Raw genomic sequence first — 57,117 nt, 5'->3', positions numbered from 1 at the left:
GTTCGTGTCGTCCGGCGAGCCGCAGGGCTGCTCGTCATGCCGCTTGAAGTAGCGGTGGACCTGCAGAATCGCGCCCCCGGGGCCCTCCTCGGTTGCGAGACGGGTTGTCAGATTGGTGAGCGCCTCCATGTGGGGTCGGAGTCTGCCGATGACCTGGTCGATCTGCTCATCGACTGGCAGGCCGGGCTCGCGGCAGACAACCTTCCAGCAGTGACAGAACGGGATGGTGTGAGGTGAGGTTGTCAGACTCCCCCGCACCGTGACCTCGTCCGGTTCCACGCCAAGCAGCTGGGTGATCTCGTCGGCAGTGGTGCCCACGCTGGCGATCGCAAAGTAGACGTACTGAGTCAACGACACCCGCGGAGACTACCGACGCAGCCGCACGGCCGCCTGACTATTTCCTCGTCTGCTGCCTGGCTTTGGTCTGCGCGAGGCGGTAGGACTCGGTGCCGGTCTCGATGATGGTGCCGTTGAAGGTGAGGCGGTCGACGATGGCCGCGCAGAGCCGGGGGTCGGTGAAGGTCTTGGTCCAGCCTCCGAACGATTCGTTCGAGGCGATCGCAACACTGTTCTTCTCCTCCCTTTCCGTCAGAACCTGGAACAGCATCTCGGCGCCGCGGCGGTCCAGTTCGAGGTAGCCCAGTTCATCGATGCAGAGGAGATCGACGCGGCCGTAGCGGGCGATGGTCTTGGTCAGCTGCTTCTCGTCGGCCGCTTCGACGAGCTCGTTGACCAGGCGGGCCGCGAGCGCGTAGCGGACCCGGAAGCCGGCCATTGCCGCGGCGGAGCCGAGGCCGATCAGCAGGTGGGTTTTGCCGGTGCCGGAGTCGCCGATCAGGCAGAGCGGCTCGCCCCTCTTGACCCACTCGCAGGTGGCGAGGTTGTTGACCAGGGCGGGTGTGACATTGGGGTTGGCCGAGTAGTCGAAGTCCGACAGCCACTTCGAACGCGGGAAGCCGGCCGCGCGGATGCGCCGCTCGGACCGGCGGCGGTCGCGCTCCTCGCACTCGGCCATCAGCAGTTCGGCGAGGAAGCCGCGGTAGGAAAGGTGCTCGCGCTCGGCCCGGTTGACGGTGTCGGCGAACTGGGCCCGCATCGTCGGCAGCCGCAGGACGCGGCAGGCGGTGTCGATGGCGGCGTCGGAGGCGGGCTCGGTCAGGGTGTGGTGCGGGCCGGTCATCGAGGGTCCCTTCCGGGTCGGTCGTGCAGGAGCTGGTCCCAGCGCTCAAGCGCTGGCAGGGGACGCTGGTCGGGTGGCAGGCGGGCGGTTCTTCGTTCGGTCAGGCTCGGCAGCGGCAGTTCGGGTGGGGCAACCGGTTCGGGCAGCGGGACGGTGACGGTGACCGTCGGGGACCGGCCCTCGGTCTCGGCGGCCTTGCGCGCCTCCAGCGCGACGACGTCCGCGGTGCAGGCTCCGGCCGCGAAAGCGGCGGTGATGCCGGCGACGACGTCGCGGTGCTGCAGGTGCCGGTGCAGCAGCAGGACGTGGACCAGGGCCTTCGTGCCGTCGCTCTCCCCGAAGGCGTGCTTGGCCGCGGACCAGAACGCCTCGTGGGCGGGGGGGAAGGTGCCCGCGCGGCGGGCCTGGTCGAGTGCCTCGGAGCCGGCCAGGGCTCCCGGCTTGGCCAGCAGGACCTCCAGGAAGTGGTCCAGCACCAGCCGCTCGGCACCCTTCGTGGTCAGGCGCGGGTGGCGGGCGATCTCGGTGCGGCCGTGGAAGACGACGACCTCGTTCGAGCGGAGCAGGACGTGGACGGTGCGGCCGATGTAGCGGACCGGGACCGAGTAGCGGCAGACGCGGACGGCGACCATGCCATAGCGGTCGACGCGCGGGGTGAAGGCGAGCCCGGTCTCGAAGGCCTCGCTGGGGAGGGGCAGCAGGAGTGGGCCCTCGTGGGCGAAGTCCTGGCCGATGGTGCGGATCCGCATCCCGATCCGCCGGTTCTCTTCGGCCTGTTCGAACGCGGCGAAGGCGTCGTTGAGCTCGTCCAGGGAGTCGACGCGTGGGACGGGAGTGAGGTAGTTGCGCCGCCAGTAGCCAACCTGGCCTTCGACTCCGCCCTTCTCGTGGGCGCCGCGAAGTCCCGGCTCGCAGTAGAACGGGGTGATCGAGTAGTGCTGGCGGAAGTCGTGCCAGCGCGGATGCTCCTCCCGCGACCTGCTCTTGCGGATCACCCTGGTCACGGCGGGTGAGAGGTTGTCATACCGTATCTGGCCTGCGGGTATGCCGCCCAGGGTGCGGAACGCGTGGACGTGGCCGTCGAGGAAGGCCTCCTGCCCGCACGAGGCGGTGATCCGGTGGACGGCTTTGCCGGAGTAGGCGAGCCGGAACGCGAACAGGTAGCACTTGGTGCGCTCGCCGGCCAGGTCGACCCAGGCCTCGCCGAAGTCGACCTCCGCGTCCATGCCGGGCTGATTGTGGCGGATCACGAACCCCGCTGAGGGTGCGGCCCGGCGGCCTCGGCGATCGCCTGCCGGCGCCGGTGGACGTAGTCCCACACGGTCGAGTAGGCGATCTCCGCCCCGAGCTCCTGCTGAAGCCGGGCCAGGATCCGCTGGACGGTGTGCCGCTGCTTCGGCGGAGCCTCCAGATCGTCCAGCAGCCACTGGTCGATCGTTTTCTTGAAGGGCTCCAGCCTCGGAGAATGCCTCCTCGGTGTCCGCCGTGGCGGCGGCACTGCCGAGCACAAGGCCTCGCGCACCAGCCGCCGGTGGACGCCGTACTTCCGCGCGAGGGCGCGGACCGACAACCCCTCCCGCCACGAGTCACGGCGGATTAGCAGGAACAGCTCTTCCTTCGAGGACACCACTCGGTATCGCCCCCTCACGGAGACCTACACCGAGCGTTCCAGCCGCACGTCGAGGGTGGGGCCAACTCAAGCCGGAACAACCCCCGAACGCTCCCACGCGCCCCGCAGGTGGGGCCAACTCGGGCCGGAAAAGTGGGGCCAAATCAGAGGTTCAGGCACGGATTTCGTGAAGTCGATCGTGCTTCTGTGCGCGGGGTGACGCTCCGTCACTTCTAGGTGAATGCTGGTCCCGTGTGAGGAGATGTTCCTTCTGCTTCCGCATCTCGCAGGGGTACGGGTCGAGTGCATGGACCGAGCCGTATCCGTCGGGGAAGTTCCTCGATCGGCTCCGCGACACCCATGCCGCGGTCCGGGCCCAGGTCGAGCAGGGCCTGAGCCTGCGCGAGATCGCCCGTCGCCTCGGGCTGGGGCGCAACACGGTCCGCAAGTACGCTCGCGCAGCCAGCCCCGAGGCGATGCTGCATGGCCAGCGGCAGAACCGGACCAGCAAACTCGACCCCTTCAAGCCCTTCCTCGAGCAACGCATCGCCGAGGGCTGCACCAACCTGTCCCTGCTCCACCGTGAGCTGCAAGAACGCGGGGCACGCTGCAGTTACAGCACTCTGCGCGACTACCTTCGGCCGCTGCGGCCCGACCGCCGGGACGCCGGGACCACGCCGCCGATCGCCAGACCTCCCTCACCCCGCGAGGCCACCCGGTGGATCACCAGCCGTCCCGATCACCTGCGCGAGGACGACCAGCGGCAGCTCAAGGCGCTACTGGCCCGCTCACCCGAACTCGCGGCCGCCGCCGGCCACGTCCGCACCTTCGCGGCCATCATGACCAACCGCGAGGGAGACCAGCTGCCGCATTGGATCGCGGACGTGTGCGCCGACGAGCAGTGCGGCCTGGCCGGTTTCGCCGCCGGACTGATCCCCGACCTCGACGCCGTCGTCTACGGCATGAGCACCGACTGGTCATCCGGCCCGGTCGAGGGCCGCGTCAACGACCTGAAGGCGCTCAAGCGCAGCATGTTCGGCCGAGCGAAGGCACCTTTGCTCCGTAAGCGGCTCCTGCTGATCGCGGCCAGCCGACGGGTTCGATGCGCATCGCCATCTTGCAACCACCGGCCTGGTGGCGGGAGACGCCAAGCGATTCGCTGGCTCGGGCCCTGGCAGTGCCGCGCATCAACTTCAGCAATCTCATACGCGCTCACCTCCGCCAGGGCACCGACCTGGGGATCCGGTCCGCGGAGATCATGAACTCCGGCAGGCCGCTCCCGGACGAGATCATCAATGCGATCGTCCGCGACCACCTTTGCCAGGCAGCCCCCACGGCTTTCCTCCTCGACCGGCACCCGCTCAATGCCGCCCAGGCGCTTGCTCTGGACGAGTTGCTCCACGAACTCGGCACGCCCCTGGACAGCGTGTTGCGCCTGCACCTTCCCGAGCAGGAGGTGGAGGGCCGCGTACGCCACCAGTCCGCCCGTCGCCTCTGCCGTAACGACTCGGCCCACGTCTACGAGCCGGCGGTGGACACCCTCGACGTCGATGGCGCCTGCAACGTCTGCGGCGGTGAGCTCTATCAGCGTGAGGATGACAAAGAGAAGAGCATCCGCGGTCGGTTCAGCAGCTACGAAGCGATAGTGGAGCCCATCACCCAGCACTACGAAAGGCAAGGGCTCCTCGTCACGGTCGACGCAGCTGGCACACCCGACGAGATAGCCAGTAACGCGCTCACCGCGCTCCGACAGCATCAGGCATCCACCTGAATATGACTGAGCGTCACCGTACGCACAGAAGCACGATCGACTTCACGAAATCCGTGCCTGAACCAAATCAGACCGTTATTGATCAGAAACTCAATTGGTTCTCGTCGAGGGTGTAGCGCACGTGCGGGGCGTGGAAGTAGCCGCGGACGATGTGGGGCTGGCGCTGGCGGCGACGGAAGAAGCGTCGTGCTTCGGCCGCGAGCTCGGCCTGGTTGCGGGCCCGGTGGCTCATGGGCAGGCTGCGCTTGAGGTCGGAGTTGACCAACTCGTCGGGGTTCAGTTCGGGCGAGTACGACGGTAGGAAGTGCAGCTCGACCTGGTCGGCGTGGTCGGCCAGCCAGGCGCGGACCTTCCGGGAGCGGTGGGCCGAGTGGCGGTCCACGACGAGGTGGACCTTGCGGTCGAAGTGTCCGGCGAGCCGGCCGAGGAAGCGGCACATGACCTGCGCGTTGAAGGTGCCGGTGAAGACCATGAAGTGCATGCGGCCCTTGGTGCTGATCGCGGACATGGCGTTGACCGAGAACCGGTTGCCGGTCCGGCGCACGATCGGGGTCCGGCCCTTCTCTCCCCAGGTGCGGCCGGTGACCTGGTCGGACCGGATGCCGACCTGGTCGGCGAAGAGCACCTCGGCGCCCTCGGCCTTCGCCTTCGCGCGGATCGCCGGCCAGGTTTCCTCCAGCCAGCCGCGCACCGCCTCGGGGTCCTGCTCGACGGCCCGTTTGTCCGGACGCTGGAACGACAACCCCCAGCGCCGCAGGTACTTGCCCACCCCCTGCTCGGTCAGCCGGACCCGATACAGCTTCGCGATCAGCGCACCCACCTGGGAGCGCGTCCACAGCTGACCGGCAAGCCCCAGGTCACAGGGCTGGTGGTCGAGCACGGCCTGCCGCACCGCCGCCTGCTCGGCCTCGGACAGCACCTGATGTTCCCCGATACGCCGCCCGCGCGGGCGCCCGATCAGCGCCTCACGACCGCCGTCCAGCCACTTCGCCCACCAGCCGTCCACCGTCTTCAACGAGACCTTGAACACCGCCGCGACCTCTTCTCGGTCCCGGCCCTCCAACAGCGCGGCCACCGCCCTGAATCGCAACGCCTCCTGCGCCGACGGTGACAAGTGCCGCGCGTCTCCCACCAGTTCACTCACGCGGTGTTCAACGAACCGGAACCCCAACCGTTTCGGATCAATAACGCCACAGGCCTTCCAGGCATACCGAGACCACGTGGTTGGCGGAGGCTGATCAGGGCCTGGACCGGCTCGCAGGGCAGCCTGTCGGAGACATATAGGGCGAAGAGCACGGGCCTGGATCCACTGGACATTCGTTCGGAGACATCACTCGCTCGCACCACCGGCAGGCCAATTCGGCTCGGGCGCCGCGTTCGTTGAGGCGCATCGCTGCTTGTTCTGCCCTTTCGAACCACGTCTCAGTGATGAGAGTGGTCGGGGCTGCTTCGAGCAGTTGTTTGCTCCGCCAGGCGCTCAGTCCGGTCACGGATCGGACCGCCTGAACCAAGTCCCGCCCGCAGTCTCCGCCCGCCGTCAACAGCACGCCGAACGGTGGCTCCTCCATCGTTCCTCCAAACAGGTGAATCGTGACTCCGGCAGCCCGGAGCGAGGGGCAGGTTCTCAGACCACTGAAGCGCGCCTGGGATCCGTGGGCTCGATCTCGTGCTGCTCGAAGAGTTGCTCCAGCGCTTCATGGCCGTGTTCGCGGCGATACGCGAGTTCAGCGGCTGTCACCGGGAGAGCCCAGAGGATGCGGGCATGCCCGCTCGGAAGCGGGCAGATCTCCAGGTCGGGGTCGTGGAGGTAAGGCAGGCTGATGAGCAGGTGGTCGCAAGACGAACCAGGCATCCACGGCTCACCGATGGGCATGCTGTGCTCAAGATCGAGATGGTGGCCCGCGTGGTAGTAGGCGATCTTCGCGAGCAGGTCGATGAAGCTCAAGTCGCCGGCCGGAGCGGTCAGGGCGAACTCAATTCCGTGGCCGTGCTTCTCGACCGCGGACCAGCACCCGGCGGTGACGTATGTCCAGGCGCTGCAGCGGGGGCCCGGGCTGGCCGCGATGATGCGCAGCCCGGGGACGGCTTCCCGACGGCCGGGCCCGAGGTCGTAGTCGTGGGCTTGAACCTGTTCGTGACCTGCAAAGAAGTCACGGACGTGCGACTCGACGCCCGCGATGGCCTGCTGTCTGCGCTTCGCTACGAACATGGCCGGGATGATCTCAGGCGCGGTCGCAAGTGCTGACACTGGCCCCTCAGCAGCCAGGCCCAGCGGCAGAGGACACCGTGGATCAGTAGTTCAGAGAAGGCTTCGCCCGCGCGCACGCGGTCGCCTTCGCCCTACCGGTGCTGCAGTCAGCCTGGCTGAAGGCCCACTGGCCGGCGCCGTTCTACGCCGGCCTGCTGGAGCACGACCCGGGGATGTACCCGAAGCGCCTGGTGCTCGCGGACGCCCGGCGCCGCGGCGTGCCCGTCCTGCCGGTCGACGTCCAGCATTCCGCCGCCACCTACCGCACCGAGCAACTGCCCGACGGCCGGCTGGGACTGCGGATCTCCCTCGCAGACGTGCACGGCATCACCGGTGAGATCGCCGAGCGGATCGCTACCGGCAGCCCCTACACGGACGTCGCCGACTTCTGGGACCGCGCCCGCCCCTCCCGGCCGATCGCCGAACGCCTCGCCCGCATCGGCGCGCTCGATGCCCTTACCCCCGGCGCGCACCGCCGCGAGCTCCTGCTGCAGATCGACGAACTCCACCACCGACACCGCACTGCCGCCTCCCCGGACCAGCTCGTTCTCGCCCATCCCACCGCCCCGGCGCCAGGTACGACGGGCCTGCCGGTGATGAGCCCGGCCGAGGAGACACAGGCCGAACTCGAGGTTCTCGGCATGGACGCCTCCCGGCACCTCATGGAGCCCTTCCACCCGCTGCTCGCCGAGCTCGGCGTCACCCCCGCCCACCGGCTGAAGGAGCACCGGGACGGGGAGACCGTCCTGGTCGCGGGCGCGAAGGTCGCCATCCAGACCCCGCCGATGAGAAGCGGCCGCCGCACGATCTTCGTCTCCCTCGACGACGGCTCCCAAGGGAGCACCGGGCAGATCGACCTCACCTTCTTCGACGACACCCACGCCCACGCCGCCCACCCGCTGTTTCACCACTTCCTGATCCTCGCCCGCGGCACCGTCTCCCGCCGCGGCAAGAGCGTGACCGTGATCGGCTCCTGTGCCTGGAACCTCCAGGAGGTTGCCGACGCCCACGTCGCCGGCGGCACCGCCGCCGTCCGCGACTACCTCGCCCGCACCACCGGCGTCGGCAGCGCCGAGGCCGACCGGGACGCGCACCGCAGCACCAGTCTGAACAGTCCGGACGGTCCGGACGACCAGCCGGCGTCCGGAGGCGGCGCCGGACGGCTGTGGCACGCAAGTCCCGGTTCTCCAGGCTGAGACATGTCTCATGAGCGAGGCGGAGCGAATCTCGAGCGACAGGACGACGGGCTTCCTGGACGATGGCGGGCGGTGGTGAACGGGGTGATGTGCTGGTGGAGGGGATCACGATGACGGGAATGTCGCTGGAAGCGCTGGACGCTGTGGTGTGGGACGGGCTTGAGACGGGCCACCCTCTGAAGTCGGTCGAGGACGTGGCCCGGGCGCTCCGGAAGCTCGCCCGGGCGGGCGCTCAGGCGACGGAGGAGGACTGCTACCCGCTGTACTCTCTCGTCACGAGAGACGGGTGTGAGACACCGTCCGCGGCCGCTGTCGCCCTGCCGTTCGTCATCGCTCTCGCCGCAGACCCCGCCATGGGCGCGCGGATCCCCCTCGTCGGCTGACCTCTCGTCTTTCGCGGTTTTCATGATCGAAAGAGGGGGCTTGTGTCGTAGACGTGCGGAAGCATCGACGGGTCTGTTCCACCTCTGTCGAGGGGCCGTCGATGCTTCCACCGGGGACCGTACCCCCTTCGCTGTTACTCGTGCTGGCGGTCTTCCGGGATTGCTTCACCGCGCCGTCGTTCGAGACGCTCGCGGCGCTGGTCACGGGGACGGTGACACGTACTGGGCGGCGGACGGTGACCGGGATGCTGACCGGCGCCGGACTGTCGGCCCGGTGGCCGCACGACCGGGCCCACCGGTTCTTCGCCGCCGGGGTGTGGGACCTGGACCGGGTCGGCCTCGTGCTGGCCCGTCTGATCGTGGAGCGGCTGCTGCCCGCGGGGGCTGCGCTGCAGGTCGCCGTCGACGACACGCTGTTCAAGCGCACGGGGCGCAAGGTCTTCGGTGCCGCGTGGCAGTACGACGGTGCGGCCACCGGACCGAAGCCCATCGGGCGGGGGACCTGCTTCGTGGTGGTCGCCCTGGTGGTGCGCCTGCCTTTCCTCACCCGCCCGATCGCGTTGCCCATCCTGGCCCGGCTGTGGCGCCCCAAACAGGGGAAGACGAAAGTCGATCTCGCCCTCGACCTGGTCGCGCTGCTGGCCCGCGCGTTCACCGACCGGCGGATCGACGTGGTGGCCGACGGCGCCTACCACGGCCGCGCCCTGCGCGAGCTGCCCGGCACGGTGACGTGGACGTGCCGGCTGCCGGTCAACGCCGCCCTGTACGAACTCGCCCCGCCGCCGACCGGCCGCCGTGGCCGGCCGTGCCTGAAGGGCGCCAAGATCGGCACCCCGAAGAGCTGGGCCGAGCAGGCAGTCTTCACCGCGCACACCGTCACCCGGTACAACCGGCCGCCCGCGACCGTGCACATCGCCGAGCTCGTCTGCCTGTGGTACGGCAGCTTCCACACCCGCACCATCCGCGTCCTGCTCGTCCGCGACCCGGGCTCGACCAAGCCCTTCGACCTGGCCCTGGTCACCACCGACCTGACCACCCCCGCCGCCGAGCTGGTGGAACGCTACGCCGGCCGCTGGTCGATCGAGACCACCTTCGAGGAAGTCCGCGAACACCTGGACGTCGGCCAGGCCCAGAACAGGGTCCGGGCGGCGGTCGAGCGCACCGTGCCGTTCGGCCTGTACGTCTACAGCCTCACCGTCATCTGGTACGCCCTTCACGGCCACCACCCCGCCGACGTCGCCGAGCACCGGGCCCGCGCCCCCTGGTACACCACCAAGACCACCCCGTCCTTCCAGGACATGGTCGTCAAGCTCCGGCGCACCGTCATTGCGGCCAGGAATATGCCCGAACACGCAGGTCAGCCCACCGACCACGAAATCGCCGCCGTCCACCGGGCCTGGGCCGCCGCAGCCGCGTAGCCCACAAGACGATCAAGAAAACCGCGAAAGACGAGGATGATCCTCCGCGACGAGGACCTGCGCGGTCTCATCGAACAGGCCCTCGCGTGTGGGGGCCCAGGCTCGGGCGAGACATGCTGAAACGTCTGGTGAATCCCGGGAGCGCAGGCTGATGACGAGCCGCTCGATCCTCCACGTCCGCCTGCACGAGGTGCCGTTCGCGATCTACGGCGAGGCCCTCGCCGCGCTCGGCGACATCACCCCCGTCGTCCAGGCCCTGCCACCGGACTCCGCGCTGCTCGACGTCACCGGCGCCCTCGGCTACTTCCGCCGCACCCCCGAAGGCCTCGCCGACCTGATCGCCACCCGCCTGCTCGCCCGCTTCGGCCTCCACGCCGCGATCGGCGGCGGCCACACCCCGCTCCTCGCCCACCTTGCCGCCGACACCTGCACCCCCGGCCGCATCCGCATCTTCGACCCCCACACTCCCGACACCGCACGGTTCCTGCGCTCCCGCCCCGTCCAGGCCCTGCCCGACGTCGGACCGAAACTCGCCCGCACCCTCGCCCGCTACGACATCACCACCACCGGCCACCTCGCCGACCTGCCCCTGCCCACTCTCCAGCGGATCGCCGGCACCAGCACCGCCCGTCTCCTCCACGACCGCGCGCATGGCCGCGACCCCTGCACCGTCGCCCCCTCCGGGCCGCCCGCGAGCATCACCGCCACCCGCCGCTTCCCCACCGATGTCCTCGACCCCCACCACGTGCGCCGCTCACTGCCGTAGCGATGACGGCGGCTCGCTCTCCTCTGGCGGATGGCGGCCTGACGTTCTCCGGCAGTGCACGAATCCGGCGCTCCCGGACCACCGGCTACCCGCGGAGACCGTATGCGGCTCGCGTTACTGACCTCGGCGCTTCAAGGTGATTGGCCTGTTTGTGTAGCTGACTGACGGTCTTTTGCGCGCTATGCCGTTGGTATGCGCTATGCGGATGGGGGCGGGCTGACGGCGAAGGCACGTCAGCGCCGCGAGGCGGTGCGGTTGGAGGCCGCCGCGTTGTTCGACGAAGGTGTCCCGCCGAGGGAGGTTGCCCACAGGCTGCGGGTGACCGCGAAATCGGCCTACCAGTGGCATCAGGCCTGGCGGGAGGACGGGGTCGGGGCGCTGGCCTCACGGGGACCGGGTGGGCAGCGGTGCAAGCTGTCGGCGCGGTGCCGGGAGAAGCTGGCCGGGTACCTCGAGCAGGGGCCGGCCGCTCACGGTTGGGACGAGGACCAGGTGTGGACCGGCGCGCGGGTGGCGACGCTGATCGGGCGGAAGTTCCACGTGTCCTACAGCGTCTCGGGGGCCACCCGGCTGATGCACCGGCTCGGCTTCACCCCGCAGATCCCCGCGCGCCGGGCCGCGGAACGCGACGAGCGGGTCGTGGCAGCGTGGAGGGAGGCGACCTGGGCGGAGGTAAAAGCGCCCGGGCGGCCTGCGACGGATGGCTCTGCTTCGAGGACGAAGCCGGTTTCACCCGCAGACCGCCCAGAGGACGCACCTGGGGACGCCGCGGCATCACCCCGATCGTGAAGGTGAGCGGCAGCCGCTCGGGAAGGATCTCCGTCGCCGGACTGATAGCGATGCGCCCGGGCTCACGAACCCGCCTGTGCCACCGGCTGCGACGCCACACCGGACGCGAGGGTGAGCGCCGCAGCCTGTCCGAACACGACTACATCGGGCTGATAGACGGGATACACCGGCTGGTCAGAGCGCCCATCGTGCTCGTGTGGGACCGGCTGAACACCCACGTCTCCCATACGATGCGCGACCTGATCGACGCGCGGGACTGGCTGACGGTGTTCGTGCTGCCCTCATACGCACCCGAACTGAACGCGGTCGAGTACCTGTGGGCCCACGTCAAACGCAGTCTGGCGAACCTCGCCAGCGTCGCCCTCGACCGGCTCGAAGCCGTCGTCCGCAACCGCCTCAAACGACTGCAGTACCGCCCCGACCTCCTCGACGGCTTCCTCACCGGAACCGGACTCTCCCTCGACCTCCCACCGCCATCACCTTGAAACGCCGAGGTCAGTACCCGCATTCGGATGGCCATGATCGATCCGGCCGACACCGCGGTCGGACCCAGGCATTGGACCGGGCGACGCCTTGCCCCCGCCATGCCGCCCCAAGACCCATCGTGCGATTCGACACCGCCCTCGCCGTCGCCACCCTGCTGCTCGCCGTCCACGCCCACACCACCACCTCCATCGCTGCTGCGCACCGCGCGGGACGCTATCCAGCGGGTCCGGATCGGCAGAACCTCAGAACGGCGGACCGTCGTGCCACGGGCCGTAAGCCAGGGCGATGGGTGTCCGGGGGCGGGGTCGCTGAAGGACGGCCAGGGCGTCGTCGATACGGTCGAGGTCGATGAGGTAGCCGGCCAGGGAGTGGCTGTCGGTGTGGCCTTGTTGCCGGAGGACGGTGACAGCCTCCTCGGTGCGCCCGGCGTCGGCGAGCAGTCGGGCGATGGCGTAGGAGTCGGCACCTTCGGGGTGGTTCCGGGCCTGGGCGATTGCTTCGTCGACGCCGTCGCGGGCGGCGATCAGCGGCAGCCGTATCCGGTAGAGGTCCCACTCCTCCTCGCCCCCGCGGGCGGCGGCGAGGGCGTCGAGGTGTGCCAGGCCGTCTGCGGGTCGGTTTTGGTCGAGGCACAGGTCGGCCAGGGTGTGGAGGATCCAGTCCTCGCCGTTGCGGGCGTCGGCCAGGGTGCGCATCACGTCGATCGCCTCGTCGCCCCGGCCGTGCCGGGCCAGGAGCTGCGCGAGCCCGAAGGCCGAGTTCGGGTCGTCGGCCACGGGCCCGCCGGCCAGTTGGTATGCCGCGATCGCCCCCTCCACGTCGCCGTGCTCCTCCAGCCATCTTGCGAGCTGTTGTACGGCGTACCCCGAGTCGTCGCTCGCCGCAGTTGCCCGCAGCTCGTCGATCCGGCCGTGCCGTGCCAGCAGCGCGGCCAGTTGCTCACGGTTGTTGAGCAGCGTGGTGCTGCCGGTGCGCAGTAGGGCGATGGCCTCGTCGGTGCGGCCCTGGCGCCCGCGGATGGTGGCGATCAGGCCGATCGCCGTGTCGCGATCGAGGCCTTTGCAGCACCACGGGAAGTCGGAACACCGGTGTTCGGCCCGGGCGGCGAGTAGCTCGGCGGCTTCCTCGTGGCGGCCGGCGGCGGCCGCGACGTCGACCAGTGCCCGGGCGAGGGACAGCTCGCCGATGTGCGGGCGCAGCAGGGTGAAGGCCTCCTCGGCTCGGCCGTGTCGAGCGAGCAGGCGCGTGTAGGACTCCAGTGCCATCGGGTGCCCGGCCTCCATGCGGACCCGGGTGGTCTCGATTGCCTCGTCGACGCGGCCCCAGCCCTCCAGCAGCTCGGCCGTGGCCTCGACAGCCGTCCACCAGCCGGTTGCCAGGTACGGGGCGAGCACCTCCAACGCGTCGGCCTGCCGGCCCTGCTCGCCCAGCAACCGCGCCCACGCCAGCGCGCAGAACCACTCCCCGTGTCCGGCCTGCAGCTCCACCACAGCGGCGTGGCCGCGTTCGAGCAGCCGCGAGACCAGCTCCGGCGGGATGCAGCCGGACCGCGTCCGGGCCCGATAGTCAAGATCAGCAGCGTCCACGGCCACGCACCGTAGCGCTCGCCCCTGACACCTTGCCGATTCCACGGCAGTTGCGAATACGGCACGGTTGGAATGACGCTCCCTGCCAACTGGGGCCTCGAACTGGGGCGCGAAGGAGCGGGGGGCCTACGCCAACGACCTGGACGAGCCCCGCGCGCTGATCGCGGTCTCCGCCCGCTCCAACCGCTCCAAGGCGGACAAGGACGTCACCGACTGGCTCCCGCCCGCGGCCGCCTACCGCTGCACCTACCTTGCCGACTGGACCGTGATCAAGACCCGCTGGGGCCTCACGGTCGGCCAGGCCGAGCCGACACCCTGCACCGGCTCGCCGCCGACTGCTCGAACGAACCGCTCGGCGTCACTCTCGCCCGCTGACACCACCCGGCCTACCGACTCGGCGAGGACTCCCGCACCGAAGCCGCTGCGCCACGGGCGGCTCGCGAGGCGGTGCGTGAGGGCTGAGGCGGGGTGTCAGTACGTGTCGGCGATCCAGGCGTAGTCGTCGGGGTTGCGCATCTGGGTGAGGGCGGTGCGCAGCCCTTCCTTCTCGGCGAGGTCTTGGAGCCAGGGGACGGGGGTGAGGAGGGTGGCGAGGTGGTCGGTGGCTTCGGTGTCGAGGAAGGTGTCGAGGTCTGCGGGGATGGGGTCGTCGACGAGGCAGAGCCAGGCGAGGGCCGCGCTCATCCGGATCTCGGCGGGGCGGGTGGGGTCCTGCCACCATGCGCGGGTGTGTGCGGTCGTGGCGGTGTCGCGTTCTTCCCAGGCCAGTTCGCCGATCGCCAGGACCAGGCTCGCGCGGGTTACCGGGTCGTTTTCGGCGTCGAGGCGTGCGTGCAGGGCGGCCGTGATCCGGTCGCGCGCCGGGGAGGCTGCGGCCGAGAGGGCGTAGGCGGTGGCGGTTCGGACTGCTGGGGTGGTGTGGTCGAGCAGGGGCAGCAGCAGATCTGCGTCTGCGGTGAGGGCCTGCCGGGCAGCTTGGACAGACCAGGTGCCCACGTAGCCGCTGGGCTCGAAGGTGAGGCTGCCTGGAGGGGTGCTGGTGCGCAGGAGCCCGGTGCGGGTGCCGTCCCCGAGGTGGGGACGGCGGGCGAGGGCTCCGACCAGGCGAAGGGCGCGTGGGTGGGGGCGGGTGAGGGCGATGCGGATCAGGAAGGGGACAGCGAGCGCCCCGGCGGCACTGGGGCTGCCCTGGTGACAGACGGTGTCCCACAGGAGTTCCAGCTCGTCGTCGGCCCTCCTCGCGTCGCTGTGCCGGATCCGGGTCAGGATTCCGGGCAGGTCGCTGCCGGGGCCGAAGGCGTGGTGGAACCTCTCCCACGGCACCGCGTCGTAGTTCAGGCCGTCCTTGACCTCGGAGGTCATCGCGGCCACGACTACCCGCACGTCCTCCGGCGTGCCCGCGTGGAACTCCAGCCCGCCTTCCTCCCATATCGCCGGGACACCGTCCACGCCCCGCCAACTCACAACAGCTCCCTTTCCCGAGCGCCGTCTATCTGCGTCCCGCCCTGCCGGTCAAGATCATCAGTGTCCATGGCGGCACACCGTAGCGCTGGCCTCCGACACTCCATCGGCACCGGCAGCAGAGGTCGAATACAGCACGGTTGGAATGACACTCCCCGCCAGTCGGTGCCTCGAACTGGAGCACGAAGGAGCGGGAGGCCTGCGCCAACGACCTGGACGAGGCCCGCCTGCTGATCGCGGTCTCTCCCTGCTCCAACCGCTCCAAGGCGGACAAGGACGTCCCCGAGTGGCTCCCGCCCGCGGCCGAGTACCGGTGCACCTACCTCGCCGACTGGGCCGCGATCAAGACCCGCTGGGGCCTGACCGTCGACCAGGCCGAGGCTGACACCCTGCACCGGCTCGCCGCCGACTGCTTCAATGAGCCGCTCACCGTCACCCTCGCCCGCTGAAGCCGGGAAGACTGTCTGCGGTGCAAGGGTGCTCGGCAGGAGGCGGCGGCTTCCGCGTCAGGACCCGGAAGCCGGACGCCTTACGTCGCCGGGCGAGAGGTCACTCGGGCAGGGCGGTGTGGGTGAGCGCGGTGCGGTGGTTGATCCGTGCCGGGCCCGCCAGGGTCGCCCAATAACCATCGGTGCGCATCGCGTCCGCCGCCTGCCGCTCGGCCTCCCGCAGCCGGGCCGTCTCGGCCCGCTGCTCGTCGGTCAGCTCGACGTCCACCCCGCTGGGCAGGGCGTGCAGGTAGTTCCAGTGAGCAGTGCGGGCCGCGCGCGGCGCCGCCTCCTTCGCGAGGAGCTCGGACGGGAATTCGATCGCCTGTTCGTTCTTCGGCGCGGCGCCATCGTATGGCCCTACCCTGCCCGGACCGTGGCCGCCCCGCCGGACTTGCCTGCAGGACAGCACGGCGCCACCTAGCCGGCCGACAAGGACAGGCCGGTCGCGCCGCAGGGGAGGGCCTGTCCCCGCGCCTTCGGCTGCAGCGCGCGACCCGGATGCCGATGACCGCGATTCGTTGGCAGGGCCGGACACCCGGCCGCCACGGGTGCGTCTGCCAGTCGCTGGAGCTCCTCGGTCTTCCCGCGTGACCGAACCTGTCGGAGCGGTCGGGTAGAGTTTTGGGCTTCGACGATCATGGGGGTGTCGAAGCGGGTGAACGCGGGGTTGGTGCACCAGGTGCGAATGGTCCGCGCGGGTGCGGGGGATCCGGGCTCGATGCTGGCGGTGTTCCGCTCGAGTGCGGTGCTGGTGCCGCAGACCGCGGACGGGCTGGTGTGGTCGGGGGACGGGGGCGGGATCCGCTGGATCTACGCGTTCAGCAGTGAGCCGGAGCTGGCCGCGTTCCTGACCGCCCGTGCCGAGGGGCCGGGCGAGGTGCGGTATCTGACGGTGTTCGGGGCGCGGCTGCTGGACGTGGCGGTGCCGGCGGCCGGCGTGCCGTGCGGGGTGGCGCTGGACGTGGCGGGTGCGCAGCCGATGCTGTTCCCGCCGGTGGTGGGGATCGTGCCGGATGCGGCCGCGGTCGACGCGGACCATGGCCGCACCAGTGTCGTCGGCGGGGGAGGGGTGGTCTGATGGTGGACTTCCGGGTGGATCCGGAGGCGCTGCGGCTGACGGCGAAGGGCATCAACGATGCGATCGCCGAGCTGGAGGGTGTCGGGGGTGCGTCCGGTGCCGGGGTCGGGCGGGGTTTCGACGGCCTGGAGCTGACGCATGCACAGATCGGGGCGCCGAACTGCAAGGCGGCGTTCGACGAGTTCTGCGAGCGCTGGCAGTGGATGGTCCGCGGCCTGGTGCAGACCGGCAACGAGATCGCCGACAAGCTGGACCTGTCGGCGGGGATCTACCACGAGCAGGAGCAGTACCTCTCCGGCACCATGAAGGACGTCGTCACGGCGGCGATGGGCAACCCGAACCTGACGCAGGAGCAGGTCGAGGGCCGTTCCTGGCGGCAGACCCTCGCCGACAACCCGGCGAGCCAGATCGCGGGCGCCGACTACTCCGCCCAGTCGTTCGAGCAGGCCGCGCAGCACTCCTACGGCACCTGGAAGGGTGTGGAGGCGGACTACCTGGAGTCCAACCCGATGCTGAACCAGCTCGGCGACCAGGAGCACAACCGGCAGGAGGCGGCGAAGGCGAAGGCGGTCTCCGAGGGCCTCGAGCAGCAGTGGGCCGCCCGCCAGGCAGGGGGCGGCCACTGATGGCGGGCATCATCGGCGGGCTCAAGGAGGGCTTCGGCCAGCTCGTCGACGCGCACGCGCACGCGGCCGGCAACGTGCTGGATTTCGTCGGCCTGGACGGCGCCGCGAAGGCCGTGGACGACTGGGGCGACGACATCGCCGCCGACCTCGGCACGGCGGTGGGGGAGAAGAACCTCGGCGAGAGCGACGACCCGAAGGACCTGGTCCACGGCGACACCGAGGCGATCGCGCAGAGTGCCGCGCACCTGCGGAAGTTCGCCGCGGCGTTCGAGTCGACCGCGGCCGGGCTGTCGCGGATGGACTCCGACCACTGGCAGGGCAAGGCCGCGGACGCGTTCCGGGCGAAGTTCGGGCCGCAGCCGGTTGCGTGGCGGGTGACGGCGGATGCCTGCGAGGCGGCGGCCGGGGCCCTGGAGTCGCTGGCGGGGACGATCCAGTGGGCACAGGGGCAGGCCCGGCAGGCGATCGAGGAGTACCGGCGGGCGCAGCAGGCGAGCAAGGACGCCGCCGACGCCTACAACCGGCAGATCGCGGACTACAACCGGTCCGTCGACGCCTACAACCGCGCCGCCGAGGCCGGGCAGAGCCCCACCGCACCCACGAAGCCCGGCGCGTTCCACGACCCGGGCGCCGACGGCCGCCGGCACGCCGCCGAGCTCCTGCTCGCCGCCCGCAAACAGCGGGTCAGCGCCGCCGACGACGCCGAGCGGGCGATCCGCGCCGCCACCACCGCCGCACCCAAGGAACCCGGCCTCCTCGACCGGGCCGGCATGGCGCTGGTCGACGCCCCGAAGCAGGCGGCGGTTGGGCTGCTGCACTTCGAGGGCGGCCTGGTCAAGGGCGCCGTGGACATCGTGAAGTTCGGCCGCGGCCTGAACCCGATGGACCCCTACAACCTCACCCATCCCGCGGTGTACCTCGACCACGTCAACTCCACGGTCGCCGGGCTGGTGCGCACTGGCAATCATCCGATGGACCTGGTCACGGGGCTGGTCGGCTCCGGCTGGGGCAAGGACCCGGCCGAGGCCGGCGGCAAGCTGGTCTTCAACATCGTCTCCGGCATCGCCACCGGCGGCGGCAGCGAGGCCGCAGTCGTCGCCGAACGCGCCGCGATCGCCGCGGCCGAGAAGGCCGCCGCCAGGACGGCGGCGGAGAACGCCGCGGTCCGCGGCGGGGAGAAGGCGGCCGCCGACGCCGCCGAACACGGCGCCGAGAGCGCAGCCAAGGCGGCCGACGACGCCGCGAACGCCGCCGGCCACACACCGAAGGCCCCCGACGACCCGCTCGCCGTCGCCACCGACCGCACCGTCGACATCGACAGCATCAGCCCCCACCCCGTGTGGCGGGAGGGCAACGAACCCCTCTACCGCTTCGACAACCGCTCACCCGACAAGGTCTTCAGCGAGGGCTTCGAACCCCTCGACCCGACCAACACCGACCTCAAGGGCTACGTCGACGGCGGCGTCGAGTCCGCGTTCGTCGGCACCACCCGCCGCGAGGACCTCGACTTCCCCCGCATGTACCGCTACGACGTCGACGCACCCGGCGGCATCGACGTCAACGCCTCCATGCCCGGCCACCGCCGCTCCCACGAACACGAAGTCGCCTTCCCCGGCGGCATCCGCACCGAAAACATCAAGGGCGCCTGGGAACTCGCCCCCGACGGCACCAGAACCTGGCACCCCAACCCGAACTACAACCCCCACACCCCCACCACACCGACCGCACCGGCCGCACCCGAGCCAGCACCGCCGCCCGCCCCGACCATGGAGGAGCAACCGCCAGATGCCGAACACCACCACCGGCCCGGCCGCCCCGACGCCGGGGGAGGCCTACGCGGACGCCCCCGAGCCGCACGTGGAGACGGCAGCGATCCTCAACCTCGCCCGCGCCAACCACGGCACCCTGCAGATGCACAACCGGGAGTGGGTGCTGCGCCACGCCGCGCTGCTCGACCGCGCCGCGCTGCCCGCGGTTGCCCCGGCGGGCGCCGGCAGCGGTGCTGTTGCCGGGCCGGGCGGCCTGCCGAACCCGGCTGCCGTCGGCACCGCGATGCAGTTGCGGCAGCTGGATCGGCACGGCGGCACCGGCCGCGGTGCGCTCGGCCCGGACGCGGCCGAGTGGGACGGCCTCGACGGTGCTCTCGGCTACCTGCGCCAGGAGTACTTGGCGTGGCGGAGCGGACAGCTGTCGGACCTGGCCGCGGTGGGTGCGGCGATGCGCGCCATGGCGGAGGTGACGGACGACAACGTGCGCTCCGGGCAGGCGGCAGGCCGCGGCGAGCCCTGGCCCCGCGAGCAGCTGATCGACCTGGCCCGGCGCCGGGTCGCCGCGTATGTGCGGGCGGTGGACTACGGGATCGACGCGGTCGCCGACCAGCAGCGCGCCGAGCAGGAACTGCGGGAGCTGGAGGCCGCCGACGGCAGCGCCCGCCCGTAGGCGCCAGCGCGGCGGTGCGGGGGCCACCGGCATCGCCTCCTGATCTGCCGCCGTTGTCCCGACCCTACGTCGGTGCGGGGCCGGGGTGGCGGGAGGCACGGGTGTCGGTTTCAGTGCAGGGGTTGGGCGTGCACGGGGCATCCGGCTTTGGGCGCCGAGGTCCTGCTCTCGTCCGCCCGGCACGTACACCTCCGACGGCGCCGTGCCGGCAGGACAACGCCTGCTAGGGCGGCCGGCCGTAAACACCGGCCGCCCCAACCAACGACGCGACAGGCCGGCATCCCGCATCGGTGGCAGCAGCCCACAAGCCGGGCACAGCAGCACAGAGCGCGGTGCGGGGGCAGGCGCCGACGCCGATCGGTCACCCGGAGCCAGCGGCGAACCCGGCATCCGTGCCGGACACGCTCGCCGAGACCAGCGGCGACCTGCTCGCGGTCGTCCGAAATGCCGCGGTGAACGCGAGGCGGGCCCGCCACATCCAGCCCGGGGTCCGGCGCAGCCTCTGACTCGGCGCCCCGCTGCTCACCGGCTGCAGCATCCCGGCGAGGCCGGGTGTCCTCGACCGGGTGCCGCTCGTTGAACCGGGCGCCGCCCCGCCACCCCCACGGGCGACATCCGGCTGCGCCCCGCGGCTCGGCGTCCGGCCCGCGCCCGGGCGCTCGAACCCTCCGCGGGTCCGCGCGGCCGAATCCTCGGGGGCGGCCAGCTGCAGAGTCCGGCCGCCCCCTGCTGCGCCGCGTGCTGCACCGGGCCCGGCCGTCTGCGCTCGGCTGTGCGGGGAAGCGTGCTGATGGTGCGTCGGGGCCGCGGACGAGGGTGGCTTCCGGGCAGGCAATGGAAACCCCGGGAGCTGAGCCGATCCTCTCATCCTCGTGCCGGGCCCAGGGGTCGGGGCCGACCGGACAGGGTGAGCGTGGGGCCGGTTACCGCGGCCGCAGGCAGGCCACCAAGTACCTTGCCCAGCCTCGCCCCCGGGCCGCGGTTGTCGGGGGTGCTGGCTAGCCTCGCGCGCAAGATCACCGGCGGATGCGGCCGGGTGGGCGAGCTGAGGGGGTTGTGGTGGGCTGGTGGATGAAGGAGCCGGGGGAGCGGCTGCAGTGGGTACTCGATCCGCTGGTGGGGGTGGGGCCGTTGCGGTTCGGGATGAGTGCCTCCGAGGTTGAGGACGCGCTGGGGAGGGAACGGCCGGACGTTTCGGCAGGGTACGGCTGGGGTGAACCCGTTGTTCGCATGGGCTGGCAGGACTACCTGGAGGAGGGCGTGGCCGCGTTCTACGGGCAGGACGGGCGGCTGGTGGCGGTGGCGGTGGCGGTCGGGGGCCTGGGCGGACTGCAGGTGCGCATCGGGGACGTGGAGCTGATCGGCCGGGTGCCGTCCGAGGTCCGTGCGGACCTCCTTCGCCTCGCCAGCGGGCAGCGGGTGGCGGTGCGGACGAACGGGGACGGTGATCCGGAGGTTACGGCATGGGCGTGTTCCTGGGCGCGACACTGGAGTGGGGCCGCTCACCCGAGGGATGGCGCAGCGCCGGGACCGCGTGGTCACCGACGCGCTGCTGGTTGCCGCGGAGCTGGCGGAGGATCCCTGGGCCGCCGAGCCGGTCGTCCGGCGGCGGAACGTCCGGGACGAGGACCGCAATCCGGGGGTGTGGCCGGTGGTGCCGGACTTCGAGCGGCCGATCTGGGAGTGGACGCCGCTGGAGGGCGTCGGGCCGCTCAGGTTCGGGATGGGACCGGAGCAGGTGGCGGCCGCACTGGGCGGCGAGGTGCCGGCCGCGCGGCGCGGCCGCCTGCCCTGGACGGTGAGCCGCGGGCCCCGGCAATGGTGCCTGGAGGAGGACCGCTTCGACCACACTGGGGTGAGCGCCCACTACTGGGGCGATGTCCCCACCCTCGCTGCGGTGACCGTGCACGGGCGCACCGGGCCGTAGGTCGCCTTCCACGGCATCGACCTCATCGGCCGACGGGTCTCCGCCATCGACGCGGCCCTGGAGCAGCTGGCGGAGAACGACGAGATCGGCCTGCGCCTCAACTGTGCGGGCGACCTGGGACCGGACGAACTCAACATGTATGTGCGTGCCACCCGGGCCAGCGACGCCGTGATCAGCGAGGCCAGGTTCTGTACAGCCGGCTGAGGAGAACACGGCTGACAGCAACTCACCCGGGCCACCTCATTCCCGACCTTCTTCGCCATCTTGAGGTTGCTGGTCAGCAACTCAGCGCGCCTTCGGTGTGCGCTGGGGGCGGGTAAATCCGGTGCGCGTGCTGGCCGTGCCTCGGAGCGCTCTCGGCAGTTGGTCGCGTGACTGGGAATCCGGGAGGGCTGTCACGCAACCACCCTCACCAGCAACTTTAAGATGGCGATCGCTCTATGGTTGACCATCTCCGCCTCCTGCCAGACCTGTCCACGCGAAACCGGGGATTCTCAGTGCGGCGGCAGGGATTTCTCAGTCCGGCTGCAGGGTACCTTCCGCTGGTCCCGGCGCCGCTGTCCGTGGAACCCCTTCAGCGGAAGGCCGGCCCAGCCAAGGGAGATCACAGCGATGAGCACCAGATTTCGTACGGTTTCAGCGGCGGTGTGCCTCGGCATGCTGCTCGCCGGCTGCGGTAGCGCCGGCGGCTCGCCGCCCTCCGGGGAAGTCATGACCAGCGGTGGCTCCAGCCCGGTCACGACCACCCCGGCAGCCACTCCCTGCTACATCGGGGAGTGGCACATCCATGATCAGACTTATCCGGTCAATTTCACCGACGGCAGCAGTGTGACGGTGCACTACGTCTCGGGCGACGAGACCCTGACCCTGCTGGACAGCGGCACCGGCTACGTACGCGACGTGGCCGAGACTTTCCGCGGCACGGATGCTGGGCACGTGTTCACCGAGGTCAGCGATGGACAGGCCAACTTCGCCTACACGGTCTTTGGAAACACCATCACCTTCTCGGGCACCCAAGGCACGGGCACCCTGACCAGTGGCTGGGACGGAAGAGCCGAAACAAGGCCCCAGCCCATCTGGGACAACGGCCCCATGTCCCTGGACTGTGCGGACGGCATACTGCAGCTCAGCCGCATGGGCTCGAAGCTGTCCTACCAGCACGGGCTCACGAATCTGTCACCGTCCAGCATCCCGGCCGCATCGCCGACGTCCGCAGCCCCGACCTCGGCGGTTCCCCCGGTCCTGGTCGGAAGCTGGCACAACCAGTACAGCGGGGGTGAAGACATGACAATCAACGCGGATGGATCATACTCCCAGCACGTATTTCTGGGAATCGGTGGCAAGAGCCCGTGCACCGACCGCGGCAAGCTGGCGTTCCCCGCCGATCACGTGGTGACCTTCATCACCGACGGCACTGCCTCAGGATGCCAGGTGCACTTCACCTACACCTGGAGTACCGACTCCTCGGGGCAGAACCTGCTACTCATCAACAACGGCTACCCGACCGGGTGGACGCGAACCGGCTGACTGGTACTGCTCCCAAAGTCATCCGCATGCCTACATCTGGCGAGGCCGCCGGGCGCATGTGGGACGCGGGCGCTATTACTGACTTCAGCGTTTTGAGGTAACGGACTTGCCGTCCGGCTGACGGGTGGCCGATGGTGGCGGTAGACCGTTGGGCATGCGATATGCGGATGGGGGCGGGCTGACGGCGAAAGCGCGTCGTCGCCGCGAGATGGTGCGGCTGGAGGCCGCTGGGTTGTTCGCCGAGGGGGCCGGGCCGCCCGAGGTCGCCCGCAGATTGCGGGTGAGCCGGAAATCCGCGTGGCAATGGCATCGGGTGTGGCAGGAGAGCGGGACGGGGGCGCTGCCTCGCGCGGGCCGGGCGGGCAGCGGTGCAAACTCTCACCGCGCTGCCAGGAGAAGCTCGCCGAATACCTCGACCAGGGTCCGGCCGCGCACGGCTGGACGGAGGACCAGGTGTGGACCGGTGCGCGGGTGGCCACGCTGATCGGGAGGAAGTTCCACGTTTCCTACAGCGTCTCGGGTGCCACCCGACTGATGCACCGGCTCGGCTTCACCCCGCAAGTCCCGGTGCGGCGGGTGGCCGAGCGTGACGAGCAGGCCGTCGCGGCGTGGAAGGAGACGACGTGGGCGGAGGTAAAAGAGCCCGGGCGGCCTGCAACGGCTTCATCTGCTTCGAGGACGAGGCCGGCTTCACCCGCAGACCGCCCCGCGGACGCACCTGGGGACGACGAGGCACCACCCCGATCGTGAAGACCTCGGGTCGCCGCTCGGGCAGGGTCTCCGTCGCCGGCCTGATCGCGATGAGGCCCGGCTCCCGGACCAGGCTGTCCCATCGCATCTGTCGGCACACCGGCCGCAAGGGTGAGCGCCGCAGCCTGTCCGAGCGCGACTACATCGGCCTGATCGACGGCATCCACCACCTGGTGAAGGCGCCGATCGTGCTGGTCTGGGACCGGCTGAACACCCATGTCTCCCGCACGATGCGCGCGCTGATCGATGCCCGCACCTGGCTGACCGTGTACATCCTGCCCGCCTACGCGCCCGACCTGAACCCGGTGGAATGGCTCTGGGCCCACGTCAAAACGCAGCCTGGCCAACCTCGCCTCGGTCGCCCTCGACCAACTCGAGACACTCGTCCGTAACCGGCTCAAGCGACTGCAGTACCGCGCCAAGACCCTCGACGGCTTCATCGCCGGAACCGGATGTGCTTCCCCTCGTAGCGTGGAGCCCTGAGCCGATAAGGAGTTGAGGGTGGGGAAGCGACGTAGTTACGACGCCGAGTTCCGTGAGGGGGCGGTGCGGATCGTGCTGGAGACCGGGAAGCCGGCCGCGGAGGTGGCGCGGGACCTGGGTGTACACGAGGGCACGCTGCAGACCTGGGTGAGCCGGGCCCGCGGGGCGGTGGCGGCGGGCACGGGGCCGCTGGAGGAGTCCGAGCGGGAAGAACTGCTGCGGCTGCGCGCGGAGAACCAACGGTTGCGCAAGGACAACGTCGAGCTCGGGATGGAGCGTGATGTCCTCAAGCGATGCATGGCCTTGTGGGTGAAGTAGCCGAGGCGGACCCGGCGGTGCTCGTCGGGGTGATCGGCGACTGCAAGGCCGAGGACGACATCCCGCACACCGTGGCCTGCCGCGTGCTGGGCGTTTCGACGGCCTGGTACTACAAGTGGCGAGGCAGGCCCGACAAGCCGACGAAGTGCGAGGTCAGGAGGGCTGCACTGGCCGAGCGGATCAAGTACTTCTTCGCCCGCTCCGGCGGCACGTACGGCTCGCCCAGGATCACGCTCGACCTGTGGGCCGAGGGCTGGCGGGTGTCCGTGAACACCGTCGCCGGGATCATGGCCGAGCAGGGCTGGTACGGCCGCGAGCCGAAGAAGAAGCGCAAGAGCCTGACCCGGCAGGGCAAGCGGAAGGCCGCCCGTGACCTGGTCCACCGGCACTTCGACGCGGTGTCGCCGAACGTGCTGTGGTGTGGTGACATGACCGAGATCGACACCGGCGAGGGCAAGCTGTACCTGGCGACCGTGATCGACCTGTTCTCCCGCCGCTGCCTGGGCTACGCGATGGGCGAGCGGCACGACGCGGCCCTGGTCGGCGCGTCGTTGCGGATGGCGGCCGCCACTCGCGGCGGCCACGTGGACGGAGTGATCTTCCACAGCGACAGGGGCAGCGAGTACACGTCCGCGGCGTACAACGACCTGTGCGACAGGCTGGGCGTGGTGCAGTCCATGGGCCGCGTCGGGTCGTGCTTCGACAACGCCCCGGCCGAGGCGTTCAACTCCACGGTCAAGGTCGAGTACATCCACCGGCACCGCTTCGCCACCCGCGCCCAGGCCCGCCTCAAGATCGCCACCTGGATCGCCGACTTCTACAACACCAGGCGCCGGCACAGCCGGGCCGGCGGACTCCCACCCGTAGAGTTCGAGCAGATGATCAACCAGCAACGCGCCCAGGCCCGCCAGAGGGCCGAGGCCGCATAGAGAGGACTCTACGATTCCAGGGGATTGACAGCCGTCGGGCATGTGAGTGGCTCCCGGGCAGGCAATGAGGAAGCCCGGGAGCCGGACCGATCTTCTCATCCCCGCGCCGGCCGGGAACGCGGGGCCGACCGGACAGGGTGAGCGCGAGGCTGAGCGCCGCGGCCGGGCACTGCCTGCACGGCGGGTGTCAGAGGCAGACGATGACGAGGGCGGTGTCGTCGGTGACGCCGCCGGTGGGCAGCAGGTCGGCGAGGACGGCGTCGGCGAGGTGGTCGGGGTCGAGTGTGTCGGGCGTGGAGGCCGCGTGGTGGTGTGCGAGGGAGTCGGTGAGGGCCATCAGGCCGGTGTCGATGTCCTGGCCGCGGCGTTCGATCAGGCCGTCGGTGTAGAGGGCGAGGACGTCGCCCGGGTTGAAGGCCACGGTGGCTTGGGGGCGTGGGGTGGGTTCGGGGTGGGCGTCCAGCGGCGGGTCGGTCGCCTGGTCGAGCAGCACGGCGGTGCCGTCGGCGTGCAGCAGGACGGGCGGGGGGTGGCCGGCGCTGGAGTAGGTGATCGTGCGCTCGTCCCAGTCGAGGAAGCAGGTGACGGCGGTGGTGGATTCGGCGCCGTCGAGGAAGTGCGCGTAGCGGCCGAGGGCGTCCAGGGCCCGGGCGGGGCCGTCGGCGACGAGGGACGCGGCTGACAGGGCGCTGCGGAGCTGGCCCATGACGGCGGCTGCGGCCAGGCCGTGGCCGACGACGTCGCCGACGGTGACCGCGATCCGGTCGCCGCCGGGCAGGGGGATGAGGTCGTACCAGTCGCCGCACACGTTCAGGGCGGCGGTGGCGGGCCGGTAGCGCACGGCGGTGCGGTGGGCGCGGATGGGCCGGGCCGGGGGGAGCATGGCGCTCTGCAGTGCGAGGCCGACCTCCCGCTCGCGGGCGTTCGCCACACGCAGCCGCTGGTTGACCTCCTCCAGTTCCCGCAGCCGGCTGTACAGCTCGGCCTCCACGCGCAGCTCGGCGCCCGGCCCGCCCACGGCGCGGATCAGCGCGGTGACCTCCTCCACCCGGTGGATCACCAGCACCACCCGCCCGTCCGGGGCGAACACCGGGGCGTTCACCGGGCTCCAATACCGCTCCTCCCACCGGCCCGGAGCGGTTTCGACGTCGTAGCGCTGCACCGCCATCACGTCGCTCTCCCCGTCGGCCAGCACCCGGCGCAGCGACGCCTCCAGGCTCCGCATGCGGGAATCGTCGGCGTCGTGAGGCTGGCGGGGGAACGCGTCGAACAGGTACCGGCCGACCACCTGATCGCGGCTGCGCCCGGCCTGGCGCAGGAACTTCTCGTTGGCCTCGGCGAACACCAGCTGCGGGGTGAGGAGCGCGACCGCGCCGGGCAGCGCCCGGAACACCGCCGCGAAATCGACGTCCGCCTCCGCCATAGGTGCTGCTGCCTCCGGCCCCGGTTGGTGCTGTCCGGCCAGGATAGGAGCGCCCGCCCCGGGCGCCGGGCAGGACGGGGCCCGGGCGCGGCATGCCGGGCGGCCAGACGCCCGTTTCGGTGCCGGTGCGCAGGACGACCCGCGCTACCCGCCGGGCCAGGCTCCCGCTGTTGCGCTCCGGCGGTCTCAGCCCGGGGTCTGGGCGGGGCGGACGGGGCCAGCGGCTTGGGTGGCGGCCGCGGTGAGCCGGTCGAGGGGCGTGTGGTCGCCGAGCTCGATGGCGAGCAGGGCCCGCACGAACACCCTCGGTGCGATCGTGCCGAGGGGGAACTCGTAGCCGAGGTAGGGGCTGCCGGGGGAGAACCGGGCAGGGTGCCGGTGGCCGGCGAGCAGGCAGTGGGCCTCGGCGGCGAGGGCGAGCTGCTTGAATGCCTCGTGCTTGGCTTCGGTGGTCTGCGCGTCGCAGCCCAGGTGGTCCAGGGTGATCCGGTGGTGCCCGGCGTCCTCCTCGACGGTCAGCCGGCCGCCGCCCGGCGTGACGGACCGCCCCGGGGTGATGTCGCCGTACGGGTGGGCCAGCGACAGGCCCCTCTCGCGGGTGTGCAGCGGCGGCAGGTGGTCGTAGGCGGTGTACGGGCCAAGGGCCCCGCGGTCGGTATCCATCCCAGCTCTCTTCCCCGAAGACGGTCGGGCAAGGCCTGACAGGATCTCAGGCACCCGCCCCGGCACACGAGACACCGCCCCGGCCGCCCGGCCCCGGCAGGTGGCCGCGGCGGTGGGCCGGCGGCTGGGCCGGGGCGGCGCCGGGCTACGTGCGCAGGCCGGCGTCGACCTCCTCCCAGACCTCCTCGAGCGGGCAGTCGAGCACGCGGGCGGCGAGCACCGACGCCTGGGCGGTGAAGTCCGCGAGCTCCAGCACCAGGCCGAGGAACGCGACCTGGTCCGTGCCCATGATCTCCGCCAGGACCGCGGCCGACCCCGTCAGCGAGTCCAGCTGCTCCACCACCCTGACCACGTCCGGGTTGCCGCCGCTCGCCCGCAGCTCGCCGACCAGCTGCGCCAGCACCTCCTCGGGCTGCCGCGCCTGGGCCTGCGCCATCGCCGGCAGCATGTAGGAGAGGGTGAACGTCAGACTGGTCGCGAGGTTCACCAGCCCCTCCGTGCCACCCGCGGCCGCATCGCTGCGCGCGACCTGCGAAACGATCCGCCCCGCCGGGGAATCGCCCGGCCGCTCGGCCCGCTTCGATGCAGGGTCTAAGGCTGCCTTCAGTAGCGGGACCACCTGGTCCAGGGCCGCCGCCCGCGCACCGGACGGCTGCGCGCTGTTCGTATCGATCATGCACGCCAGCATGGCCGCCCCGCGCCCGCCCGGTGGAGTGATCCGGCCGATTCGCGGCTCCGGCTACGGGTGCGAGGCACTGCACCGGCGTGCGCCGCCCTGCCGACCGGCAGGCGTGCACTGTTGCCGACCACAGGGGGAGCTGGACCGGGACGTCAGGGCAGCCGCAGGGCCTGGCCGGGGAGGATGAGGTCGGGGTTGTCGCCGATGGTGTCCAGGTTGGCCTGGTAGAGGGCGGGCCAGCCGCCGGTCACCTGCTGCGCCTGGGCGATGCCGTCGAGGGTGTCGCCGTCCTGGACCACGACGGCGCCGTCCTTTGCCGGCCCAAAGTCCGCAGCCGCGACTGTGTCCGGTTCGGCGGTGGCCGCGGGCCGGTCGACAGTCGGCTGCTGGGCGGCGGGCCGCTGCGCCGGGCGCGGGGCGGGAACGGTGTGGTGGGTGCCGGGGCGGCGGGCGCGGGCGCCGCAGGTGGGCCAGGGCGCCAGTCCCCGGCGGGCGGTGAGGTGTTCGGCGACGGCGATCTGCTGCTCGCGGGTGGCGAGATCGGCGCGTGGCGCGTAGGCGGTGCCGCCGTTGGCCTTCCAGGTCGCCCGGTCGAACTGCAGGCCGCCGTAGTAGCCGTTGCCGGTGTTGGCGTTCCAGCGGCCGCCGCTCTCGCAGGCCGCGACCTTGTCCCAGTCGACGCCCTGCCCGGCGGCCGGTGCGGCTTCGCCGGCCGCATTCGCCGCGGTGGCGACCGTGCCCGCCGCGGCGGACGCGGCGTGCGCGGGGCCGGTGAAGGCGGTCCACAGGCCCGCGGCGCAGGCGAGAGCGAGGAGAAACTGCAGGATCCGATGGGCGATGGACACGGCGGAACACTCCCCGAGAGGTCGGCGGTCGGGCGGCCGGCGCCCCGGGGCACCGCGCTTCCACCGTTGGCACACCCCACCGCCCGGGCCCCGCCGACATCCCGCACAAGTCACCCGCCCGGCCGCGCCCGGCCACCCGGCCGTACCACGCCAGGGCCGGGCCTGTCGGTGGGGCAAGATACGGTCCCCTGCACGATGTGGGAAGCGTGGCCCCGCCCCGGCGAGCAGGGGGTGAGGTACGGGTGGTGACGATGGACCAGGACCAGGCCGCGGGTGTGCGGCCATCGCGCCGGCCTGCCCGCAGCCGGGTACGTCACGGGCAGGCGTCGTGTGCGGACTACGGCTGTCCGCGCGCCACGTGCCGCCAGGCCGCGCTGCGGGCCCGCCCGCCTGCGGCAGCCCCGCCCCCGGATGAGTACGATCATCGCCACATCGGGCGCGGGGTGAGGGAGTGGGCATGTTCGCGGCATTGCGGAACCGGGCGCAGCGGCGGGACCTCGAACTCTCCAACCGGTTGTACGACGAAGGTGGTCGGCTCGGGGCGCAGGAACGGTGGGCCGAAGCCGAAAGCACCCTCCGGCAGGCCGTCGAGCTGTGCACCCGGCGGTTCGGGGCAAAGGACGGGTGGACGCTCGTCATCCGCACCGGCCGGGCGGCCGTCCTGCGGCAACTCGACCGCGACGACGAGGCCCTGGCCGAGCTGCAGGAGCTGCTGGCGCACTGCCCGGCCGTCCTGGGCGAGGCCCATGCTGCCACCGCAGAGGTGCGGATCGAGCTTGCCAACATGCTGATCGTCCGGGGCCGGCCCGCGGAGGCCGAGGGGCTCCTGGCGACTGTGCGGCGTCATCGATCCGCCCCGGACTGGCGTGCCCTGGACGCCGGGGACGCCGGCCTGCGGGCGCACGCCGCCCAGGGCCGGCACCGCGAAGCCGTCGACGGGTCCCGGGTGCTGCAGGAAGAGACCGCCCGGGTCTATGGCGCGAACGACATCCGCACGCTGAAGGTCGCCTCCGACCGCGTGCAGAACCTGGTCTACCTCGGTGAGTACGAGCAGGTCGAACGCGAGTGCCGCGACCTGATCGAGCGGCACGGCACGCCCAGCCTGCTCTGGCTGTCCGTCATGAACGCCCTCGTCTTGGCACTCAACGGGCTCGGGCGCCACGACGAGGCGGAGGACACCGCACGCCGCGCACTGGGGCGGCAGCGGGAGGTCACGCAGTCCAGTAGCGACATGCGGATCGCCCTGAGCCTCGGGCTGGCCCGCAGCCTCAGCGGCGGCGGCCGCCACGAGGAGGCCCTACACATCGCCACCCGGGCCGAGGCGGAGTTCCGGAAGGACCCCAGCAACCCCGTCGCCCTCGCGGCACCGGTTGCCACCGTCACCGCCCAGGCCCTGCTGGGCCTGGGACGAGCCGACGAAGCCGAAGCCGCGAGCCGGAGGGCCGTCGAACTCTCCGAACCCCTCGGCCCCACCCACCACAGCACCCTGGAAGCCGCCACCACCCTCGGCACGGCACTCGCCGCCCAGCACCGTCACACCGAGGCCCGCGACCACCTCACCCGCTGCACCACCGCCTGGCGCGACCACTTCGGCCCCGAGCACCCCCGCACCCTCGCCGCCGAGATGGCACTGGCCGCACTCCCGTCCGCCTGACCGATTCCGCCCGGACGCCGGGTCTACCAGTCGAGTGGCGGGCCGAGGTAGTCGTCGCCGTACACGTCCCCGGCACGCTCGTCGGGATCGAAGCGGCCGAACACCCGCGGCCGGTCGGTCCGGGGCATGCCCGCGTCGATGCAGGGGCCACGACGCACGGCCCGCTGCTGGGTGGCGTCCCACGGCTCGGGCAGGAGGTGCCCGCCGTGGCAACCCACGCCCCCGCAGCGCACGCCCGCCAAGCCCTCCCCGGGGCCGTTCACGCCCACTCCACGCCGTGCTCGACGAGCTGCGCCAGCTGGCCCGCGGTGAGCTTGGCGCGCCGTGCCTTCTGGTTGTTCAACCACGCACCCAGCCCCACGTGGACGACCTCGGTGCTCTCTTGGCCGCCGGGGCCGGCCACCGCGACCTCCAGGGGCTCCTTGTGCGGCCGCGGGACGCGGACGTGGCCCTCCCGTTCCACGAGCCGCGCCAGGGCGGCCAGGCCCCGGGCGAAGCGGTCCACACGGGACACCTCCGGCTTCGCCTCCGCCGCGACCAGCTCCTCGTCGGCCTCGATGCCGATCGCGGTCAGCAGGTCCTGCTGATCGGGCTCCAGGCCGGCCCAGCCAGCCCGCTGCGCCTTCATCCAGCGGCCGAGCTGCTCGCCGTCGAACACCGTCTCCTCCGGCAGCGCGGCCCAGTCGACCCGGCCGTCGGCCTCCAGCCACCACTGCCGCGCGGTGGCGTACGCCCGCTGCCAAGTGATCGGCCAAGTCGGGCACCAGATGGATCGATCTCCTCCAATGCCCGCCGCCGCTCGGGTGCCAGCGCTGTAGCCGCCTACCCATTCTGATCGGAAGGGTGGGTGCCAGCTGCGGGTGTCGCAGGTAGAGCGAGTGCTGGCTGCGGGCAATGCGCAGATCGTCCGTGGATGGTGCGTCTGATCCGGCCGCGGGTTCCCCGCCTGGGCTTCGGCTGACCGCGCCGTGGGCTGCGTACCTTCAGCGAGCGAAGTGCAGTTCAGGCCCGTGGCTATAGCCAGGTACTGCGAGCTGCCCGGATTACCTGCGCCAGCGGTAGTGGTCCGGGAAGACTTACCCCTGTACATAGTCAGACCAGGAGGGGTGCCTGTGAACTCGACGTTGGCCAAGGGCGAGAACACTTCACTGACGTCCGGCCCTGTCGCTCTCACGGTGACGCTCGCAGGGCCCGCGATCGACGTCTCGGCGCTCCTTCTTGGACCGGGCGGCAAGGTCCGCAGCGACAAGGACCTCGTGTTCTACAACCACCCCGCCCACGACGGTGTGAGCATCTCCGACCGCACCGTCACCGCGGACCTGCCCCGGATCCCTGCCGACGTCGCCGCCGTCGTGCTGGTTGCCAGCATCGACCCGCTGCAGCCCGGCGCCGTCTTCACCACCGCGCCCGGTCTCGCCATCGTGCAGCCCGGCTCGCCGCCGATTAGCTTCACTGCACCCGCCTTCGCAGGCAAGGAGACCGTGATTGTCTTGGCGGAGCTCTACCGCCGAGGGGAGGGCTGGAAGGTCCGCGCGGTCGGCCAGGGCTACGCTTCCGGGCTCGCCGGCCTAGCCACCGACTATGGCGTCGACGTCGACGACGAGCCCGCCGCGCAGCCCGCAGCAGCCATTCCAGCGTCTGTCCCCGCCCAGGCCGGCCCTGCCACGCAGACGGTCGGGGTCGATCTGGCCAAGGTGCAACATCAAGCCCCGGGCCTGCTGGAGCCAGCCCGGCAGGCCGGACAGGCTCTCGTGCACACCGGTATTGCCGGACGTAGGGCGGCCGTCTACCTGATTCTCGACCACGACTGGCACATGGAGGAGATGTACGAGTCCTTCGCGGTGCAGGCGTTCGCCGAGCGCGTCCTTGCACTCTCGGCCAACCTCGACGACGACGGCACGGTTCCCGTGATCTTCTCCAGTGGCCGGGAGCCGTTCCTCGAAGAGATCCGGCTCGACAACTACCGCGGCCGCATCGGTCAGCTTCACACCCAGGTCGACTGGGGATGGGGCAACGTGGCGGACGCCATGCGCAAGGCGGTTGGCCACTACCAGGAAGCCGGTGCCACCGATCCAGCTTTCGTGATCGTCCAGGTCGGCGACGAGCCCTGGGACAAAGCAGAGGTGCGAGCCCTACTGCAGAACAGCGCATCACTCGGCGTGTTCTGGCTGTTCGTCGGCTTCGGCCGCGGCAAGCTGGCCTTCTACAAGAACCTCAACGCCTCCGTCTCGGCGACCTTCACCAACGTCGCCTTCTACGATGCGAGCAAGAACCCAGGATCGGTACCCGGAGACAGGTTCTACACAGGCCTGGTCCATGCCTTCGGCACCTGGATGAAGCAGTAGCACCCCTCAGGACCACTTTGGCCACCCGAAAAGCGCTTCTGACACGTGCCGCGACCACCGTCGCCGTCAGCCGCGGAGTCTCGTGACTGTGCGGGGAGATCGAACTGGCCGTTGACAGTCTCGCCCCATCTCGCCGTGATGCGGCGACAGAACACCGTCGGCCGAACCCGAGACCTCCCGGGATCGACCGGCGGCACCCGCCGGAGGCGGTGCACCAAGCTGCCTACGCCCACTCCACGCCGTGCTCGGCGAGCTGCGCCAGCTGTCCCGGCGACAGCTTGGCGCGCCTCGCCTTCTGGTTGTTCAACCACGCACCCAGGCCCACGTGGACGACCTCGGTGCTCCTCTCGCCGCCGGGGCCGGCCACCGTGACCTCCAGCGGCTCCTTGTGCGGGTGTGGGACCCGGACGTGGCCCTCCCGACCGACGAACGCAGCGAGGGCCGCCAAGCCCTGGGCGAAGCGGTCTGCGCGGGAGGTCTTCGGCTTCGCCTCCGCCGCGGCCTTCGCCGCCACCAGCTCCGGATCCGCCTTGATGCCGATCGCGGTCAGCAGGTCCTGCTGGTTCGCCTCCAGGCCAGCCAGCCGCCGCGCTGTGCCCGCACCCAGCGGCCGAGCTGCTCGTCCTCGAACACCGTCTCCTCCGGCAGCTGCGCCCCAGTCGGCGAGATCATCACGCTCTGAAAAGAATCTTTTCGATCCGGGGCAACCTTTCCGGGGGCGGTGACAACTGGGGGATGTCCGGACAGGCGGTCCGGCCAGAGGCCCCGGCTGAAAGAGAGCAGACATGTCCCTCGCGCCAAGTCGCAGGAAGCGGCGCCTGTACCAGCGCCGGAGTTTCTGGGCGGCCGTCGGCCTGGCGGTCCTGGGCGGCTCGGTGGCCGTGGTCAGCACGGCCTCGGCGGGAACCGTGGACACCGACACCTGGTACACGCTGGTCAACCGCAGCACCGGCCAGTCGCTGGACGCCCTCGAGTACGCCACGTACGACGGCTCTCCGCTGGGGCAGTGGAGCCGCACCGGCGGGACCAACCAGCAGTGGAAGTTCATCGACTCCGGTGACGGGAACTACCGGCTGCAGAACCGGAACTCCGGCAAGGTGCTGGACGACTACGGCTGGTCGAAGACCGAAGGCTCCGGGCTGGTGCAGTGGCGCGACCTGAACGGCGCCAACCAGCAGTTCCACCTGGAGAAGTCGTCGGACGGCTACGTGCGTCTGATCAACCGCTTCAGCAATATGGCCGTCGAGGTCCCTGGTGGCTCCAAGACCAGCGGGGCCCATCTCGCCCAGTACCACGACTGGAACGGCCCCCAGCAGCAGTGGCAGCTCGTCCCGGTCGGCGGCGGCAACACGGGCGGCTCCGGCAGCACCGCCACGCCCACCAAGCCGGCTGGCAGCGCTCCGGCGAGCCAGGCCCCCAGCACCCGCCCGGCCTCGCCGCCGCCGGCGCCCCCGACCACCGGAGGCGGCAGCTCGGCGAAGACCCTCATGGGCAGCACCACGATGCTCATCGGCGGCGCGATGGAGGACTCCTCGGCGAGCGCCGCGCCGTTCGACGTGCGGTACGCCTACGTGCACAGCCAGCCCGCGCCCTCGTCGGACTACTACACGGCGGCCCGCTGCAATGCCGCGTGGTCGGGCTGGTGGGGCTGCTGGACCGGCAGCACTACGGCGCCCGGCACGTTCATCACCTACAAGGACGCCAATGCGACCAAGATGACCTACCAGGGCAAGTCGCGCCCGCAGAAGCAGCTCTGGACCTGGTACTCGCTGCGCGACCTCGGCGACGCGGCGGGCCAGGGCGACGGTCCGGGCGAGGTCCAGGCCATCAATCGGGCCGACCTGCTCACCCGCTACCTGAACGACTACCGCTTCTTCCTTCAGAAGATCGGCACCTCGCACGACATGATCGACCTCGAGCCCGACTTCTGGGGCTACGTCCGGTCGCTCGGCAACCCGCACCAGGTCGCCGCGCAGGTCAAGGCCGCGAATCCGACGGACTGCGGATCGCAGGAGAACAGCGCCGCCGGCCTGGCCCAATGCCTGATCTCGATGGGCCACAAGTACGCGCCGAACACCGGCATCGGCCTGCACCTCACCTGCTGGGACTGGCAGCAGAACACGCCGCAGTGCGTCAAGGACTACGCGGACCTCGGGGCGAAGAACGCCGACTTCCTGGTCACCGACGTCACCGACCGCGATGCGGGCTGGTACGCGCTGCCCGCCCACGGCAGCAAGAACACCTACTGGAACGACCAGAAGGGCTTCGCCGCGCTCGCCTTCTACAAGACGATGACCGAGTCCGTGGGCAAGCCGGTGGTCCTGTGGCAGGTCCCCCTGGGCAACATGGCGCAGAACAACACGCCCAACCACTACAAGGACGACAAGGTCGACTGGTTCTTCTCGCACCTGAGCCAGGCGGCGGACGCACACGTTGGCGGCATCCTGTTCGGCGCCGGCTGGCAGGAACAGACCACGCCCGAGACCGACGGCGGGAACCTGATCAACAAGACGATCGCCTACCGCAACGCGGGCGGCACGCCGCTCAAGTAGCCGGCAAGCGCACAAGCGCGAAAGCCCCAGGCCGCCGGCCTGGGGCTTTCGCCCGTCCCTGGGCCTTCGCCAGGCCCGGAGTCCTCCGTCAGTGGCCGCGACTTGGAGCAGGATTGTGGGTCGCCAGGGGCCGCCGGTTGGAGATGACCGGCGGTCCCGTACTACCGATTGACGAACACCAGGCCCCGCACTGCAGCGCCCCTGCGTCCACGACCCCAAGAAGCCGCCACCCGTGCGTTGGGTGGCGGCTTCCGGTGCTTTCTCAGGGCTGCAGCAGCCTATCGCCGGCCAGCCAGCCGGGCCGGGACGCCTCGCCTACCAGTCGAGTGGCGGGCCGAGGTAGTCGTCGCCGTACGCGTCGGCGGCGCGCTCGTCGGGCTCGGTAGACTGCAGGCACATGGACGGTGATCAGCAGCGGGACGAATGGCGGGCCACTCTGGCCCAGCAGGTCATCACCGACTGCCTTGGCCAATGGCTACGGTCGGCCAATGAGGCGGCGGTGGCCGCGGTCGGTTCTGAGCACGCCGCCGAGAGTTCGCGGCGGGCCCTGCAGGCCAGCGAACGGTTGACTCGCTGGCGTGAGCACGGCGACCTCGGCGGCGACACGGCCGCCCGGATCGCCGACGCGGTGGTGCAAAGGATGAAGGATGACGAGAGGGGCGTTCGGGCCGCGGAGAAGGCCGACGACTCATTTCCGTCCTTCGACAGCAGTTACCGGGCCGCGGCAACCTGCCAGTGGCTCCGCGACCAGGGCTATGAGATTCCCGTCTATCCCGAGGAGCCGGGTATGTGACCTGAATCCAGGTCGGTGGCCTGTTCGTGGACGCGCGGTCAGAGCGCCCGGAACGATCACCAGGACAGGGATTCCGTGCACGGCCCCGCTACCCGTCATGAGCACAGCCGGCGCCGCCGATCGCCGGTCCGCCTGACGGCGATGCCGAGGAACCAGGCTGAGCCGTCGGCCGTCACCGGAAGGAGTTCCGAACAAAATCGAGCAGTATGCGCCGGAAATGTGGAACCGGGGCTTTCCGGAGAATCGCATTCGCTGGAGCGGAACCCCGACCGCCACGGTCCACCTTCCGGTGGATGTAAACGGCGGTGCGCGGTGCAGCCGGCCCGTCCCGGGCTGCCGGGGCGACCGTCCCCGCCGACTGGCGGCCGCCCGCTGCGCGCCGCTCTGCGCCGGGCGCCTGTCCCCCCGGCTCGGTCTGATCCTGCGGCCATGCTGGGCAACTACCCTGGCGCGAATGCCTGTTGGCGGCTGTGGCGCCGCAGTGGTGCCGTCTTGCGGGCGGCGCCGACACGACCGGGGCGGAATATTCCACCGCCGCGCACTCGAGCCTGCTAGGCTCGTCGATAGTTGCAGTAGTGGTTCCCATGAACTTTGTGTGCGCCTGCTGATGTATCGCAGGCGCATTTTTGTTTCCCGGCTCTTCCCCGGGTGGGTGCTCATCGCGGCGACTCGAAGCCCGCGCGGTGCGTGCTTCGGACAGCCCCTTGAAGGAGATTTCTTTATGGCTAATGGCACTGTGAAGTGGTTCAACGCGGAAAAGGGCTTCGGCTTCATCGAGCAGGAGGGTGGCGGCCCCGACGTCTTCGCCCACTACTCGAACATCAACGCCAACGGCTTCCGCGAGCTGCTCGAGGGCCAGAAGGTCGAGTTCGACGTTACGCAGGGCCAGAAGGGCCCGCAGGCCGAGAACATTCGTCCGCTGTAGTTTTTCTGCCACGGCACCCGCCTAGCAGCGAGGGGCCCGCACCGCGTACATGATGCCCGGTGCGGGCCCCTCGACATTGCGCCACGACGCATTCCCCGGTCGTTCAGGCTCTCTGGCTCCGCCACCGGCGGCCATCCCCACGCGAGGCGCACAGCGCCGCGTGCGGATCGGCGCCCTACCGTGACATCTCACGGTTCGAGGTTCTTCGCTCCCGCCCTGTTCGGTGAGTGCCGACCGTAGGTGACGTGCCGCACGGTTCTACCGTCCACGCTCCACCCGTCGCATCTCTCGGCCCGTTCCCTTGCGGTCTCCGCCGGCGCCCCGCGTCACGGAGCCTTCCTCGTGACGTGCCGCCTAGGAAGGTTTCCCGCATGAACCGCTCCAGTCGCTCCTCGTACCAGAACGCCAACTCCCGCTCCGCCGGCGCCTACGGATCCCGCTCCGGCGGCAGCTCCTTCTACGGCGGCCGGCGAACCTCCGATCGCAACGCCCGTCAGGGCTCCTCCCCGCAGGGCGAGTTCGCGATGCCGGTGAGCACCACCCCGGCACTGCCGGCCGTCAAGTCCTTCGACGAACTGGACATTCCGAAGGTCCTGCTGTCGGAGCTGACCCGCCAAGGCGTCACCGAGCCGTTCCCGATCCAGGCCGCGACGCTGCCGAACTTGCTGGCCGGCCGCGACGTCCTCGGACGAGGCCGCACCGGCTCCGGCAAGACCATCGCGTTCGGCCTCGCCGCGCTGGCCCGCACCGCCGGACACCGCGCCGAGCCCCGCCGCCCGCTCGCCCTGGTGCTGGTCCCCACCCGTGAGCTCGCGCAGCAGGTCACCCAGGCTCTCACCCCCTACGCCCACGCGGTACGACTCCGCCTTGCGACCGTGGTGGGCGGGATGTCGATCGGCCGGCAGGCACAGGCGCTGAACCGCGGCGCGGAGGTCGTGGTAGCCACCCCCGGCCGACTCAAAGATCTGATCCAGCGCGGCGACTGCCAGCTGGACGGGGTCGCCGTCACGGTGCTCGACGAGGCCGACCAGATGGCCGACATGGGTTTCCTGCCGCAGGTCACCGAACTCCTGGAGCAGGTCGCCGAAGGCTGCCAGACGATGCTGTTCTCCGCCACCCTGGACCGCAACGTCGACCGCCTGGTGCGGCGCTTCCTCAAGGACCCGGTCACGCACTCGGTGGACCCGTCCACGGCGGCGGTCAGCACCATGGAGCACCACGTGCTGCACGTACAGAACTTCGACAAGAACGCCACGATCGCCCACATCGCGTCCCGCGACGGCAGGGTCATCATGTTCATCGACACCAAGCACGGCGCGGACCGCCTGGTGGAGGAACTGCTCGCCAACGGGGTCAAGGCCGCGGCCCTGCACGGCGGCAAGTCACAGCCCCAGCGCACCCGCACCCTGGAACAGTTCCGCACCGGCCAGGTCACGGCCCTGATCGCGACCAACGTCGCCGCCCGCGGCATTCACGTCGACGGGCTCGACCTGGTCGTCAACCTGGACCCGCCGAACGACCACAAGGACTACCTCCACCGGGGTGGACGCACCGCCCGGGCCGGCGAGTCCGGCACCGTCGTCACCCTCGTCCTGCCCAATCAGCGCCGCGAGATGGCCCGCATGATGACCACGGCCGCCATCACCCCCGTCACCACCAGGGTCAGCGCCGGCGATGAGAACCTGGCCCGCATCACCGGCGCCCGCGTACCCGCCGGCATCCCCACCGTGATCGCCGACCCCGTCGTCGAGCGGCCGCGCCGCAGCCCGTCCACGCGCCGCGGCCGCCGCGCCTATGCCGGCCGTAACCCGCAAACCGCCAACGGCTCCCGCAGCACGGCCCCCGGGCGCCTCGCCGCCGCATAGCACTCTCCGTGTAGCAGCTGCCGGGCCCGGCTCGCCGTGCGGACCGGGCCCGCGCGGTTCGCCGGCCGGCGACACCGGCTGCCCGCGACGGCCGCACGCGGAGTCCGTCAGCAGTGCCGCGGCCCGCTCCGGCGGACCACACCTGCCGTTCCCACCGTTACTGACCTTGGCGCTTCAAGGTGATGGCGGTGGGAGGTCGAGAGAGAGTCCGGTCCCGGTGAGGAAGCCATCGAGGATGTCGGAGCGGTATTGCAGTCGCTTGAGGCGGTTCCGGACGAGGGCTTCGAGTCGGTCGAGGGCAACGCTGGTGAGGTTCGCCAGGCTTCGTTTGACGTGGGCCCACAGGTACTCGACCGCGTTCAGCTCGGGTGCGTATGCGGGTAGGACGAACACCGTCAGCCAGTCCCGTGCGCCGATCAGGTCGCGCATGGCATGGGAGACGTGGGTGTTCAGCCGGTCCCACACCAGCACGATCGGTGCCCTGACCAGCTGGTGCACCCCGTCGATCAGGCTGATGTAGTCGTGCTCGGACAGGCTGCGGCGCTCGCCCTTGCGACCGCTGTGTCGCAGGACGCGGTGGCACAGCCGGGTTCGCGAGCCCGGTCGCATCGCGAGCAGCCCGGCGACCGAGATCCGCCCGGAGCCGCGGCCGCAGACCTTCACTACCGGAGTGCTGCCACGTCGTCCCCATGTACGTGCTGTGGGCGGTCTGCGGGTGAACCCGGCTTCGTCCTCGAAGCAGAGCCATCCGTCGCAGGCCGCCCGGGCGCTTTTACCTCTGCCCACGTCGCCTCCCTCCACGCGGCCACGGCCTGCTCGTCGCGTTCCGCGGCCCGCCGCACGGGGACCTGCGGAGTGAAGCCGAGCCGGCGCATCAGACGGGTGGCCCCCGAGACGCTGTAGGAGACATGGAACTTGCGGCCGATCAGCGTCGCCACCCGCGCACCGGTCCACATCTGGTCCTGGTCCCAGCCGTGAACGGCCGGCCCCTGCTCAAGGTATTCGGCCAGCTTCTCCTGACACCGCGCCGACAGCTTGCACCGCTGCCCACCCGGCCCCCGTGAAGCCAGCGCCCCGGCCCCGTCCTCCCGCCAGGCCTGGTGCCACTGGTAGACCGATTTCGCGGTCACCCGCAGCCTGCGAGCCACCTCCCTCGGCGGGACCCCGTCTTCGAACAACCCGGCGGCCTCCAGCCGCACCGACTCGCGGTACTGACGTGCCTTCGCCGTCAGACCGCCCCCATCCGCATAGCGCATACCAACGGCATAGCGCGCAGATGACCGCCGGTCAGCTACGCAAACAGGCCAATCACCTTGAAGCGCCAAGGTCAGTAGCGCCCGGGCTTCGGCCACCATGTGGTGGAAGGACAGCACCCGGCTCAGGTCCCACTTGGCGCAGGCGGTCAGCAGCGCGGTCTGCAGGGCCGCCAGCCGGGCCCCGCGGTACTCCACCGACTCTCGTGCGCACCACGCTGCTCCAGGCCCTGGAGGACGGGATCGGAGACGTCCACGCACACGATCCGGTACGGGGCAATCACCCCGTCCGAAATCGCGGTCCCCAGCGGGTAGTCGTGGGCGACCGGGCCGAACAGCGCCTCGTCGTCCATGGACGCGATCAGCTCGGCCGACTCGATCCCGACCGTCTGCGCCCGCAGCCGATCCGTCTCCTTCACCGCCCACAGCCGCGGCGTGGCCGTCATGAACAACCGCCGGTCACACGGAATCCGCGCGTTGTCCAGGATCGCCGCCCACGGCCGCCCAGCCTGACCACTGACCCGGTGCGCCTCGTCCACCACCGCCAGCGACCACGCCGGAAGGCCGGCCTCGTGCGCCCGCTCCAGGTGCCCCAGGCCCAGCGAGGCGTAGGTGGCGAACACCGTCACCCGCCCCGGCCCGGCCGTCCACTCCACCAGCTCCGCCGGATCGGTGGTGCACCGAAGGCCCACCGGCTGCTCGTTGCCAGCCAGGGAGCACAGCCCGACCATCTGGCCGCCGCGCCCCTCCCGCTGCCAGACCTCGACCGTCTGCTCCAGCAGCGGCAGCGAGGGCACGATCACCAGCGTCCGCTCCGCATGGAGCCGGGAGGCGACGTGCACGGCCGTCAGCGACTTGCCCGAACCCGTCGCCGCCCGGATCTGGCACCGCAGCCCCTCCGGCGCCACCAGACCCGACGCGGGCAGCGTCAGAAGTCGTACGGCCGAATCGCACGCCTCTTCCTGGTGCGGACGAAGCTTTTTCATCATGACGGCGATTTCCCTTCCCCGGAAATTATGCGACGCAGAGACGAACCAAAACCGAGCCTCTTTGAACAGACCCAGCTATTCGGTGAACCCCAGGACGTGATCCCACTGGAGCCTGGCCTGGCGTAGATCAGTCCACGCCGCGCCCCAGTGTCGGGAGCCCCGCCCCTGGGTGCGGATCAACAGCATCAAGGCCACTATCCTGGCCTCCAGTACGTTCAGCTCCTGTGAAGGTGCACCTATCTGTCGTGGGGTTGCGGCGGTTTTTTGTCGTGAGGGTGTGGGGGTGTTTTTGCTGGTCAGTGGTGGTGTCCCGGCTGGCGGTGCGTCAGTTTGATGCGGTTTTTGGCGTCATCGAGATGAAGTTCCTGCTGGTCGGGTTCGTGCGGTTTCCCATGCCCTGCCCACCGCCTGCGCCCGCAAGAAGGCCGCCAAGCACGGCCCACTGGTCGTCCAGTCATTCGCAGGTGGTACGGGGAGAGTCGGACTCAGCGGTCCTGCGCCCATGTCAGAGCCATCTTGGCGCTTCCGCCCACCTGCATCCTCCCGGACTGACCGGCTACTCGTCTGTCTTCTCCAGCGCCTTCACCGCTTCGTTTTCGGCGCCGGCCCTGCGGTACGCCGCAGCCGACGCCTCACGCACACCCCGCACCTCGCCCGCCGGGCGGCCGGCCGCGAGCAACGAGTCGGCAAGCTCGTCCGACGCCTCCCCCAACCGGTACTGGTCACCCAGCCCCTCGAACAGGGCCACAGCCCGCTCACCGGCCTCGACCGCCGCCTCGACCTCACCCCGCCCCCACAGCGCTGCGCCGAGGTTGGTCCAGGCGGAGGCTTCGCGGTGCTGGTCGCCGAGGTTCCGGAATTGGGTGAGGGCGGTGCGGTGGGCGTGTTCGGCCTCCTGGTAGCGCCGCAGCGCCTGCAGCGCGAGGCCGAGGTTGTCCCAGGCGATGGCTTCGCGGTGCTGGTTGCCGAGGTTCTGGTAGAGGCGAAGGGCGGTGCGGTGGGCGTGTTCGGCTTCCTCGAAGCGCTGCAGCTGCCACAGCGCTGCGCCGAGGTTGTCCCAGGCGATGGCTTCGCGGTGCTGGTCGCCGAGGTTCCGGAATTGGGTGAGGGCGGTGCGGTGGGCGTGTTCGGCTTCCTCGAAGCGCTGCAGCTGCCACAGCGCGAGGCCGAGGTTGTCCCAGGCGATGGCTTCGCGGTGGGCGTGTTCGGCTTCCACGAAGCGCCACAGCGCCCGCAGCGTGCCGCCGAGGTTGTTCCAGGCGTTGGCCTCGCCGGCCGGGTTGTGGGTGTCGCGTGCCGCGCTGAGGGCGGTCTGGGCGACGTCCAGGTGGTCCTCGAGGCGGCGGCGCAGGCCGAGGTAGTGGCCGAGGTAGGCGGGGAGGGCTTGGGCGATGTCGTGGTGGTCGGCGGTGTGGGCGGCGTGGACGGCGGCGACGAGGTTGGGGTGTTCCGCGTCCAGCCAGGCCAGCGCGTCCGTTCGGCTCGCGAACCGCCGCCCCAGCCCGGCCTTGGCATCGGCCGGGTTCAGGTGCGCGTCCGCGTCCCGTGCGGTGAGGGTGTAGTGCTCCAGGAGCCGGCGCAGGGCGGTGGCGGTGTGGGCGGAGTGCTGGGCGGCTTGTTCGGTGGCGTAGGCGCGGACGAGGTCGTGCATGCGCCAGCGTCCGGTATCGGGGTCCTGGCGGATGAGGCTGGCCCTGGACAGGGCGACGAGCCGGGCGCGGACGTCTTTGAGCTTGCCGACGGCGGTGAACGCGGTGGCGGTGTCGGTGGACAGGTCGGGGCCGGGGTTGACGGCCAGGAGGCGGAACAGCTCGGCGTGGATGGGGGCCAGCCGCCGGTAGGAGCGCTCCAGGACGGCCCGCACCGCCCGGTCACCGTCTTCTAGCAGGTCGAGCCGTGCGCCGAGGTCCTGCAGGTCCTCGGCGAGCCGGCCGGGCTTGAGGGCGCGGTCGGCGGTGAGCTGGGCGGTGGCGATCCGCAGGGCGAGGGGCAGGTGCCCGCACAGGTCGGCGACTTTGGCCGCCCCGTCGGGGTCGGCGGCGATCCGCTCGTCCTTGGGGAGGGTCAGGCGCAGCGCGGTGTCCATGAGGGTGACGGCGCGCTTGGGGGTGAGGACGTCGAGGTCAACCAGGCGGGCGCCGAGGGTGGTGGCGAAGTCGTCGCGGGAGGTGATCAGCAGCCGGTGCGGGCCGCCGGCGGGGGTCAGGTGCTGGACCTGTGCGGCGGTGGAGGCGTTGTCGGCGAGGACCAGGACGCGCTCGCCGGCCCGGGTGCGGGCGGCGAGCTGGGCGCGGTAGAGGGCTGCGCGCTGGTCGAGGTCGGTCGGGATCTGCTCGGGATTCGTGCCGAGGTGACTGTGACTGACCATTGGATCGGTGGTGGGTGTTGGTTCTGGTCTGGGGTGTTGTGGTTGGGATGGGGCGTTGTCGGGGTTGTTCGGGTCGGTGTCTCGCGGTTCCTTGATCGTTTTCTGTGGGGTGTGGCCGTGTTGCGGGCTTCTGGGCTGGGGGTCTTGGTGATGGGCCGGGAATCGCGGGTTGTGTGAGATGTTCTGGGACTTCTCGCTGGTCTACCGGGAGCCCGATAGGTGGGTTGGGGCGTCGGCGTGGGCTGCCGGGGTGTTTGCCGTTGCAGCTGTTTCAGTCTGTGGTGGGGGTGTGGTGGATCCAGGTCCACAGGAGGTCGCGGGGTGGGGGTGTGAGGCGGGCGATGCCGAGGCGGTGGGCGGTGTGGCGGCAGAACGCAGTGATCGCGGGATGCGGTGCGGGTGCGGTGCCTTGCCGGGCCTGCCGGGGGAGGCGTGCGGTGGCCAGGGCGCGGGCGAGGACGATCGTTTCGGGGTAGGTGACGAGGCTGCGCGCGTGCAGGGCCCAGGACTTTCCGGCCGGTGTCGCGTGGGGGTTGGTGTCCGCCAGGCGTTGGAGGCGGTGTTGCCAGCGGGTGGCCAGGACGCTCTGCTGGTCGTACCAGCGGGTGGTGATGGCCATGGCCCAGCTGGTGGCGTTGGCGGCGTCCGGGTGGCGCAGCAGGTACTGGTGGTCGCGTTGGGCCTGGCGGAGTTCGGGCAGGGCGGCGGTGGTCAGGTGGTTGTCCGCATCCAGGCTCCAGTGCCGGTGGCGCGGGCACAGGGCCTGGTGGGCGGGCGGGTGGATGTGGGCGCGGCTGGTGGCTCCTCGGGTGTGGCGCAGGGTGCAGGCGGGACATGCCAGGACGGGCTGTTCGCCGGGCTCGAGCAGTTGCCAGGCGCCGGCGGGTGACGGTGGCGCGTCGGGTGCTGCCGCGCTGCGAGCGCTGGTGCCGGTGTGGTGGGAGAGGGGCCGGGTACGGTCGTCGGCCAGGTGCGGGAGGGCCCGGCCGAGGTCCCTGAGCGGGGTGCGGGCGAAGACCGCCAGACGCTGCTGCGCCGCGGTGTCGAGGCGGAGCTCGGCGGTGCCGGCACCGCCGCGGCTGCTTCGAGGGTGGGTGAGAGTGATGCCGAGGCCGTCCAGGAGGTGGGCAGTGGTGGTCCGGTAGGCGTGGGCGAGGCGGTCCAGGTAGGAAGCGGTGCTCTCGTGAGGGATCGGCCGCACCCGCACAGCTCCGGCCGTCGGCGGGTGGACTGGGCAGAGTGGCCGCGGTGTACGGGGCCCTGCCGGGACCGGCCGAGGACTGGTGGTCGCGGTGCTGCCGCCGGGGTGCGCGGATGCTGCGAGAGCTTCCAGAAACAGGGCACCGGGCCCGGGCGGCCTGACGGGGCGGGCCATCCGACGGGGCATCATCAGGTACGCCGGGCGGGCGTGGTGGCGCGTGGGCTCCGGCGGACTGGGGTGCGGGGCCGGTAGTGCTCTTCGGCGAGGTGGTCCAGGGCGATGGCGTCCAAGCTGGCGCGGGTGATTTTCTCGCTTTGGTCGAGGATGGCGGTGATCGCGGCCCGCCGCAGGAGGCGGGAGAGGCTGCCGATGCGTCCGGCGGTGCGCTCGTGCAGGTAGGGGGCCAGACGCACGAGGCTGCCGGGGCGGTGGTGCTGCAGGTCGAGGGCGTTCTCCATCGCGGCGACCGTCTCGCGAAAGGGCCGGATCAGCACCGTGCTCCTCCCGCCCCCGCCCTCGTCGGCGCTGTGGCTGCTGTCGGCACCATCTGAGCTGCTCCCGCCTCGTCCCCGCCGGGTGCCGCCCTCGCCGCCCGCCGGCCCCTCGCTGTCGCCACTTCGACCAGCACCGGGGCTGCCGCCGTCGCTGCTTCGGCCCCGTGCCGTGGCGCCGACACCGGGCCCCGTGACGCTGGTGCCCGCTGCGACGATGCTGGCGCGGGCCACCACGGGCAGGGGGTCGCAGTCGATCAGCCCCGCGCGGCCGGCGAGTTGGGCACCGGCCGTCCCAGTGAACAGCGCGGTGGCGGTCACGTCGATACCCGCGTACACGAACGTCGCCGAGATCCGCTCCGTGAGGTCCTTGAGGAAGTCGGCCGCCTCCGCCCCCGTGCTGGTGCGCGGGTTGAGGCGGTGGATCTCGTCGATCATCACCAGCCGCACCCCAGCGGTGTTGTACGTGTGGCATACGGATGCGGCGATCTGGGCCTGGGTCATGCGGGCGGAGACGGGGATGCCGAGGTAGCGGGCGAACTCCAGCGCCAGGGCTTTGGCGCTGGCCCCGGGCGGCACCAACAGATAGGCGACGGGAACCCGGCTCACGCCATGGCCGGCCCGCGCCTGCTCGGCCAGGTGACAGGTGCGCCCGACCTCCAGCAGCGTGGTGGTCTTGCCCGTGGTCGGCGGCCCGGTGACGATCAGCGAGGGCCTCGCGGTCGCCTGCTGGTAGCGCCCGAGCGCCATCAGGGTCCGCACCTCCAGCAGCGTCCTGACGACGGCGGGGGTGCGCACGGTCACGAACCGGGAGTGGTAGGCCAGGCGCTCCTCCACGCTGCGCGGCGGATCACCGGGCACGGGCGGCACCAAGGGCGGGTCGTCGGCGAAGCGACGGAACAGCTCCCACGTGGTCGGGGAAGCATCCCGGTCCTGCCCAGCCTGCTCGGCAGGATTGTCGTTCACCACAGCTCTGCCTCCTTGCGGGCGTCGTACAGGGCGAACCCGCCCTCTTCCTCGTCGGCCCAGGCCGCGTCACCGCCCAGGTCCTCGTCGTCCCCGTCCTCGTCGAGGTCGTCCAGGCTCTCCTCACCCGGCCAGCCCGCCCACGCCGAGCCGACGGTGCTGTCGGGGCCGCGCGAGCCCGACGGCGACACGGCCCGCGCCCCTGCAGGCCTCGGCCGCCCGCCCAGCGGCACCTCCGCGGCCTGCTCGCAGTCGCCGCTCCTCTCACCAGGAGCCGCAGGAGGCGGCCCGGCAGGGCAGCCGCCGGCAGCTGATCGCTCGACCAGGTCCGCGTCGCCGCGCTGCGCCCCAGAGCCCAGAGAAGGCTGCCCGGTACCGGCGTCGTCAGGCCAGGGCATTCCACCCGGGGCACCAGGCCGCGCGCTCTGATTCGGGCCGCCGTCGGCACCGCTATCGGCCTCGGGCCTCAGCCGTTGCCCCGGGGCGCCGTGCTGCGTCCCGGAGCCTGGGTAGGACTGCCCGCTGGACCTGCTGGACCCGCTGGAGGCGGTGTCCTCTTCGGTCCGGCCCTGGCGCAGACCCCGTTCCTCGCTGCGGGTTCCTTCCAGACCCGGCGCCGCACCCAGACCTTGGTGCACAGCCGGGCCCGGGGCCGAGGCTGGGTCCGCATCGGGGTCGTGGGGGAGTGCCAGGGGTGCTTGGCGGGAGGCGAGGTACCGCTCGCGGGTACTGGCCTGACCGGTGCGGACCCTGAAGAGCAGATCGTCGAGGGCTTGGGCGAGATCGGCCTCGTGCCGCTCCCGGCTGCCCCGGCGCTCCACCGTCTCCTTCAGGTGCTGCCACAGGTCATCGCCCAGCGGGCGGCGGATGTACTCGCCGTGGATCCACGGCACCGCCGTGAACTGCCCATCCGGTAGACGGACCCAGACCTGCCGCAGGTCGTGCGGGTTGTGATGGACCTCCCACCGCCCCCGCTGCGCACTCACACCGGAAAACTGGCCCCGGAGCGGGTTCAAGCAGTGGTGGTCGTAGGTGCGGTGGTCGATACGGATACCCCGCTCAGTGATCGACTTCCACACCACCGGCAGCAGTTCCACGTAGTCGGTCCCGCTCAGCGGCACCGGGACGTGGCCGCAGGTGCCCAGCAGCGCGCCCCACATCTCGTTCGGGGACAGCGCGACGGCCGGCATCGACGGATGCCGTAGTCCCTCGTGCGGCCGGTTCTGCCACTCGGTGGTGATCCACTCATCCAGCAGGTCCTGCAGCTGCGCCACGCTCCACAGGGCCTCGCTCTCGGCGCGAGCTCCGCGCCGGGCCGGGCTGGCGCCGGTGTGGCCGGCGACGTGCTGGCAGAACAGGCTGTTGACCGACCCGAAGGTGCGCTCGACGGGGCCCTTAGCGGCGGGCTGGCGCGGGGGAGCGGGCTGCACGCTGATACCCAGCGTCTGGGCGGCGGCCAAGAACGCCTCGGAGACGAACACCCGCCCGCGGTCGACGACCACCGTCTCGGGCACCGCCACCGGCCGCGCCGCCACGTCCCGCAGCCGTTCGTCGGCGTCGACCAAAAGGTCGTAGGGCACCGGCGCCCTCGACATCTCCAGCACCCGCGGCCAGGCCGGCCGCACCGGGTGCGGGGCAGCCATCTCGGCCAGCAGCAGCGCGGCGTCCACGCCCTTGGTGCTGGCCGGGCGCAGGACGGCGGCCAGGATCGAGCGGGACGCGACGTCGAGGGCGATCGTCAGCTCGGGCCGGCCGGTGGTCCCGTTGTCGAAGACCGCGAAGACGTCCAGGCGGGTGGTGTCGAGCATGACCTGTTCCCCGGGCCGCAGGACCCGGGTCGGACGGAAGGGGCGGGCGGGTCTGCTGGCGGTGCGGGCCGGGCTGCCGGACCGCTCACCCGGATCGGCCAGCACGCTCACCAGCCGGTAGAACGTCGCCATCGGCGGCACACGCACGCTGCCGGGCCCGTGCCGTTCCTCCAACACCTGCGCGGTCAGCTGCCGCAGCCCCTTGACGGTGCCCTTGGAGCGGCCACGCTGGCGCCGCATCGCCTCCAGGACCGCCGCCACCACCCGCTCGTCCGCGCGCCCGGTCGGGCTGTAGGTACGGGTGGAGCGGTGGTCGACCAGCCCCCACAGGCCCTTCTTGCGGTACTCCAGGCGCATGCGCTGCACCGTGGTGCGTGAGATCCTCCCGAACCCGACCGCGGTCAGCTCCTGTGCCTTGGCCAGCTCGCGCTGGGCCAGGGTGCGGGTGGCCGGGTCGTACTCCGGCCTCGGCTCCCGCCCGAGCTCGCCTGCCACCTCGAGCCGCCCGGTCTCCACCTCCCGGATGTGGCGCTGCCAGGCCAGGGCCCGCTCCTGCTCGCGCAGCGGCACCGTCGCGAACAGCCCCCACTGCGGCACCATCGCAGGAGTCTCGCCGACCAGGGCGAAGTCGTCGGCGGCGAACAGGTAGTTCGCCAGCAGCGTCGCCGCGCATCCCTGTTCATCGATCAGCCGTACCTGCTGCCCGAGCACGCCGACGACCTGCCAGGTCCGTCCCTCGAAGACCACGTGCGCGCCCACCGCCAGCACCGGCCGACTCCCCGCCGCCCGGCTCACCACCCCACCCCCGCACCCGCGTTCACGCCACCGCCGCTGCCACCGGCCTTGCCACTGCCGGCCTGGCCGTCGTCGACAGCCCCAGCCTCGAAACCAACCCCGACACCAGCAGCAGACCCCGGCGCGGGAGCAGCCCAGGCCGGGCCCGGGCTGACGAGCGTCCCGCCGTGCAGCGGCCGGTCCAGCGCCGCCCGCAGCCGGTGCGCCCACAACGCGTGATAGACCACCGGCAGCACCACCAGCGGATTGCCCACCGCCCGCACCCCCTCCACCAGCGGCCGCGGACACGAGAACGCCTCCAACACCGCCTCCTCCACCGACGCTGCGCCGCGAAAGCGCGGATGCCGGTACCCGGCCAGTGTCGGCGGCGGCTGAATTCGGGCCGGTATCGACGGTTCAGTTGTGGGCCAGCCGCGGTCTCGCTGGATGGTGTGTGTCAGTCGTTGTCGTTCATGGGGACGTGCCCGAGTTCCCGCCCCCGCATGCGGTAGGACTCGCCTTTGAGGGAGTGGACCTCGGCGTGGTGGACGAGCCGGTCGATCATGGCCGCGGCGACGGTCTCGTCACCGAAGACCTCTCCCCAGCGCCCGAAGGGCTTGTTCGAGGTGACGATCACGCTCGCCCTCTCGTATCTGTTCGAGATCAGCTGGAAGAACAGGTTCGCGGCCTCCGGTTCGAAGGGGATGTAGCCCACTTCATCGACCACGATCAGTGGGTAACGGCCGAGCTTGACCAGTTCGTCCTGGAGCCGGTCGGCCTGGTGGGCGGCGGCCAGGCGGTCGACCCACTGGGCGGCGGTGGCGAACGCGACCCGGTGGCCGGCCTGGCAGGCCCGGACGGCGAGTCCGGTGGCCAGGTGTGTCTTGCCGGTGCCCGGCGGGCCGAGGAAGACGACGTTCTCGCGGGCGGTTATGAAGTCCAGTGTGCCCAGATGAGCGAGTTGTTGGCGCGTTATGCCCCGCAGGTGGGATGCGTCGATCTCCTCGATGGTCTTGACCGAGGGGAAGCGGGCGGCCCGGATGCGTTGCTCGCCGCCGTGGCTGTCGCGGGCGGAGACCTCGCGTTGCAGACAGGCGACGAGGTATTCGAGGTGGGTCCAGGACTCGGTGCGGGCGCGCTCCGCCAGGCGCTCGGCGGCGTCCAGCAAAGCGGGCGCCTTCATCGCGCGGGAGAGGAAGGCCAGGTCGGCGGTGGTCTGTCGGCCGGTTTGGGCCGCCGGTGTGTCGGTGGCGGTTGTGGCGTTGGGAGCGGAGGTGCGGGCCATCAGGTGTCCTCCTTTCCGGCGCCGCCCTCGATGAGGGTGAAGATGCGGTCGTAGGAGCCGAGCTGGCGTTGTTCGACCTCGATGCCCAGGTCGTCGAGTGCGAGGGCGGTCAGGCCGCGGGCCTGGGCGCGGGAGGCGCGCTGGTGGATTGCCTGGCCGCGAAGGGTTTCGGCCGCGGCGGCGTGCTCGGGGTCGGTGATGGTCTGGTGCCGGGCCCAGCAGCGGCCGTGGCGGGCGACGACCTCGCCGGTGCGGGTGGTCGCGACGATCTCCTCGGTGTCGGCCCGGACGGTGATCTGCTTCCCGATCGCGCAGGGATGGACGGAGTAGTCGCAGGTGTCGACACGGATGTAGTGGTCGCGGCCGAGCCGAGTGGTCTGGGGCCACCAGTTGGGCGGGGCGACCGGTGGCAGGGTGAGCATCGCGGACCGGTCGGCCTCCCAGCGTTCGGCGGGGCGGCAGCCGATCATGCGGTGGTGCCGGCGGTTGGCGACTTGCAGCCAGGCGGTGAGCTGAGTGTTGAAGTCGTGGCAGGGTGAGCATCGCGGACCGGTCGGCCTCCCAGCGTTCGGCGGGGCGGCAGCCGATCATGCGGTGGTGCCGGCGGTTGGCGACTTGCAGCCAGGCGGTGAGCTGAGTGTTGAAGTCCCCTGGCCCGGCGAACGTGCGGCCGGGCAGGAAACTGGTCTCCAGGTAGCCGTTCACCCGCTCCACCAGGCCTTTCGCCTCCGGGTCGCGGGGGCGGCAGAGGTGGATGCGGATCGCGAGCAGGCCCGCGAATGCGGCGAACTCCGACGTCAACTTGCCCCGGCCGACGCCGCTCTCGTTGTCCCAAACGAGGGTCTTGGGGACGGCGCCCCAACCGGTCAGCAGCCGCCAGTGCCCGTCGATCAGGTCGGTCGGCAGTGGTCCGGGACGGCAGCATCCGTGCGGTGATCACCCTGGAGTAGCCGGACACGATCACGAGCACCGGCGGGCGTCCCGTCTGCCCGTAGCCCAGCGGGATGTCGGCCGGCGGGAACCACAGATCGCACTGGGCGAGCTCACCTGGCTGGTAGACCGTCCGCGAGACGGGATCCACGGGAAGGTAGCCGGGCCGCAGTTCGCGCACGCGTTCCTTGAGGATGGTCAGCCCGCGTGTCCAGCCGATCCGCTCGGCGATCACCGTGGCCGGCATCGTCGGCGTCTGCTTCAGCAGCTCGCGGATGGCCGGCTCGAAGACGTCGACCGCCGATCCCTTCAGCGGGCGCTGGTAGACCGGCGGCCGGTCCGAGGCCGGCCCGTGCCACGGTGCCCCGGGAGATCCCCAACTGCCGGGCCACGGCCCGCGCCGACAGACCCTCGGCCCGGTGCAGCCGACGGATCTCAGCCCAGTCCTCCACCCCGATCACCTCTTTCCTCCTGACTCCCGTACCAGTGAAGTCAGGATGATCAAGAGATCACGCAGTGACCCGCTTTTGATCCGCCGTCCGTGGTCCTCGTTTCACCCGTCGCCGACAGCCAGCCACCGCACATTGCCCACCACCACCGGATCCGGCGCCCGCAGCCGCCGGTACACCCACCCCACCCGCGCACACGCCTGCCCCACCGCCGAAGCCGCCCGCTGAGCCGCCACCCCGCCAGCCTCTGCAGAACCGGGGCAGTCGGCCAGCAACGCCGTCCCGTCCGCGTACCGGGCGAACACCTGCGGCACCCAGGAGCGCACCCGGCCGTCCCCTTCGCGCCACAGCACCCGCACCGGCCGCCCGGCCAGCCCCACCACCTGCAGGTCACGGTCCAGCAGCATCAACTGCACGACCATGGCCGCCGATCCGTGCGCCACATGCCCACCGGTCGTGGCCGACCACCACCAGCCCGGCCCCCACCGCTTCCCAGGAACCAGCGGAAACCCGGATACCGGCCGCAGCTCCTCGAACCGCACCCGCGCCGCCGCCCGCTCCCACCGCTCCTGCTCAAGACCCCCGCCGACGGCGAAGACCGCCTCGAAGCTCCCAGCCGCAACAGCCGGCCCGGGCACACTCATATCCGCCATGACGGCCAGTCAAGTACGTGAGAACGCCGCAGATAGAGCGGGACAGCCACCACCCCACCCGCACGGGCGACGCCCCGCCGAAACCACCCCGCCAAGCCCCGCCACCGTGCTACCGCCGCCCTCAGCCGTACCGCTCCTCCAAGCCCGCCCGGTGCCGCACGACACCCCGCGAGAGCTCTTCCGCGGACGTGCCCGCCCACGCGCTCAAGCTGTCCAGCGGAACACCCGCGTGGTGCGCCGCGCTCGCGACCGCGACGACGGCCTCATCGAGAGCGGCGACACTCTGCCGCAGTCCGCCGATAAGCTCCCGGGCTGCGACAGCCAGGGCCGCAGTGTCGTGCACGTCCAGCCGGCCCACCAGATCGGCGGCCTCACGGACCTTCTCGCCGATCCACGCGCGCTCCTCCCGGGGCACGCTGGCACGCCAGCCGATGCTGCCGTCCGCGCGCTGCGCCATGGTCCTCAACTGTGCAGCCACGGAGACCGGCTGCTCCTCGCGCGGGAGCCACCACGGATCCACGCCCCGCTCGCCGACCTGCCCGACGCCCCGGTGCCGGCGCACCACCGCGCCCCGCCACCTGACCAGAGCACCACTGTCGGCAACCGCGTCCACCTCGCCCAGCCACGGTCGGCCGAGCCTGCGCCCCAGCTCCCGGGCGAACTCACCGTCCCCCGGGAAGGGACGCACGCGCTCGCCGCCGCTGTCACGCCACACCGCCTCCGTAACCACCGGATCGACCAAGGCCTCGGCCAAGGCGACGACCTCAGGGAAGAGCACCGCCTCACGCGCCACCACCCGCCACCACCAAAACCCCTCGCCCGATCCCGCGTCCCCGCCGGCCAGCACGTGAAGACGAGCCGGCCACAACCGCTCCGGCTCCCACCCGAGCGCCAGCTCCCACCACTGGCACACCACCGCCCACGCCACCGAGAACACCGCCGACGGCTCCACCCCAACCGCCATCGCCCGCCCAGCCACCACCGGCCACCGCCGCTGCGCCACCGCGATCTCCGGACAGTCCGCGATGTCGAGGTGCTCCAGGCCATGGCCGTCACCCGCGCCCAACAGCCACCGCCCATGCCGCGGGCAGACCCGCTGCCACCTCTCGCGGTACCGCGCGGCCGCCACGTCCTGACCAGTTCGCCCAGCCGTGCACAGCCGGCACGCGTACGCGACCGGACCATGGACTGCCCCACCCAGTTGCCACCGAGCCTGAGGCCGCCCGCCTGGCGACACATGAGCGAAGGCTCCTGGCCCGGCCGACCAGGCAGGCAGCGCCTGCTCCAGGCTGCGTCGGTCAGCGCGGCACACCGCGACCAGCAGGTCTTGGCCGGCGGGGTCCAGGAGGACCTCGGCGTCGGGGCGAACCCCACTGACCCCGGGAGAGCGCGGCGGCTGGTTCTTCCACTCCCACGATGCCCGCAGCTCAGCCACCGGCACGCCGTACCGCTCAGCGACCCGTCCCATCAACGACCAGACCGTCTCACCGGCCAGCGGAGCCACACCGAAGATCCCAGAACCCATGACCCCAGCCTTCCGAACAACAGCCACCGTCAAGGGTGAAGCGGGCCGACCACCGCCCATCCGTGTCGCCTACACCCCCTCCACCGCCCACTCGACGCCGAGCGCAGCGAGCTGCGCGAGCTGCTCCGTACTCAGCTTGGCCCGCCGCGCCTTGGTGTTGTTCGTCCAAGCGCCCAGTGACAGGCCATCAGGGCTCTTGTAGGTGCGAGCGGGCCGGGCGTGGCCATGCTCCCGGACGAACTCCGCCAAGGCGGCCAAGTGGAGCTGGAACCGGTCGGAGCGGGAGACCTTCGGCTTCGTGTCGGCGGCGGCCTTCGCGGCCACCAGCTCCAGGTCCGCTTCGATGCCGATCGCGGCCAGCAGCTCCTGCTGCTCGCCTTCCAGACCGGGCAGGCCGGCCCGCTGCGCCACCACCCACCTGCCGAGCTGCTCGCCCTCGAACACCGTCGACTCCGGCAGCCGCGCCCAGTCGACCTGGCCGTCGGACTCCAGCCACCACTGCCGCGCCACGCCGTAGGCGCGCTGCCAAGTGATCGGCCAGGTGGGGCACCACCACGGGTCGACCTCCTCCAGGGAACGGCGCCGCTCCGGCGCCAGAGCGCCCGGCTCGCCCACCGGGACCTGCGCCGCGGCCCGCAGCTCCGCCAGCCAGGTCCCGATCGCATACCCGCCAACGGAGGCCCGCGCCGGCGCCGCGAGCGACCCGCCGTGGTCCTTCGCCCACACCTTCGCCCAGTCCAGGCCAGCCTCGAACCGCGCGTCCGAGACGGACCAGATCATCCCGAACCCATCCAGCTGCGCCACCCGCCATGACGCCAGTTCACCGGCCGCATTCTCCACCCGCCGGTCCGACAACCACCGCCCCAACGGGTAATTCTGGTTCTCTCCAACGAGCGCCGAATAAGGGACGTCGAGATGCCCGTGCTCCTTGTACCAATTCCGCACGTGGCCGATCGCCTCACGCCACAACTGCGTCTCGCTCGTCAGGACGCGGGAGGCGATGAACAGGGCCAGCACGTCGTCCCCGGGGTCACTCTCGAACCTCACCGGCAGCGTGAACGCCCCCGCACCCCCGGAACCCCCATCAGCACCCTGACCAGGAGCGTAGACCGCCTCCGCGCTGCGCCCGGTGGTGCGCTTGCCCCCCTTCTGCGGCACCGCCAGGGCCTCGACCATGCGGGTGTCGTGCGAGCGTAGCGCGGTCAGGATCTTGACGAGCCCGCCGTAGCTGTCCGACTCCAGAATGTCCCCTGGATTCTCCACTGGCTTGAGAAATACCGGCACGATGAGGCTCGCCATCTTCTTCTCACCGGGCTTCAACCTCAAGGCCCGGCCGACGGCCTGAACGATATCCACCATGCTGCCCCGGCCGAGAATCAGAATCGAGTCTGCATTCGGAATATCGACACCCTCGGCAGCGATCTTGCACTGGGACAGCACCCGATACGAAAGGCCGTCATCTTCCTCGGTCAGCCCGAACTCCCCGATGACCCCCTCCCGAAAATCCAGCGAATGCTCACCAGAGAGCCACTGAGACCAGACCTCCTCCGCGTATTTCCCCGGATCCTGGAGATGAAGTCGCTCCACCGCCTGATTCAGCGTCTCCGAGAAATACCGGGCCTCGATCGTGCGGTTGTGAAAGGTGATAGTGCGCTTGAGCCCCCGTTCGGCGGCGACCTTGAGCAGCCCGGCCTGCATCGCGGCCAGCTGCTCGGCCGGCACCTCATCCTCGCTCCCATCCACCGCCTCACCCACCCCAGCACCCCACGGCACCGGCTGCGCCCTGGCGGCGTCGCGATCGATGCGGGGGTCACGGAGTTCCAGCACCACCACCTCGAACGGCGCCAGCAACTCCTTCTCGATCGACTCCGCCAGGCCCAGGGAGTACACGTGCGGCCCGAAGACCCGCGTGTCGTCCATCGACACCGCCAGCTCCTCCGGCAGCGGCTGGTGCGCGTCCTGACGGGGCTTGAGCACCCGGCTCGGCGGCGCCCAGATCCGCGGCGTGGCGGTCATATAGCAGCGGCGCGCGGCCGGGATCTCCACCTGGTCGTGCACCACCGTCCAGGACTTCTCCACGCTGCCGGAGGACCGGTGTGCCTCATCGCAGACCATCAGGTCCAGCTCAGGCAGCACCTCGCCCTTGGTTCGGGCCCAGTAGAAGTAGGCCTCGGCCACCGCACCCACCGAGGCGTAGGTAGCAAACAGCGTCAACGGCCGCCGGCCAGAAGACGCCTTCGCGATCCAGCTCCCGATCACCAGGCCATTGGTCGAGGCCATCACCCCGGAGGGGAGCTCGTCCTGCACCAGGGAGCAGATGGCCTGCATGTCCCCGGCCCGCCCGGCCGCCCGCCACGACCCGATCATTTGGGTCAAGAGGTTCAACGTTGGCACCACCACCAGGACCACGCCGCGGGGCACCAGCCGCTGCGCGGCGAAGGCGCCCACGTAGCTCTTCCCGGTGCCCGTGGCCATCTGCACCGTCACCCGCAGACCGCTCGGGGCCGACTGCCCCGGACGCAGCGTCAGGCCCCGCACGATGGCCGCCACGGCCTCCTCCTGGTGCCCCCGCAGCGCGATGCCCTTGGAGGCCTCCACGGCCAGCAGACCCGGCTTTACAGCACCCACGGACTTTCTCCCCTCACCTGAACTCACGAACCCGCACACCGCACCGAACGGGATTCCCTGGCACCGCGATCCTGATACATTCACCAGCCGGAGACCCGAGAGTCCAAGGCCGGGTAATCCAATTTACTTTCACGCCCGAATATCAGCCGAATACCCGAACCGTCAGAAAGGCTCACTAGGGCGGACTTGGAGGGGCGTCACGGCAGGATCAGGTGACAGGCTATCTCTGATACACTCTGGCTCGCTACTCACCCAGCCAAGGTAGCGCACCCTGATGCTCCATGGGGTTGAAGAATTGAAGTAGACCGCGGTCTAGACCAATCTGACGAGAGTGAAGCCGACCCGCACGCGCCCCGGGAGCCCGTTCCTCCCCCTAGCCAGCCCCACCCCACCTCAGCCGATAGCCCTGCTCAACGGCTTGAGCAGGGCTCAGCCACACAGGCCGCCGAAGCGAAGCGGAGCGGCCCGGGAGGGGAGCGAAGCGGACCGACCAGGCCCGGCGGAGCCGGGCCGGCCTGACCGAAGGTCAGGCCGCGGACACGCGGAGCGGGTCCGCCGATCGCCCGAAGGGCGATCGCGAACGGAGGGCCGA

The 57,117-nt window shown here is 71.0% G+C and carries 49 protein-coding genes and 4 pseudogenes (1 of these 53 only partly in view); 23 read left to right on the top strand and 30 right to left on the bottom strand.

The genetic code is table 11. The features are described 5' to 3' along the window. From ACQ614_RS00265 to istA, 3 genes and pseudogenes are all read right to left on the bottom strand, one after another. Positions 1–357: the 5' portion of a DUF4279 domain-containing protein gene (locus ACQ614_RS00265; protein ID WP_431676005.1), read on the bottom strand. Its footprint begins 102 nt before the window's first position; the window shows 357 of its 459 coding nt (coding positions 1–357); the start codon lies at positions 355–357; its stop codon lies beyond the left edge, outside the window. Between the two features lie 37 nt (positions 358–394). Beyond that, entirely contained in the window at positions 395–1,180 is a 786-nt protein-coding gene (gene istB, locus ACQ614_RS00260; RefSeq protein WP_431676004.1) for an IS21-like element helper ATPase IstB, read from the bottom strand. Continuing rightward, a pseudogene (gene istA, locus ACQ614_RS00255) lies at positions 1,177–2,807 on the bottom strand (IS21 family transposase). Before istA ends, istB (ACQ614_RS00260) begins: the two are co-directional and overlap by 4 nt. A 236-nt stretch (positions 2,808–3,043) precedes the next feature. On the opposite strand from istA, the gene ACQ614_RS00250 reads away from it, so the two are divergent. After that, the gene (locus ACQ614_RS00250) at positions 3,044–4,051 is read left to right on the top strand and encodes a hypothetical protein (RefSeq protein WP_431676003.1); all 1,008 of its coding nucleotides are present in this window, start codon (positions 3,044–3,046) and stop codon (positions 4,049–4,051) included. Then, the gene (locus ACQ614_RS00245) at positions 3,967–4,560 is read left to right on the top strand and encodes an adenylate kinase family protein (protein WP_431676002.1); all 594 of its coding nucleotides are present in this window, start codon (positions 3,967–3,969) and stop codon (positions 4,558–4,560) included. Before ACQ614_RS00250 ends, ACQ614_RS00245 begins: the two co-directional genes overlap by 85 nt. Before the next feature lie 82 nt (positions 4,561–4,642). Here ACQ614_RS00245 and ACQ614_RS00240 read toward each other — a convergent pair whose 3' ends face one another. The 3 genes from ACQ614_RS00240 to ACQ614_RS00230 form a co-directional block, all read right to left on the bottom strand. Further along, a complete protein-coding gene (locus ACQ614_RS00240) occupies positions 4,643–5,650 on the bottom strand; it encodes an IS630 family transposase (RefSeq protein ID WP_431676001.1) in 1,008 nt (335 codons plus the stop codon). Positions 5,651–5,798: 148 nt separating this feature from the next. Then, entirely contained in the window at positions 5,799–6,128 is a 330-nt protein-coding gene (locus tag ACQ614_RS00235) for a ribosomal protein L7/L12 (RefSeq protein WP_431676000.1), read from the bottom strand. Positions 6,129–6,184: 56 nt separating this feature from the next. Next, a complete protein-coding gene (locus tag ACQ614_RS00230; protein WP_431675999.1) occupies positions 6,185–6,769 on the bottom strand; it encodes a suppressor of fused domain protein in 585 nt (194 codons plus the stop codon). A gap of 137 nt (positions 6,770–6,906) precedes the next feature. Here ACQ614_RS00230 and ACQ614_RS00225 point away from each other — a divergent pair, with 137 nt between their 5' ends. The 5 genes from ACQ614_RS00225 (at position 6,907) to ACQ614_RS00205 (ending at position 11,845) form a co-directional block, all read left to right on the top strand. Continuing rightward, entirely contained in the window at positions 6,907–8,004 is a 1,098-nt protein-coding gene (locus ACQ614_RS00225) for a hypothetical protein (RefSeq protein ID WP_431675998.1), read from the top strand. 95 nt (positions 8,005–8,099) lie between these two features. Continuing rightward, positions 8,100–8,387 carry a hypothetical protein gene (locus ACQ614_RS00220; RefSeq protein WP_431675997.1) on the top strand — a complete coding sequence of 96 codons (288 nt, stop codon included), beginning with the start codon at positions 8,100–8,102 and terminating at the stop codon, positions 8,385–8,387. Between the two features lie 101 nt (positions 8,388–8,488). Further along, positions 8,489–9,805: an IS701 family transposase gene (locus ACQ614_RS00215; RefSeq protein WP_431675996.1), complete on the top strand. Its 1,317-nt coding sequence runs from the start codon at positions 8,489–8,491 to the stop codon at positions 9,803–9,805. 151 nt (positions 9,806–9,956) lie between these two features. Further along, on the top strand, positions 9,957–10,571 hold the full coding sequence (locus tag ACQ614_RS00210; RefSeq protein WP_431675995.1) for a DNA polymerase Y family protein: 615 nt from the start codon (positions 9,957–9,959) through the stop codon (positions 10,569–10,571). 192 nt (positions 10,572–10,763) lie between these two features. Then, positions 10,764–11,845 (top strand): IS630 family transposase gene (locus ACQ614_RS00205; protein ID WP_431675994.1). Its coding sequence is split into 2 segments (ribosomal slippage): positions 10,764–11,249 and positions 11,252–11,845, totalling 1,080 coding nucleotides; the frame shifts between segments, so codons are not numbered across the junction. A 243-nt stretch (positions 11,846–12,088) separates the two neighbouring features. Here the strand turns inward: ACQ614_RS00205 and ACQ614_RS00200 are convergent. The 3 genes from ACQ614_RS00200 to ACQ614_RS00190 all read right to left on the bottom strand — a co-directional run bounded on the left by ACQ614_RS00200 (position 12,089) and on the right by ACQ614_RS00190 (position 15,610). Further along, on the bottom strand, positions 12,089–13,432 hold the full coding sequence (locus ACQ614_RS00200; RefSeq protein ID WP_431675993.1) for a tetratricopeptide repeat protein: 1,344 nt from the start codon (positions 13,430–13,432) through the stop codon (positions 12,089–12,091). A 471-nt stretch (positions 13,433–13,903) separates the two neighbouring features. Beyond that, complete coding sequence (locus ACQ614_RS00195) at positions 13,904–14,896, bottom strand: hypothetical protein (RefSeq protein ID WP_431675992.1); 993 nt, start codon at positions 14,894–14,896, stop codon at positions 13,904–13,906. A 546-nt stretch (positions 14,897–15,442) separates the two neighbouring features. Further along, entirely contained in the window at positions 15,443–15,610 is a 168-nt protein-coding gene (locus ACQ614_RS00190; protein ID WP_431675991.1) for a hypothetical protein, read from the bottom strand. Between the two features lie 492 nt (positions 15,611–16,102). On the opposite strand from ACQ614_RS00190, the gene ACQ614_RS00185 reads away from it, so the two are divergent. From ACQ614_RS00185 to ACQ614_RS00145, 9 genes and pseudogenes are all read left to right on the top strand, one after another. Further along, positions 16,103–16,462, top strand: a complete 360-nt coding sequence (locus ACQ614_RS00185) for an SseB family protein (protein ID WP_431675990.1) — start codon at positions 16,103–16,105, stop codon at positions 16,460–16,462. Continuing rightward, positions 16,462–17,088, top strand: a complete 627-nt coding sequence (locus ACQ614_RS00180; RefSeq protein ID WP_431675989.1) for a type VII secretion target — start codon at positions 16,462–16,464, stop codon at positions 17,086–17,088. Before ACQ614_RS00185 ends, ACQ614_RS00180 begins: the two co-directional genes overlap by 1 nt. Continuing rightward, entirely contained in the window at positions 17,088–19,754 is a 2,667-nt protein-coding gene (locus ACQ614_RS00175) for a WXG100 family type VII secretion target (protein ID WP_431675988.1), read from the top strand. The genes ACQ614_RS00180 and ACQ614_RS00175 overlap by 1 nt, the downstream gene beginning before the upstream one ends. A gap of 63 nt (positions 19,755–19,817) precedes the next feature. Beyond that, positions 19,818–20,033, top strand: coding sequence for a hypothetical protein (locus ACQ614_RS00170; RefSeq protein WP_431675987.1), 216 nt, complete (start codon positions 19,818–19,820; stop codon positions 20,031–20,033). A 1,007-nt stretch (positions 20,034–21,040) separates the two neighbouring features. Continuing rightward, positions 21,041–21,454: a hypothetical protein gene (locus tag ACQ614_RS00165; protein WP_431675986.1), complete on the top strand. Its 414-nt coding sequence runs from the start codon at positions 21,041–21,043 to the stop codon at positions 21,452–21,454. Between the two features lie 612 nt (positions 21,455–22,066). Beyond that, positions 22,067–22,981 (top strand): hypothetical protein, encoded by a 915-nt coding sequence (locus ACQ614_RS00160; RefSeq protein ID WP_431675985.1) that lies wholly within the window; start codon positions 22,067–22,069, stop codon positions 22,979–22,981. A 154-nt stretch (positions 22,982–23,135) separates the two neighbouring features. Next, positions 23,136–24,214, top strand: a pseudogene (locus ACQ614_RS00155) (IS630 family transposase). Positions 24,215–24,232: 18 nt separating this feature from the next. Next, positions 24,233–24,532 (top strand): transposase, encoded by a 300-nt coding sequence (locus tag ACQ614_RS00150; RefSeq protein ID WP_431675984.1) that lies wholly within the window; start codon positions 24,233–24,235, stop codon positions 24,530–24,532. Then, positions 24,520–25,461 (top strand): IS3 family transposase, encoded by a 942-nt coding sequence (locus ACQ614_RS00145; protein WP_431675983.1) that lies wholly within the window; start codon positions 24,520–24,522, stop codon positions 25,459–25,461. The genes ACQ614_RS00150 and ACQ614_RS00145 overlap by 13 nt, the downstream gene beginning before the upstream one ends. 187 nt (positions 25,462–25,648) lie before the next feature. Here ACQ614_RS00145 and ACQ614_RS00140 read toward each other — a convergent pair whose 3' ends face one another. The 4 genes from ACQ614_RS00140 to ACQ614_RS00125 all read right to left on the bottom strand — a co-directional run bounded on the left by ACQ614_RS00140 (position 25,649) and on the right by ACQ614_RS00125 (position 29,071). After that, the gene (locus tag ACQ614_RS00140) at positions 25,649–26,884 is read right to left on the bottom strand and encodes a PP2C family protein-serine/threonine phosphatase (RefSeq protein ID WP_431675982.1); all 1,236 of its coding nucleotides are present in this window, start codon (positions 26,882–26,884) and stop codon (positions 25,649–25,651) included. A gap of 186 nt (positions 26,885–27,070) precedes the next feature. After that, entirely contained in the window at positions 27,071–27,547 is a 477-nt protein-coding gene (locus tag ACQ614_RS00135) for a DUF6420 family protein (RefSeq protein ID WP_431675981.1), read from the bottom strand. A 145-nt stretch (positions 27,548–27,692) separates the two neighbouring features. Beyond that, a complete protein-coding gene (locus tag ACQ614_RS00130) occupies positions 27,693–28,034 on the bottom strand; it encodes a hypothetical protein (RefSeq protein WP_431675980.1) in 342 nt (113 codons plus the stop codon). A 344-nt stretch (positions 28,035–28,378) separates the two neighbouring features. Then, entirely contained in the window at positions 28,379–29,071 is a 693-nt protein-coding gene (locus ACQ614_RS00125; RefSeq protein ID WP_431675979.1) for a transglycosylase family protein, read from the bottom strand. 457 nt (positions 29,072–29,528) lie between these two features. On the opposite strand from ACQ614_RS00125, the gene ACQ614_RS00120 reads away from it, so the two are divergent. Next, complete coding sequence (locus tag ACQ614_RS00120) at positions 29,529–30,725, top strand: tetratricopeptide repeat protein (RefSeq protein ID WP_431675978.1); 1,197 nt, start codon at positions 29,529–29,531, stop codon at positions 30,723–30,725. A 23-nt stretch (positions 30,726–30,748) separates the two neighbouring features. Here the strand turns inward: ACQ614_RS00120 and ACQ614_RS00115 are convergent, their stop codons facing one another. Both ACQ614_RS00115 and ACQ614_RS00110 read right to left on the bottom strand, forming a co-directional pair. Continuing rightward, entirely contained in the window at positions 30,749–30,988 is a 240-nt protein-coding gene (locus ACQ614_RS00115) for a hypothetical protein (RefSeq protein ID WP_431675977.1), read from the bottom strand. After that, complete coding sequence (locus ACQ614_RS00110) at positions 30,985–31,815, bottom strand: helicase associated domain-containing protein (RefSeq protein ID WP_431683789.1); 831 nt, start codon at positions 31,813–31,815, stop codon at positions 30,985–30,987. The genes ACQ614_RS00115 and ACQ614_RS00110 overlap by 4 nt, the downstream gene beginning before the upstream one ends. Positions 31,816–31,837: 22 nt before the next feature. Between ACQ614_RS00110 and ACQ614_RS00105 the strand changes: the two genes are divergently transcribed. Next, positions 31,838–33,070: a VWA domain-containing protein gene (locus tag ACQ614_RS00105; protein WP_431675976.1), complete on the top strand. Its 1,233-nt coding sequence runs from the start codon at positions 31,838–31,840 to the stop codon at positions 33,068–33,070. Positions 33,071–33,293: 223 nt separating this feature from the next. Here the strand turns inward: ACQ614_RS00105 and ACQ614_RS00100 are convergent, their stop codons facing one another. Next, the gene (locus tag ACQ614_RS00100) at positions 33,294–33,584 is read right to left on the bottom strand and encodes a helicase associated domain-containing protein (RefSeq protein ID WP_431675975.1); all 291 of its coding nucleotides are present in this window, start codon (positions 33,582–33,584) and stop codon (positions 33,294–33,296) included. A 32-nt stretch (positions 33,585–33,616) separates the two neighbouring features. Beyond that, complete coding sequence (locus tag ACQ614_RS00095; protein WP_431675974.1) at positions 33,617–33,742, bottom strand: hypothetical protein; 126 nt, start codon at positions 33,740–33,742, stop codon at positions 33,617–33,619. Between the two features lie 113 nt (positions 33,743–33,855). On the opposite strand from ACQ614_RS00095, the gene ACQ614_RS00090 reads away from it, so the two are divergent. The 4 genes from ACQ614_RS00090 (at position 33,856) to ACQ614_RS00075 (ending at position 39,205) form a co-directional block, all read left to right on the top strand. After that, on the top strand, positions 33,856–35,622 hold the full coding sequence (locus ACQ614_RS00090) for an RICIN domain-containing protein (protein ID WP_431675973.1): 1,767 nt from the start codon (positions 33,856–33,858) through the stop codon (positions 35,620–35,622). A 397-nt stretch (positions 35,623–36,019) separates the two neighbouring features. Continuing rightward, a complete protein-coding gene (locus ACQ614_RS00085; protein ID WP_344628124.1) occupies positions 36,020–36,415 on the top strand; it encodes a hypothetical protein in 396 nt (131 codons plus the stop codon). 721 nt (positions 36,416–37,136) lie between these two features. Beyond that, complete coding sequence (locus ACQ614_RS00080) at positions 37,137–37,340, top strand: cold-shock protein (RefSeq protein WP_030918248.1); 204 nt, start codon at positions 37,137–37,139, stop codon at positions 37,338–37,340. 371 nt (positions 37,341–37,711) lie between these two features. Further along, positions 37,712–39,205: a DEAD/DEAH box helicase gene (locus tag ACQ614_RS00075; protein ID WP_431675972.1), complete on the top strand. Its 1,494-nt coding sequence runs from the start codon at positions 37,712–37,714 to the stop codon at positions 39,203–39,205. Between the two features lie 174 nt (positions 39,206–39,379). On the opposite strand, the gene ACQ614_RS00070 is transcribed toward ACQ614_RS00075, so the two are convergent. The 9 genes and pseudogenes from ACQ614_RS00070 to ACQ614_RS00030 form a co-directional block, all read right to left on the bottom strand. After that, positions 39,380–40,461 (bottom strand): IS630 family transposase gene (locus ACQ614_RS00070; RefSeq protein WP_431676009.1). Its coding sequence is split into 2 segments (ribosomal slippage): positions 39,380–39,973 and positions 39,976–40,461, totalling 1,080 coding nucleotides; the frame shifts between segments, so codons are not numbered across the junction. A 146-nt stretch (positions 40,462–40,607) separates the two neighbouring features. Beyond that, positions 40,608–41,447 carry a DEAD/DEAH box helicase family protein gene (locus ACQ614_RS00065; protein ID WP_431675971.1) on the bottom strand — a complete coding sequence of 280 codons (840 nt, stop codon included), beginning with the start codon at positions 41,445–41,447 and terminating at the stop codon, positions 40,608–40,610. Between the two features lie 556 nt (positions 41,448–42,003). Next, on the bottom strand, positions 42,004–43,815 hold the full coding sequence (locus tag ACQ614_RS00060) for a tetratricopeptide repeat protein (protein ID WP_431675970.1): 1,812 nt from the start codon (positions 43,813–43,815) through the stop codon (positions 42,004–42,006). Between the two features lie 271 nt (positions 43,816–44,086). Then, positions 44,087–45,016, bottom strand: coding sequence for a hypothetical protein (locus tag ACQ614_RS00055; RefSeq protein ID WP_431675969.1), 930 nt, complete (start codon positions 45,014–45,016; stop codon positions 44,087–44,089). Positions 45,017–45,204: 188 nt separating this feature from the next. Next, positions 45,205–46,473 (bottom strand): TniB family NTP-binding protein, encoded by a 1,269-nt coding sequence (locus ACQ614_RS00050; protein WP_431675968.1) that lies wholly within the window; start codon positions 46,471–46,473, stop codon positions 45,205–45,207. Further along, a complete protein-coding gene (locus ACQ614_RS00045) occupies positions 46,470–49,049 on the bottom strand; it encodes a transposase (RefSeq protein ID WP_431675967.1) in 2,580 nt (859 codons plus the stop codon). The genes ACQ614_RS00050 and ACQ614_RS00045 overlap by 4 nt, the downstream gene beginning before the upstream one ends. Before the next feature lie 23 nt (positions 49,050–49,072). After that, positions 49,073–49,378 (bottom strand): hypothetical protein, encoded by a 306-nt coding sequence (locus ACQ614_RS00040; RefSeq protein WP_431675966.1) that lies wholly within the window; start codon positions 49,376–49,378, stop codon positions 49,073–49,075. Positions 49,379–49,512: 134 nt separating this feature from the next. Further along, entirely contained in the window at positions 49,513–50,340 is an 828-nt protein-coding gene (gene istB, locus ACQ614_RS00035; RefSeq protein WP_431675965.1) for an IS21-like element helper ATPase IstB, read from the bottom strand. Positions 50,341–50,498: 158 nt separating this feature from the next. Then, positions 50,499–50,777 (bottom strand): annotated as a pseudogene (locus tag ACQ614_RS00030) (Mu transposase domain-containing protein); the annotation flags it as partial. Positions 50,778–51,464: 687 nt separating this feature from the next. Here ACQ614_RS00030 and ACQ614_RS00025 point away from each other — a divergent pair. Further along, complete coding sequence (locus ACQ614_RS00025) at positions 51,465–51,596, top strand: hypothetical protein (RefSeq protein ID WP_431684124.1); 132 nt, start codon at positions 51,465–51,467, stop codon at positions 51,594–51,596. A gap of 81 nt (positions 51,597–51,677) precedes the next feature. On the opposite strand, the pseudogene ACQ614_RS00020 reads toward ACQ614_RS00025, so the two are convergent. From ACQ614_RS00020 to ACQ614_RS00005, 4 genes and pseudogenes are all read right to left on the bottom strand, one after another. Next, positions 51,678–51,722: pseudogene (locus tag ACQ614_RS00020) on the bottom strand (hypothetical protein); the annotation flags it as partial. A 101-nt stretch (positions 51,723–51,823) separates the two neighbouring features. Next, entirely contained in the window at positions 51,824–52,372 is a 549-nt protein-coding gene (locus tag ACQ614_RS00015; RefSeq protein WP_431675964.1) for a TnsA-like heteromeric transposase endonuclease subunit, read from the bottom strand. 121 nt (positions 52,373–52,493) lie between these two features. Continuing rightward, positions 52,494–53,897, bottom strand: coding sequence for a DNA-binding protein (locus ACQ614_RS00010; protein ID WP_431675963.1), 1,404 nt, complete (start codon positions 53,895–53,897; stop codon positions 52,494–52,496). Between the two features lie 69 nt (positions 53,898–53,966). Further along, entirely contained in the window at positions 53,967–56,525 is a 2,559-nt protein-coding gene (locus ACQ614_RS00005) for a Helicase associated domain protein (RefSeq protein WP_431675962.1), read from the bottom strand. Between the last annotated feature and the right edge of the window lie 592 nt (positions 56,526–57,117).

Origin of the sequence: Kitasatospora dryopteridis (genome assembly GCF_050749075.1) — a bacterium.
Lineage (GTDB): Bacteria > Actinomycetota > Actinomycetes > Streptomycetales > Streptomycetaceae > Kitasatospora.
Note: the sequence above shows the minus strand (reverse complement) of the source record. Positions and strands in the feature narration are given on the sequence as shown.

What these genes read in the sequence shown, in the direction of transcription:
- istB (WP_431676004.1), bottom strand. Translation starts at nt 1,180, where the DNA reads ATGACCGGCCCGCACCACACCCTGACCGAGCCCGCCTCCGACGCCGCC.
- ACQ614_RS00235 (WP_431676000.1), bottom strand. Translation starts at nt 6,128, where the DNA reads ATGGAGGAGCCACCGTTCGGCGTGCTGTTGACGGCGGGCGGAGACTGC.
- ACQ614_RS00230 (WP_431675999.1), bottom strand. Translation starts at nt 6,769, where the DNA reads ATGTTCGTAGCGAAGCGCAGACAGCAGGCCATCGCGGGCGTCGAGTCG.
- ACQ614_RS00215 (WP_431675996.1), top strand. Translation starts at nt 8,489, where the DNA reads ATGCTTCCACCGGGGACCGTACCCCCTTCGCTGTTACTCGTGCTGGCG.
- ACQ614_RS00210 (WP_431675995.1), top strand. Translation starts at nt 9,957, where the DNA reads ATGACGAGCCGCTCGATCCTCCACGTCCGCCTGCACGAGGTGCCGTTC.
- ACQ614_RS00185 (WP_431675990.1), top strand. Translation starts at nt 16,103, where the DNA reads ATGCTGGCGGTGTTCCGCTCGAGTGCGGTGCTGGTGCCGCAGACCGCG.
- ACQ614_RS00180 (WP_431675989.1), top strand. Translation starts at nt 16,462, where the DNA reads ATGGTGGACTTCCGGGTGGATCCGGAGGCGCTGCGGCTGACGGCGAAG.
- ACQ614_RS00175 (WP_431675988.1), top strand. Translation starts at nt 17,088, where the DNA reads ATGGCGGGCATCATCGGCGGGCTCAAGGAGGGCTTCGGCCAGCTCGTC.
- ACQ614_RS00165 (WP_431675986.1), top strand. Translation starts at nt 21,041, where the DNA reads ATGGCGCAGCGCCGGGACCGCGTGGTCACCGACGCGCTGCTGGTTGCC.
- ACQ614_RS00160 (WP_431675985.1), top strand. Translation starts at nt 22,067, where the DNA reads ATGAGCACCAGATTTCGTACGGTTTCAGCGGCGGTGTGCCTCGGCATG.
- ACQ614_RS00140 (WP_431675982.1), bottom strand. Translation starts at nt 26,884, where the DNA reads ATGGCGGAGGCGGACGTCGATTTCGCGGCGGTGTTCCGGGCGCTGCCC.
- ACQ614_RS00135 (WP_431675981.1), bottom strand. Translation starts at nt 27,547, where the DNA reads ATGGATACCGACCGCGGGGCCCTTGGCCCGTACACCGCCTACGACCAC.
- ACQ614_RS00120 (WP_431675978.1), top strand. Translation starts at nt 29,529, where the DNA reads ATGTTCGCGGCATTGCGGAACCGGGCGCAGCGGCGGGACCTCGAACTC.
- ACQ614_RS00110 (WP_431683789.1), bottom strand. Translation starts at nt 31,815, where the DNA reads ATGTACAGGGGTAAGTCTTCCCGGACCACTACCGCTGGCGCAGGTAAT.
- ACQ614_RS00095 (WP_431675974.1), bottom strand. Translation starts at nt 33,742, where the DNA reads ATGATCTCGCCGACTGGGGCGCAGCTGCCGGAGGAGACGGTGTTCGAG.
- ACQ614_RS00090 (WP_431675973.1), top strand. Translation starts at nt 33,856, where the DNA reads ATGTCCCTCGCGCCAAGTCGCAGGAAGCGGCGCCTGTACCAGCGCCGG.
- ACQ614_RS00085 (WP_344628124.1), top strand. Translation starts at nt 36,020, where the DNA reads ATGGACGGTGATCAGCAGCGGGACGAATGGCGGGCCACTCTGGCCCAG.
- ACQ614_RS00080 (WP_030918248.1), top strand. Translation starts at nt 37,137, where the DNA reads ATGGCTAATGGCACTGTGAAGTGGTTCAACGCGGAAAAGGGCTTCGGC.
- ACQ614_RS00075 (WP_431675972.1), top strand. Translation starts at nt 37,712, where the DNA reads ATGAACCGCTCCAGTCGCTCCTCGTACCAGAACGCCAACTCCCGCTCC.
- ACQ614_RS00065 (WP_431675971.1), bottom strand. Translation starts at nt 41,447, where the DNA reads ATGATGAAAAAGCTTCGTCCGCACCAGGAAGAGGCGTGCGATTCGGCC.
- ACQ614_RS00060 (WP_431675970.1), bottom strand. Translation starts at nt 43,815, where the DNA reads ATGGTCAGTCACAGTCACCTCGGCACGAATCCCGAGCAGATCCCGACC.
- istB (WP_431675965.1), bottom strand. Translation starts at nt 50,340, where the DNA reads ATGGCCCGCACCTCCGCTCCCAACGCCACAACCGCCACCGACACACCG.
- ACQ614_RS00025 (WP_431684124.1), top strand. Translation starts at nt 51,465, where the DNA reads ATGGTCAGCCCGCGTGTCCAGCCGATCCGCTCGGCGATCACCGTGGCC.
- ACQ614_RS00015 (WP_431675964.1), bottom strand. Translation starts at nt 52,372, where the DNA reads ATGGCGGATATGAGTGTGCCCGGGCCGGCTGTTGCGGCTGGGAGCTTC.
- ACQ614_RS00010 (WP_431675963.1), bottom strand. Translation starts at nt 53,897, where the DNA reads ATGGGTTCTGGGATCTTCGGTGTGGCTCCGCTGGCCGGTGAGACGGTC.